The organism is Aminobacter carboxidus (assembly GCF_014863355.1).
Classification (GTDB): domain Bacteria; phylum Pseudomonadota; class Alphaproteobacteria; order Rhizobiales; family Rhizobiaceae; genus Aminobacter; species Aminobacter carboxidus.
In genome coordinates, this window is record NZ_JACZEP010000006.1 from 278,945 (window position 1) to 336,124 (window position 57,180).

Below are 57,180 nucleotides of genomic sequence, written 5' to 3' on the forward strand. Positions count from 1 at the left end.
TCTCAAGGTCGCGCTTGGGCGACGGCACCGCCTTGTTTCGCGGGCGCCTGCCGGGCTGATCGTGTGCTGGATGGTCGGTTTCAGATGCAAGGTCTCTGAGGCGCGAAGCCGACGTTGCCCCTTCGGGACACCAACGGCAATTTTGCGCGACACGCTTGATGCCGCCTCTGTTTCACTCCACATCGGTCAGCATGAAGGATGAGACCAGGAACGGGCGTCGGGAGTTGCGGTGGGCCTTGCCCACCTCGCTGATCCTGCATGGGCTCCTCGTCGCCGTCCTGGTAGCCTACAGCCAGCCGAGGCCTACTCAAGAGCAGCAAGAAGAGGCGGTCAACGTCACGCTCGTGCCGCCGGAACAGCCAAAGCCGAAACCTGCGCCTCCGCCGTTGCCGAAGGTTCCCGCAGCCGAAAAGCCGCCGGAGCCGAAACAACCGCCGGCGTCGGAAAGACAGATGCCCAAGCCGCCGCAAATCGAGGTCCTGAAACCTGTTTTCCGGTTCGGTGACAAGGATGCCGGATCCGGCAAATCCCAGGAAGAAAGCAGCGCTCAGGACACCTTGCCTTCACAGGCGAAGGATGACGATGTGAAGCCGCCTTCCGAGGTGCGGCCGGATCCAGCCAGCGACGCCGAGAAGCAGGCCGCCGCGGCAAAGGCTGCCGAGACCGCCCAGGAGAACGAGGCCGCCTCGAGCCAGGACACGGGCAAGCAGGAGGACGACAAACAACAGGGTCTGGCGGACGGTGCCGACAAGCAGACAGCCGTGGCACCAACGCCACTGGGTGCTGCCGGTAACGACGCTGAGATAGCGCTTCCCGCCTTGGCCAAGGCGCCGGAGCCCAGACCCGTGGATGCGCCGAAGCCCAACCTTGCGAAGGTCATGAAAGCCGGAAACGGCAGCACCAGGGGCAATTCCAGGAAGGCGGAGGTTGTGGCATCGCAGCCTTTTTCGGGATTGCCGGGGGTTCGAAAGCCGCAATCGCAAGGGGGCGATGCGTTGTCCACGACCGCAATGGCCGGCGTGCCGCGCGACCAGCGGGCGGCCAAACTCTGCGCCAGCGCATTGCAGCGGCAATTGGTCGGCGCGTCCTATTCCCCCGACCTGGTGCCACTTGTTCCGCTCAAGCGGGGCAATGTCCTTGACGTGCCGGAGGCTGCTTTCCGCACGCGAACGGCATGGCACGCGCTGAGCTTCCGATGCGAGGTCGACGCCGAGGCGACGACGATCCTGTCGTTGACCTTCCGCGTCGGAGCAACGATCGCGCGCGACCAATGGGCGCGTCTGGGGCTCCCGGCCAACGACTAGAGCTTTGCCGAAAGGTGGAGCCCGATCCTGGCCAAGAGGCCAACTGGGGAATTTAGGGCCGGGATGATCCGGCTCCTCGTTCTTGCCGGGCGAGGCGGCAGCGCACTTCGCCCGGCAATCCTTGGGATCTACTGAGGCATCGACCGGCCTAGCCGGCGATCAGCTTGCCGAAAAATGTCCTGACATCCTGGACGAGCAGGTCGGGCGCCTCGGAAGCGGCGAAGTGGCCGCCGCGGGGCATTTCCGTCCAGTGAACGATGTTGTTGGAGCGCTCGGCGAAGCTGCGCACGGACCTGAAATCCTGGGGGAACACGGACACGCCAGTGGGTGTCGGATTGTTGACCTCGCGATATCCTGCCCCGGTCTGGGTGTCCTCGTAATAGACGTTCGCGGCGGAGCCGCTGGTGGCGGTGAACCAGTAGATGGAGTTGTTGGTCAGGTAGCGTTCGCGATCAACATGGTCCGCACCAGTGCCTTCGAAGCCGAACCACAATTCGGCGTTCCAGGCCAACTGGCCGACGGGCGAGTCGACCAAAGCGAAGGCCAGCGTTCCCGGGCGCTTCGACTGGATGGCCTGGTAGCCGCCGTATTTTTCGAAATTGGCCAAGTTTGCCATGCCTTCCATCTCGAAGGGCGACAGCTTGTCCATTTCGCCCGGCTGCCCCGACGGGAAGGCGAAGATCTGGAGCAGATGCGTTCCGACGAGCCCCTTCGGCGCGAGGATCCCCAACTCGCGGCCGACCAGAGCGCCGGCGTCGCCGCCATGCGCGCCGTAGCGCTCATAGCCAAGCCCCTTCATCAGCGTGTCCCAGGCCTTGGCGGTCCTTGCGCTGTCCCAGCCGGGCTGTGACATCGGGCTCGAGAAACCGAAGCCCGGCAGCGATGGGATGACCAGGTCGAAAGCGAGAGACGCGTCGAGGCCATGTGCCTTTGGATCGGTCAGCGGCCCGATGAGGTCGAGAAATTCGACGAAGCTGCCCGGCCAGCCGTGGCTGAGGATCAAGGGGAATGCATTGGGCATCGGCGATTTGATATGCATGAAATGAATCGGCTGCCCGTCGATCTCGGTCATGAAGTGGGGGTAACGGTTGAGCTCGCGCTCCTGCGCCCGCCAGTCGTATTTGTCCCGCCACTGGTCGGTCAGTTCCTTGATGAGCTTGACGGGTTGGCCGCGCGACCAGTTGTCGGTGATGGCGTGGGGCCAGCGGGCCTTGCCGAGGCGGTCTTTCAGATCGGCAATCGCTGCATCGCTGATCTGAATGTTGAACGGCTTTGTCGAGAGCATTGGGCCTTCCTCCTGAGATTGTGCGATTGCGGGTTTGCTTGCGATGGCGGCGAGTAGCGAAAGCGTGCCGCCGTTAAAGCTGCGACGGGTTAGGGTCATGTCATTGCCTGCCACGAGGTTTGATGATGCAGTTCGCCGACGGCTGTTGTCTTAGAGAGTGAGCGTGCCGCGCATGACGATGATACCGGCGCCTGAAATCTCAGGCTCGGGAGCGAGGCTGACGCGGAGAATGCTCCTGCGCCCCATCTTGGTGCCCTGTTCGATCTCGATGGCGCCGGAGATCATGCCCTCGCTGGCAAGATAAGCCGCAAGCGGGCCGGCGGCCGTGCCGGTTGCGGCATCTTCCCACAACCCCACCGTGGGGTTGAAGAACCGCGCATAGGCGTGACCAGGCGCAGCGCTGTCGATGGCATAGACGTAGCACCCCTCCGCACCAGCTGCGCCCAGGACCTTGAGAAGCGCTTTGGCGGAAGGTTCGGCACGATCGACTGTGGCGGCATCGCGAAGCCGTACGAGCAGGTGCGCCACGCCGGTGTCGGCGACGCGCGGAGCCGGCTCGGCAAGAACATCCTCGGGGGCAAGGCCAAGCGCCGCCGTCAAAGGCGCTGCATCGGTCAGTGCCGGGCGCAGCTTGAGTGCGGACTGCTTCATGCGTCCAAAAATCCGCCCGTCGACCTGACGGAGCTCGATCGGCAAAATCTCGTCGCCAATTTCCTGCCGGAACAGCCTGGGTTCGTCGATAGGTCCGAGCTTGCCGTCCTCAGCCAGCCAAAGCCACGCTCCGAGTGCATTGTGGCCGGCACCACCCACTTCCGCCCCGGCCGCGGTGAAGGAGCGCAGCTTCAGATCGGCACGATCGCTGCGCATGACAAAGGTCGTTTCAGCCTGATTAAATTCGCTGGCGATGCGGCGCATCTGGGCATCGGAAAGTGCATCCGCGCCTTCAACCACCGCCAACGGGTTGCCGCTCAATGATGTGTCAGCAAACACATCGATGAGTCCGGCGACCAAGGCTGCACTGCTCGATTGCGACAACATGGCTTAGCTCCTATCCTTGTGATGGGAACGACTTTGCACCGGAGCTCGTCAGTCGCAAAACGCGCATTGCTTGCTCATATGACAAGGGAAACTAACCATTCGTCCCTCGCTTGAATCCCTCCGCATGCTCGAGATGTGCGTCAGCGTCGGCAGCTTCGCCAACGCGGCGGATCGCCTGGCCCTCACCCCTGCAGCGGTGAGCCTGCGCATTCGAACGCTCGAAGCTGAACTTGGCCGGCCATTGTTCGACCGGGTTGGCCGCAGGGTCGTGCCCACGCCAGCCGCTGTGACACTGGCGAGCCGGGTTCGGCACGCGCTTGATGGCATCAACGATGCGCTTGACGCGTTCCAGGCTGCCGCCGAACCGTTGCGTGTGACAGCACCGCCGACATTCGCATCGCGCTGGCTGGCGCCGCGACTGTCCGGCTATAACGCCGCCGGTGGTGCTGCCATCGAGCTCGACATTTCCTCTGATATACGCAACCCGACGGCCTTCGACGTCGCTATCCGGACGGGGCGCGGCGGATGGGATGGTCTCGACGAGTACCCCCTGACACCGGTCGACGTGACACCCATGCTGGCACCGACGCTGCTTGGCGCGCGAACGCTCGTCGAGCCGGAGGACCTCGCGGGCTTTGATCTCTTGCCGCACCCCGACTGGAGCAAGTGGTTCGCCAGGGCCGAGCGACCCATGCCGGCCAGCCTGCGCTTCGCCGGCGTCGACTACTCGATCTTCGAGCTGATCGCCAACGCCGCGGTGGCAGGCCTTGGCGTCGCATTGCTGTCGCCAACGCTGTTCCGACCGCTGCTCGACGCGGGATTGCTGGTGGCGCCGCTGGACACGGTGCTGAAAGGACCAGACTGGTATTTCGCGCTGATCCGCGAAGGTGACCAGCGCCCGGCGCCGCGCGGCTTCTATGACTGGCTATGCGAACAGGTTCGCCCGGCGCACGACTGACAGGCAGTAGCGGCCGTTCAGGCGTCGAGAGCCGCAGCTGGCCGGCTCTGCTCGCGCCAGGAGGCCGGGCTGAGCGAGGTGACGCGCCGGAACTCCCTGTTGAAATTGGACTTGGTCTGGAAGCCAGAGTCGAGCATGGCCGCGGTGACCGACATGTCGGTGTCCCTGAGCAGGCGGCAGGCCTCCGATATCCTGATGTCGTTGATGTATTGCGAGACGTTCCTGCCGGCGAGACGGTTGACGGCGCCCGAGATCTGCCGCGCCGGCACGCCCGCACGCCGGGCCAGCCGCGACAGGGTCAAATTGTCGTCGCGATAGAGTTTCTGGTCGACCAGCATGCGCTGGACCTTGTCGAGGATTTCGCGATCCTGCTCCGACGGCGACGGCTCGGGTGGGCTTGCCTGGCCGGCGGCCGAGGGTTGGGCGCGCGAGGCGACGAAGGCCGTCAGGCCGATGAAGAACAAACCGAGCAGATTGGCATTGCTGGCGATGATGGCGGCGTCCTCGCCCTTCGACCATTCGAAGGCGAGCAGCACGCCGAGGTCGAACAGCGCCGACAGGCACAGTGCGACTGCGGCAATGACCAGAGCGCGGTGGGCGGCGACCGCGCTGTCGAGGCGCGCCTCGACCAATGCATCCGGGCCGCTGCGTCCGAGGTTCAGCACGGCGATTGCATAGCCGACGAAGAGCACGATCAGCGCGACGTCGATGAGGGCGGGCACGAACAGCACGATGGCTGCCATGACCACCGGCGGCAAGGCGTGAAGCCAGCGCATGAGACCATCTTCCAGATCGTCGCGCTGGAGCAAAGTGCGGAAGCTGAAGAGCACCAGCGGCGGCAGGCAGCTTGCCAGGATCGGCTGGATGTAGCGCGCCGCCTCGACATGATAGCCCCAGCGCAGGCCGACGACGACCGACTGCAAGGCGCAGAGAGCGACGAGAAAGAGGAATGCCGTGTTGCCGCCGGTGGTTTCCCGGGCGCGCAGTGCCGCGACGAGCAGGATAACCAAAAGCAGGGCGGCGACGAAGGACAGAGGCACGAAGATCAAGGCGAATCCCACCGGAGGACATGAAGGCCGATCATGGCCTGCATCGCGATCGAGCACGACCTGAATCGCGATCGAGGACGCTAATGATGTCCGATTTCGCCATTTCTGGCTCGTCGTTTTCGAAAAACACAGCGAGGTCCCATGCTCCAGCTACTCACCACCATTCCCGCCCTCATCGGCTTCGTGTCCGCCTGCTTCGCGTCTGAAGCAGGCGTCAAAGAGGTATCGGTTGCCCAGCCCGGCCGCGACCTAAACGTCACCGTCTGGTATCCGGCCGTCGCCGGCGGCAAACCGACCGCCATCGGCGACAACAGGATTTTCAAGGGCGCCTCAGCTGTCACTGAAGCGCCGCCGGTGCCGGGGCGCTTTCCGCTGATCCTGTTGTCCCACGGCTCGGGCGGCCGCGTACAGGCAATGAGCTGGCTCGCCACCGAGCTTGCCAAGGCAGGCTTCGTCGTCGCCGGCCCCAACCATCCAGGCACGACCAGCGGCGATTCGACGCCTGCCGACACGCCGAAGCTGTGGCAGCGCACGGCCGACCTGTCGGCGGTCATCGACGCCATGACTGGGGATTCGGCCTGGAGCAACATCATCGACGCCGACAAGATCGGGGTGGTCGGCTTTTCGCTGGGTGGCGCTGCGGCCATGGAGATTTCAGGCGCGCGCGCCAATCTCGAAGCCTACGCCAGCTATTGCGACAGCTACCGCAAGTGGGACTGCGCCTGGTATGCCGGCGGCACGGGCTACGTCAACGACGAGCCGGTGAAGGTCGACAAGGTCGACCTGCGCAGCATCGATCGGGCGCGTTTCGAACAGTCGAACCTCGACCGCCGCATCAAGACGGCCGTGCTGGCCGATCCGGGGCTTGCCCAGGCCTATGACGACCAGAGCCTGAAGGAGATCGCAATCCCGATGCACTTCATCAATCTCGGCACCGCCGAGACCATTCCGCTGGCGGTGATCGCCGACCGGCTGGCCAAGCTGACGCCGAAGGGCAGCTACACATCGGTTGCCGGCGCCACCCATTTCAGTTTTCTGCCGGAGTGCAAGGAAGGCGGCGCCGAGTTCCTGAAGTCGGTGGGAGAGATCGATCCGATCTGCACCGACGAAGGCACCCGGCCGCGCGGCGAACTGCATGCCGAAATGATCGGACTGGTGAAGGACGCTTTGGTGCGCGACCTCAAGGCTCCTGGGCAGTGACCTTGCATTGGCATAGGCCACCCGGCCGGCGCCGGGGGGCCTATGCTTGATGCTTCGCGCGCGGCCCGAAAGCAGCAAGGAAGATGCGGACACTTTCCGCAGCCTGCCCCCGGCAGGCCTCGGCAGGCATGATGGCGGCATCGCCCAGCAGCATGGCGTCATTGACCGGGCCGCCCATGACCAGCCAGTTGAAGAACGATGCGGCGGCCTCCAGGTCGTCGGCTTCGAGCTGGCCGAGCTTGCGGTAATGAGCAAATGCCCTGGAGAGACGGTTGATCGAGCGCTGCGGACCAAGCGCATGCAGCGCCTTGCCAAGCTCGGGAAAGCGCTCGACCTCGCCGATGACCAGCCGCCGCAGCTGCATCAGCTTCGGCGTCATGACGATGGTCAGCTGGAGTTCGGCGAATTCCTGGAGGTAGTCGGCAATGGGGCGATCGTCCAGCGGCTCGGTGACCTGCTCCTGGTGGACGTCGCCGGCAACACCGGTCAGGCCCCTGACGACGTCGAGAAACAGCGCCTCCTTGCTGTGGAAATGGGCATAGACCGTCTGCTTGGAGACGTCGGCTACCGCTGCGATCTCGTCCATGCTGGCGCCAAGGAAGCCGTTGCGGAGAAACAGTGCGGCGGCGGCATCGAGGATGGCGTCACGCGTCCGTTCCTGGCGAGTCTTCGCAACGGTCATGGATGCTCTTCCCTGTGTCAGCAGTCGTAACCGGAGCATAGACCGAACCCGTTGACAAATCAAACTGGACGGTCCAGTCTAGTTTTATGACCGAAGACGAGGTGAGGACATGGCTGGTATCGGGAAGGACATGCGGCGGGTCGCCTGTCGGTGCGGACAGGTGGCGTTCGAGGCGAGTGGCGCGCCGATCGTCGGTGCGGCCTGCTACTGCTCGAGCTGCCAGAAGGCAGGCAAGATTTTCGAGGCGCTGCCCGGCGGCGAACCGGTGCTGGAGAGCGATGGCGGCACGGCTTACGCGCTCTACCGCAAGGACCGTATCCGCTGCGTACACGGTGCCGAGCTGTTGCGCGAACATCGGCTGAGCCCGACGGCGCCGACCCGGCGCGTGGTGGCCACATGCTGCAATTCGCCTGTTTTTCTCGAGTTCAAGGGCGGCCACTGGCTGTCGGTCTATCGCGAGCGCATCCACCCTGACGAACGGCCGCCGGTCGAGATGCGCACGATGACCGCCGACCGCAGGCCCGGCGTCGAGTTCTCGGATGGCTTGCCGAGCTACGCCAAGCATTCCGGCCGATTCATGTGGCGACTGCTGACGGCCTGGGTGGCGATGGGTTTCCGCGCGCCCAAGGTGGAATACGTAAATGGAGAGCTCGATGTCCAAGGCAGCTGAGAAGATCGAGATCCGCAACATCGTTTCGCCCAACCATGTCGTGCGCGTCGACAAGGCCAAATACAGCGCAATGCGCGACGCGCTGCTTCAGGTTCTGCCGGCCGCGAGCCCGGGCCTGACGGTGGCGGAAGCCAAGGCGGCACTGCTGCCGATCCTGTCGGAGGAGCTGTTTCCCGGCGGCGAGAAGGCCGGCTGGTGGCTGAAGGCAGCCCAGCTCGACCTCGAGGCACAAGGCGTCATCCAGCGCGAGGCGACCAAGCCGCTCAGGCTCTACAAGGCGCAGTGACCAAAAATGCAGCCCGGACCTGCGTGCAGGCCGGGCCGCGAACAGAGCCGGTGGCCGGCCAATGTTCCGCTCATGAGCCCTTGGCAATCTCTTCGGCTGCGGCCTTCAACATGCCGGCATCGACGCCCATCGCCCGCAGCGCGCGGGCGGCGACGCCATGCTGCATCGAGGCGATCGTGGCAACGACATGCGCGCCGAGCAGCGGACCATGGGCTTTCCGCTCCGCTGCCAGTTGCTGCATGATTTCCTGCCCTGAGGCTGAGGCATTGAACGGCACTGGCCTCGCGGCCAGCGGCGCGTGCCCAGCCGATGCGGCAGCGCCGACATCGAGGCCGATGGCGGCGAGCGCGTTGCCATACTGACGAGCGATGGCGGGCTCCAGCGCCTCGGGATCCACCCTGATCCGCTCGAAGGTAAGGCGCGCGGTGCCGTCGGGCAGGTCGAGTGCCGCAAGCAGGAAGTGTTCGGCGCCGGGCTCGCGCTGCTGGTCCTGCAGCGCATAGGCCTCCGCCGCCTCGCACAGGGTCTTGATCGTACTCATGTCATTGAAGCGCGCCTTGATGCGACTGAACATTAGGAAATCTCCTGGGCCGATTTTTCTGCGATGTCGGACAGGCGCTTGTGCGCCGCCTGCTTGCTGACGCCGAGAGCCTGGGCGATCCGCGCCCACGACCACCCCTGTCCGAGCGCCGACCTGACGGCGCGCCGCTCGAGCGTGTCGGCCAGCCGCCGCAATGCAACCACCGCGGCCAGGGCTTCGTCGGGATCGTCGGGCAAGTGCAGAGCGTTCAGGTCAACCATGCGTCAACATTAGTTGACGGCCATACATCCGTCAACCAATGTTGACAGAAAACGCGCGCGGCGACAGCCGATCGCCTTACGCTACGTCAATATACTGAAGTGTGCTTTCAACCTTGCCGAGAAGGGAATCTTAAAGCTTGCTCATATAGGTATTGCAAATATTCGCGCCGAAACGCGAAGGAGAACAAGCTGGGGGGCGAGTTCATTTCGCCGAACATGTGACGAGGCAACGCAACATCAGATCACGGCTTCAGCTCTTCGGACTGCTGTGGCCCTTCATCGCCGTTGTCCTGATCCAGACCGTCATTGCCGGTGCCAGCCTCTATACGCTTTCGGCCGTACGCGCCTATGCCGCCGGCGAAAGCGCCTGGTCGAAGGGCCACAAGGACGCGATCTATTACCTGACGCTCTACGCCAACACCGGCGAGGCGCAGTATTACGAACGGTTCCGGCAGTCGATTGCGGTGCCGCTGGCCGACCGCGACGCGCGGCTGGCGATGGAAAAGCCTGTGCTCGACTATGACGCCGCCTTCGACGGCTTCAGCCGCGGCGGCAACCATCCGAGCGACAATCCCGGCCTGATCTGGCTGTTCGACAACTTCCGCCACGTGCCTTACCTGTCCAACGCTGTCGACCGCTGGGTCGACGCCGATCCGAAGATACTGGAAATCGCGGCACTCGGCGAAGCCATGCATGCCGATATTTCGACCAACCATGCGACGCAGCACGAGCTTGCGGCATGGAAGCGCAGCATCCACCGCCTGCACGAAGAGACGGCGCCGCTGGCCGAGGCCTTCTCGGTTTCGCTCGGACGCGGATCGCGCGACATCACGGCACTGCTGCTCTGCGTCAATGTGATCACAGCCGGGCTGCTGATCCTGCTGGCGATGCGGCGCACCGGCAATCTGCTGGAACAGCGGCGGGCTTTTGAAAACGCGCTGAATGCCGAGCGGGAGCGTGCCCAGATCACGCTGGCCTCGATCGGCCAGGCCGTCGTTGCGACTGACGCCGACGGGCGGCTCGACTACATGAACGAGGCGGCGGAGATCATGCTGGACTGGCATGGCGCCAGCGCCAAGGGCAAGCCGCTCGACCAGCTGTTCAGGCTGGTCAGCGACGACGAAGACAACGACCACGAAGACAACGGCTTCATCGCGCGCGTACTTTCAGGCGAGGCGATCGGCGGCAGCGGCGTGCCGCAGCAGCTGATGCGGCCCGACCTTTCGAGCGTCGCGGTGTCGCTGGTGGCAGCCCCGCTCTATGTCGACGAAAAGGTGGCGGGCGCGGTGCTGGTGTTCCACGACCGCACCAAGGAGCAGGAGTTCCTGGCGCAGCTGTCGTGGCAGGCGACCCATGACACGCTGACGTCGCTGGCCAACCGGCGCGAATTCGAAGCGCGGCTGAATGCATCGCTTGCCGCTTTGGCCAAGCGCCCGGCGGTGCATGCCCTGATGTATCTCGACCTCGACCAGTTCAAGATCGTCAACGACACTTGCGGCCATGCCGCCGGCGACGAGCTTTTGCGCAAGGTGTCGGCCGCACTGCGCAACCAGTTGCGCTCCAGCGACCTGCTGGCGCGCCTCGGCGGCGACGAGTTCGGCATCCTGATGGAGAACTGCCCCGAAGAGCTCGCCGCAAGCACCGCGGAGCGGCTGCGCATGGCGGTCGACGAGCTGAACTTCGTGTGGGCAGGACGGGCCTTCAAGATCAGCGTCAGCATCGGCGTCGTCGGCATGCCGGATGCCAGCATGACGCTGGAAGAGATCCTGCGCAGCGTCGATGTCGCCTGCTACATGGCCAAGGAGCGTGGCCGCAACCGCATCCAGATCCAGCAGATCGGCGACATGGAAGTGGAGCAGCGCCTCGGCGAGATGGCCTGGGTGCAGCGCCTGCGCGAGGCACTTGAGCAGAACCGCTTCCGCATCTTCGCCCAGGAGATCGTGCCGCTGCATGGCGATGACGCGGCGGGTGCGCATGTCGAACTGCTGATCCGGCTGGCCGATGCCGAGGGCAAGCTGATCGCGCCCGGCGTGTTCATTCCGGCAGCCGAACGCTACGGGCTGATGCCCTTGATCGACCGCTGGATGGTGCGCTCGGCTTTCGACATCCTTGCTCGGCAAACCACTGATGCGACGCCGATAAGCACCTGCGCCATCAACCTGTCCGGCGCAAGCTTCGGCGACGACAGCTTCGCCGACTTCGTGCTGGAGCAGTTCGCCCGCAGTGGCGTTTCGCCCGCCACGATCTGCTTCGAGATCACCGAGACCAGCGCGATTGCCGACCTCGACCGCGCCGCACATTTCATTGGCACTTTGCAGGCGCATGGCTGCCGCTTCTCGCTCGACGACTTCGGCTCGGGCATGTCGTCGTTCAGCTATCTCAAGGCCCTGCCCGTCGACTATCTCAAGATCGACGGTGGCTTCGTTAAGGACATGCTGGTCGACCGCATCGACCGCGCCATGGTCGAGATGATCCAGCATATCGGCGAGGTGACCGGCAAACGCACGATCGCCGAATTCGTCGAGAACAACGACATCGCCCGAGTGCTGCGCGACATCGGCGTCGACTATGCGCAAGGCTACTGCATCGCCAAGCCGCGACCGTTCGGCGAGCGTTATGTCGGGATCAAGAGCCGCAGCTTCGAGGCGAGGACCGAAGCGTCTGACGCGGCGCTCGCAAGCTGAGGTTTCCTGGCGAAAATCGAAAAGCGGCGCGACAGTGCCGGCCTCGTCGTTTCCGACATGGGGAACTGAAATGATCAGGACTTTCGCCGGCACCACCGTTCTTGCGGCTGCCCTTGGACTTGCGACGCAGGCGCATGCGTCCGTTCCATTGCTCAATGCCACCTGCCCCGGCGAGATCGAGGTCCATGCCGACGAAGGCGGACCGGTCTACGTCAACGGCAAGGAAGGCGAGCTCAAGAAGTTCAATGACAACTACTTCGAGATCAAGGGCGCTGGAGTGACGATCTCGCTGAGCATCAACCCTGACGGTTCGCCCAGCGTTACCTATACCGGCAAGGGCGGCGCCAACTGCACCGTCAAGGTCGGCTGACCCAGCAAAGCTCAGATCATTTCCAGCGGACGCTTGCCGGCCGGCGGCGGGAACATGCGGTCAAGCTCGGCGAGATCCTGCGGGGCGAGACGGATATCGCGCGCGGCGGCGTTCTGCCTGACATGATCGAGGCGCGTCGCCTTAGGGATGGCGATGACGCCACGCTGCGCCATGACCCAGGCAAGCGCTATTTGAGCGGCCGTTGCATCGTGACGGGCAGCGATGGCTGCGAGGCCCTTGTTGTCGGCCAGCGCGCCCTGCTCTACCGGCGAATAGGCCATGACAGGCACGCCGGCTTCCCGGCACCACGGCAGAAGGTCGAATTCGATGCCGCGTCGCGTCAGGTTGTAGAGAACCTGGTTGGTCTGGGCGCCCTTGCCCGCGCGCAGCCGACCCATCTCCTCCATGTCGTCGGCATCGAAATTGCTGACGCCCCAATGGCGGATCTTGCCCGACTGGCGCAGCTCCTCGAATACGGCGATGGTTTCCGACAATGGCACGCCGCCACGCCAATGCAGCAGATAGAGGTCGATGCGGTCGGTATGCAGGCGCTTGAGGCTCGCCTCGCAGGCACGGATTACGCCGTTGCGCGAAGCGTTGGACGGCAGCACCTTGGAGACCAAAAAGACCTCGTCGCGGCGCCCGGCGATCGCCTCGGCGACAATTTTCTCCGAACCGCCATTGGCATACATTTCGGCGGTGTCGATCAGCGTGACGCCGAGATCGAGGCCGAGGCGAAGTGCTGCGACCTCGTCGGTGGCGCGGCTGCGGTCCTCGCCCATCATCCAGGTGCCCTGGCCGAGGATTGGCACGGCTTCGCCCGAAGGCAGCATCGTGGTTACGGACGGTGAAGGCATGGCGGTCTCCTAGGCGGTTTGCGCCAGCTTACCGCACCGGGGCAAGTTGGCTACTGCATCGACACTGCGGGTGGACAGAAGGGCCGATACGGCCGTCTTCGGCAGGTGTTCCAGACGGGCTGGAAAGCACCGGATATCACCGTCCGAAAGCCCTTGTGGGTCGCGTAAAAATCGCTTCGCTTAAAACTTGACTCCAAATATCAAGTTAATGTAGCTCAATTCCATGGCCGTCGACCGGCCTGTGGGGTGGTCAAGCAACATACTGATATATCGATCTTCTCTCGGATGCCTGAACGAGAGTCCGACCGCCTGCGCTTCGGTTCTCATTGCCAGTGTTTTGAATGGCGCGTCGAGAACCCGGGCTCATCATCAATCAGGCGCCTGGTCTTCCCCAGTGAAGACGCACATCAGAAGCTAGCAGCTCTTTTTCCATAGCGAGCCACTGATTCCTAAAATTCCGAGGAACACAGTGAACAATCATCACATCATCCGTTGCAGCACATTCGCGCTTGCGGCCGTCTGCAGCACCATCACGCTTGGCGTGGCGAACGCCCAATCGTCCAACAGTGCGGAGCAGCCTGCCAAGCCGGCCAAGTCAGATCGGAAGGCCCCGGCAACGAGCCCATTGGTGCTGCCGCCCATCACCGTCAGCGCCGGCAGCGACACGAAGGCGCCCTATCAGACGCCCGGCGGCGTGAGCGTTGTCGACGGCAAGATCGTCCAGGAAAGGTATGGCGGCGACGCCAATGCCATCGTTCGCGGCATGCCGGGAACGTTCACGCGTATTTCCTCCAGCCAGCCCGGCGTGTCGGTGAACATCCGGGGCTTCGAAGCCGACGGCCGCGTGAACACCATGATCGACGGCGTGCCGCAGACATTCAGGAACACGGCGGGCCACGCCTCCACGGGCGGCGAGTTGCTCTACATCGACACCAACCTTCTTGCCGGCATCGGCGCTGAACGCGGAGCGGTCAACGGCGCCTATGGCATGGGTTCGCTGGCAGGTGCCGTCAATTTCCGCACCATCGACTTCGAGGACGTCGTGCTCGAGGGCCAGGACCGGGGCGTCAAGACGACCGTCAAGGCGAGCAGCAATGGCTACGGCGCTTCGGGAATGGTCGCGGCAGGGGCGCGTACCGATCTGTCCGGAGGCGGACAGGCGTCGATCGTCGGTGCGTTCAGCTACGGCGAGCATAGCAATTACCAGCGCGGCGACGGTACCTACAACAAGCCTGACGCCAGCAACAAGCCCGGGTCGGGCCTGGTGAAACTGCACCTCCAACCAGACGACGTGCACGACCTGAAGCTGGGCGCGCGCTGGTACACGAACGACTTCCTGGTTTCAGGCTATAATTGGGGCGTCGACAACGCGACCTACACGGCCAACTACAAATACCAGCCGGGCGGCGACTGGATCGACCTCAGGATCAACGGCTACTACAATCGAACCGACATGTCCTACGACCCGACGTCGGGTGGATCGTACCGCAAACGCAACACGCGCGACTTCGGCTACGGCTTCGACATCGCCAACACCAGCCGCTTCGACATCACCGACGAACTCAGCGCGCGCTGGGACTATGGCGCGGCCTATTCTTCCAACGACTACAAGGTGAACCTGTTCCGCGGCGCCAATCCGCCCGGGCACATGCAGAAGGCGCGCGCCTTCAGCGACCTCACCCTGTCGCAGGGCATGTTCGAACTGAGCACCGGTCTCAACTACGACTATTGGGACCTGAGCGGGCGGCAGAGCCCGTGCAAGCCGAATGTCGGCTTCTGCCCGCCGACCGGCGGCAATGTCGATGTCTCCAGGCACGAGTCCGCGCTCAACCCCAAGATCACGCTCTCGGCAAAGCCACTGGACTGGCTGCAGCCTTACGTGACCTACGCCCATACGTTCAGGCCGCCTTCGGCGCGCGAGGCGCTCTGGGCGCTGGTTCCGATCGGATCGGGCGTCGGCGGCGGCCAGTATTCCAACTTCTTCCTCAACCCCGAAACATCAAAGGGTTGGGAAATTGGCACCAACATCCTCAGAAACGACGTGCTGCTTGGCGGCGACGAGCTGCGCCTGAAGGTGAACTACTTCAACAACGCCATCGACAACTACATCGTCAACAACCTGATCCGCATTCCGGGCGATCCCTACGAGCGGGCGATCTGGGTCAATGTACCCGGCACCACGCACTCCCGCGGCTTCGAGGTCGAGGGCGGCTATGATGCGGGCGTTGCCTACGTCAATCTCTCCTACACGCAGGCGAGCAACAACCAGCCGGTCGGCTGGGGTGCCGGCATCGGCAATGGCGATTCGTCCTTCCTGCCGGAAAGCAAGGTCACTGTCGATGTGGGTATCCGCGCGTTCGAGGAAGCGCTGACTGTCGGGGCGACCATGAACCACGTCGGCGGCAGCCGCTACGCGGTCGGTTTCGGCGATACCGCAACCAAGGAGGCCTATACGCTGTTCAACGCCTACGCCTCGTACAAGTTCAACAGGAACGCCACGGCGTTCATGAACATCGAGAACCTGACCAACGTGGCCTACAGCCCGGCTGTGTCGGGCGAGATGGGTGAGAAGACCGGGCGCGGGCGCGCCATCACGATGGGGCTGACAACCCAGTTCTGACGGCGGCGCACCTGTCGGCGAGGGGCAAGGTGGGAACCCTGCTCCTCAGAGGCGCCGCGCGGGTCGCCTGGCCACTATGGCCGGCTCAGACCGGTGCCGTTTCGAGCAGCACTGCGACCAGCATGCCGGCGGCCATGAGGGCCAGCACGGTCTTTTTCATCAAGTTCATTCGAACATCCTTGACCCGGTTCTTGCTTGGGCATGATCTAGCCGAAAACCGGTTGCCGCTTTTCGGGACCATGGCCTGACTCAGAGCTTGATCGCCCTGAGCCGGAGCGCGTTGGCAATGACCGACACCGACGACAGGCTCATCGCGGCGGCGGCAATCATCGGCGACAGAAGCGTGCCGAGGACCGGATATAGGATGCCGGCAGCCACCGGAACACCCAGGACGTTGTAGACGAAGGCGAAGAACAGGTTTTCCTTGATGTTGCGGATGGTGCCCTGGGCGAGCTTGCGGGCCCGGACGATGCCGCCCAAATCGCCCTTGACCAGCGTGATGCCGGCACTTTCCATGGCGACATCGGCGCCCGTGCCCATGGCGATGCCGACATCGGCGGCGGCAAGGGCGGGCGCGTCATTGACGCCGTCGCCGGCCATGGCAACGCGCTGCCCCTTGGCGCGAAGCTCGTCGACCAGCGCCTTCTTGCTCTCCGGCAGCATGTCGGCACGGACCTCGTCGATGCCGAGTTTTTCGGCGACGGCCCTGGCGGTGCGGGCGTTGTCGCCGGTTGCCATGATGATCTTGAGGCCGAGGTCGTGGAGTTCGCGGATGGCAGTGGCAGCCGAAGCCTTGATCGGATCGGCGACGGCGACGATGCCGGCCGGCTTGCCGTCGATGGCCACGAACATCGCCGTCTTGCCGTCGCCACGCAGGACGTCAGCGCGGGAAGCGAGATCGGCGAGATCGAGCCCGAGATCGGCCATCATGGCAGCGTTGCCCAGCGCCACCTTGCGGCCGGAGACGGTGCCTGAGACGCCCTTGCCGGTGATCGAATCGAAGTCCTGCGCGTCTGGAACAGTGACACCGCGCCTTCCTGCGCCGTCGACGATGGCCTCGGCGAGCGGGTGCTCCGAGCCTTTTTCGAGGCCGGCGGCGAGCGACAGCAATTCATCTTCGGAGATGCCGCTTGCTGCGACCACGTCGGTCAGTTGCGGCTGGCCCTCGGTCAGCGTGCCGGTCTTGTCGACGATCAGCGTGCCGACCTTGGCGAAGCGCTCCAACGCCTCGGCGTCCTTGATCAACACGCCGGCCTGGGCGCCGCGACCGGTGGCGGTCATCACCGACATCGGCGTGGCGAGGCCGAGCGCGCAGGGACAAGCGATGATCAGCACCGACACCGCCGAAACGGTGGCAAAGACCATGCTCGGCTCGGGGCCGAAGATCGCCCAGACGATGAAGGCGGCGATGGCGATCAGCACCACCGTCGGCACGAAATAGAACGAGACGCGATCGGCAAGGCCCTGGATCGGCGCGCGGCTACGCTGGGCCTTGGCGACCATGTCGACGATCTGCGACAGCACGGTCTCGGCACCGACCTTGTCGGCACGCATGATCAGCGAACCGTTCTTGTTGAGCGTGCCGCCGGTGACCCTTTCGCCCTCGACCTTTTCGACCGGCACCGGCTCACCCGTGATCATCGACTCGTCGACCGAGGAGCGGCCTTCGAGCACGACACCGTCGACCGGAACGGCATCGCCGGGGCGGATGCGCAGGCGGTCGCCACTGGCCACGTCCTCCAGCGGCACCTCGGTTTCCGATCCGTCATCGGCGATGCGGCGCGCTGTCTTGGGCGCAAGGTCGAGCAGCGCGCGGATCGCCGAGCCAGTGCGCTCGCGCGCCCTGAGCTCCAGCACCTGACCGAGGAAGACGAGCGCGACGATGACGGCTGCCGCCTCGAAATAGACCGGCACCGAGCCGCCATGGCCGCGGAACTGATGCGGAAACAGGTCGGGGAACAGCGTGGCGACGACGCTGTAGATGTAGGCGGCGCCGACGCCGAGCGAGATCAGCGTCCACATATTGGGGCTGCGGTTGACGACCGAGTCCCAGCCGCGATGGAAGAACGGCAGCGCCGCCCAGAGCACGACGGGCGTTGCCAGGATGAGCTCGAGCCAGGCGGCCAGCGGCTCGCCGATCCAGTCGCGCACCGGCAGGCCGACCATCGGCCCCATGGCGATGACGAGAAGCGGAATGGACAGTGCCGCGCTGACCCAGAAGCGCCTGGTGAAATCGACGAGCTCGGGATTGGGGCCATCGTCGGCGGAAGGCATCATCGGCTCCAGCGCCATGCCGCAGATCGGGCAGGAGCCGGGCTTGTCGCGGATGATCTCGGGGTGCATCGGGCAGGTGTATTGCGAGCCCTTAGGCGCGACCGGGGCAGCCGGCTTGCCGGAAAGGTACTTTGCCGGCTCGACCTTGAACTTGTCCTCGCAGCTAGATGAACAGAAATAGTAGCCGCTGCCTTCATGCTTGACGAAATGCCTGGCGCTGTCGCGGGCCACGTCCATGCCGCAGACCGGGTCCTTGGCGCTGACATATTTTCCGGGTGCCGCCTGGAACTTGTCGTGGCACGACGCACTGCAGAAATGAAACAGGTGGCCTTGATGTTCGAGCGTCGGCTTGCCGGCTGCGGGATCGACTGTCATGCCGCAGACCGGGTCGCGAACCACCGCTTCGGGCGTGGTTTGGTGTCCGTGATGCTGATGGGCGTGTCCGGCGTGATCTTCGGTGTGCTTCATTTGATAAAATCCAGTATATGCAGCGGCATGAACCAGTAAGGTAGATGTTCCACCTACTGGAAGGTCAAGGCTTCCACGGGATGGAATGTCGTCCGGGCTGCGCGCTGCCGGGACGGGCTTACGCGAGTACGGATGCAGCATGACGGGCAGTGCTAGAACCAGTGAGACTTCCCTATCCGGCCAGGGCTTGGTGAAAGTCCATGCTTGCCATTTCTGGCAGGAGATGGAACTAAAACGAGCGGTCGAGATCTACGTGGCGCCCTGGGCACAAGATTGTGGCGTGGCCATCGAATACTGCGACGAGCTGGGCAAATCCGACCTCGTGCTGATCGGGCCGTTCGCACCCAAGAACCAGAATGTCGGCCGCACGCGCATGCCCGACGTGCCAGCCGGCGACTACGAACGCGTGTTCCTGACGGGCGAGAACGCGACGCCGCTGATGGACCATTGCGAATGGGCGCTGGCTTTCGACCACGAGGCCGACATCGGCAGCGAACGCTACATGCGCTACCCGCTTTACGTCTGGGGTAGCGGCGGCGGCTCGATCCTGCACCGGTTGGCGGAACGACAGCCCGAAACGCCTGAAGAGCGCCTGGCCCGGCCGCATTTCTGCGCCTTCATCTACGGCAACAAACGCGCCAAGCTGCGCCGCTGGCTGTTCCGCGCCCTGTCGCTGTACCGCAAGGTCGACGCGCCCGGGCGGGTGCAGCGCAATTGTGCCCCGATCGGCAACTCGCTCAACGACAAGCTGACATTCCTCAAGGACAGGCGCTTCACCATCGCCTTCGAAAACAGCAGTGCGTCGGGCTACACGACCGAGAAGATCGTCGATGCGATGCTCGCCGGCAGCGTGCCGATCTACTGGGGCAACCCGCGGGTCGCCGAAGACTTCGACGAGCGCTGCTTCATCAACTGGCATGCCCACGAAAAGCGCATCTGCGACACACTTGCGCTCGGCTGGCAGCCGCTGGCGCGGTCGCGCTTGATGCGGAAGCTGGCGACGCCGCTGACGTTGATTTCGGTCGCGCGGCGAACGGTCGAGGCCGACCGCAACCCGGCTCTCTACGAGGCCTTCTTCGCGCAAAGCCCGCTGACGGACTATTCGCGCCAGTTGCTCGACGAAAAAGCGATCGCCGGGCGCTGGGCAACGATGCTGAGGGCAGCACAGGCGCGGGCAAAGGCCAAGCCGGGCCTTGCTGCACGATGAGCGGAGCCCGGATCTCGGCCATACCCATGGCAAACAAATCGCGCTATAGACGCCGCCACAAGGGCGAGGCCAGCCGGGGTAGATGAACAAAGTTCCGCTCAAACTCGAACAGCTAATCGACGCGGACGCGCTGCGCCGCGAACTGACGGCGCAGACCAGCGACGGCGACGGCACCGACCCCGCCGTGCGGGCCAAGGCCTTGCTGCTGTTCAAGGAGCGGATCGCCGCCGGGAAGGCCGTCGCCGAAAAGCTGCTGATGGAAGACAGCGGCGGCACCTGCTGCGCGGTGCGGATTTCGCACCTGATGGACGAGATCATCCGCGTCCTCTACGACTTCGCCGTCACCCACGTTTACCGAGCCAAGAACCCGTCCTCGGCGGAGCGCATGGCGGTCGTGGCCGTCGGCGGTTATGGCCGCGGCACACTGGCCCCCGGCTCCGACATCGACCTGTTGTTCCTGCTGCCCTACAAGCAGACGCCGTGGGGCGAACAGATCGTCGAATACATGCTCTACATGCTGTGGGACATGGGGCTGAAGGTCGGCCACGCCACCCGCAACATCGACGAGTGCCTGAGGCTTTCGCGCAGCGACATCACCATTCGCACCGCGATCCTCGAAGCCCGCTTCGTGTGGGGCGAAAAGCCGCTCTGCGACGAGCTGATCGACCGCTTCGACAAGGAGTTGGTGAAAGGCACCGGGCCCGAATACGTGCAGGCCAAGCTCGCCGAGCGCGACGGCCGCCACGCCAAGGCGGGCGAAAGCCGTTATCTGGTCGAGCCCAACATCAAGGACGGCAAGGGTGGTCTGCGCGACCTGCACACGCTGTTCTGGATCGCCAAATATTACTACCGCGTGCGCACCGGCGCCGAGCTGATCAACAAGGGCGTGTTCACCGAAGGCGAATACGGCCAGTTCGTCGAGGCCGAGGATTTCCTCTGGGCGGTGCGCTGCCACATGCACTTCTTGACAGGCAAGCCGGAAGAACGATTGCATTTCGACATCCAGCGCGAAATCGCCCAGCGTCTTGGCTACACCACCCAGCCCGGGCTTTCGGCGGTCGAGCGTTTCATGAAGGACTACTTCCTGGTGGCCAAGGAAGTGGGCGACCTGACCCGCATCTTCTGCGCCGCGCTGGAAGAAGAGCAGGCCAAGGACGCGCCTGGCTTTCACGGGCTTTTGCAGGGCTTTTCCAGGCGGCGGCGCAAGCTTGCCGGCACCAGCGACTTCATCATCGACAACCAGCGCATCAATATCGCCGACGACAAGGTGTTTGAGCGCGACCCGGTCAACATGCTGCGCTTCTTCTGGTTCGCCGACCGGCACGGGCTGGAGCTGCATCCCCATGCGCTCAAGCTTTTGACCCGCTCGCTCGGGCTCGTCGACAAGGGCCTGCGCCGCAACGAGGAGGCCAATCGCTACTTCCTCGACATCCTGACCTCGGACCGCAGCCCAGAGCTCAACATGCGCCGCATGAACGAGGCCGGACTTCTCGGCCGGCTGATCCCGGACTTCGGCAGGATCGTCGCGATGATGCAGTTTTCGATGTATCACCACTACACCGTCGACGAGCATCTGCTGCGCTGCATTGGCGTCTTGTCGGAGATCGAGCATGGCGACGGCGCCAAGATCCATCCGCTCAGCCACTCGCTGATCGGCGGTCTGAAGAAGCAGCGCGAAGTGCTTTATGTCGCGGTGCTGCTGCATGACATCGCCAAGGGCCGGCCGGAGGACCATTCGGAAGCCGGCGGCAAGATCGCCCGCCGCATCTGCCCGCATATGGGGCTGTCGCCGACCGACACAGAGACCGTGGCCTGGCTGGTCGAGAATCATCTGGTGATGTCGATGACGGCGCAGACGCGCGACCTCAACGACCGCAAGACCATCGACGATTTTGCCGACGTGGTGCAGTCGGTCGAGCGGCTGAAGCTTCTGCTGATCCTGACCGTCTGCGACATCCGCGGTGTCGGCCCGGGCGTCTGGAACGGCTGGAAGGGCCAGTTGCTGCGCACGCTGTATTACGAAACCGAACTTCTGCTGACCGGCGGCTTTTCGGAACTGTCGCGAGCCGAACGCACGGCCGCCGCGCGCGAGACGCTGGCGGCAGCACTTTCCGAGTGGCCGGAGAAGGCGCGGCAGAAATACGTCAAGCTGCACTATGACAACTATCTGCTGACCGTCGACCTGGAAGACCAGAAGCGCCATGCCGAGTTCATCCGCGGCGCCGACGCCGCCGGCAAGCAGCTGTCGACGATGGTGCGGACGCACGAATTCGAAGCGGTCACCGAGATCACCATCCTGGCGCAGGACCATCCGCGCCTGCTGTCGGTGATCGCGGGTGCCTGTGCCGCCGCCGGCGGCAATATCGTCGACGCGCAGATCTTCACCACCGCTGACGGGCGCGCGCTCGACATCATCCTCATTTCGCGCGAGTTCGACCGCGACGAGGACGAGCGCCGCCGCGCTGAACGCGTCGGCCAGCTGATCGAGGACGTGCTGTCGGGCCGGGCATGGCTGCCCGAAATGATCGCCAAGCGCGCCAAGCCCAAGCGCGGCCAGAAGACCTTCCGCATCCAGCCGCGTGCCGAAATCCGTAACGCGCTGTCGAACCGCTTCTCGGTCATCGAGGTCGAGGGCCTCGACCGCCCCGGCTTCCTGTCGGAGATCACGGGCGCTTTGTCCGACCTGTCGCTCGACATCGCCTCGGCGCACATCACCACCTTCGGCGAAAAGGTGATCGACACCTTCTACGTCACCGACCTGACCGGCCAGAAGATCGACAACCCGACACGGCTCGAGAACATCCGCACCCGCCTGATCGCAACGCTGGAGGGCGCAACCGCCGAGCGGACCAAGGCCAAGGCGGCAGCCGCGGAATGATGCCAGCCATGATCCCGCCCAAATCCGCAAGGCATCGTCGCGCCCCATGTCCCTGATCAAGAAATTCGCGACAGTTGCGTCGGGCACGCTGATGAGCCGGGTGCTCGGCTTTGCCCGCGAAATGCTGATGGCGGCAGCGCTCGGCACCGGGCCAGTGGCCGATGCCTTTTATGCCGCGTTTCAGTTTCCCAACACCTTCCGCCGGCTGTTTGCCGAAGGCGCCTTCAATGCAGCCTTCGTACCCTTGTTCGCCAAGGAGATCGAAGCCAACGGCGTCGAGGGCGCCAAGCGCTTTTCGGAAGAAGTGTTCGGCGTGCTGTTTTCGGCACTTCTGGTGCTGACCATCGCCATGGAACTGGCGATGCCGCTGATCGTGCGCTTTGTCGTGGCACCTGGTTTCGCCGATAATCCCGAGAAGTACGATATGACGGTGGCGCTCGCCACCATCATGTTCCCCTATCTGATCTGCATGTCACTGGCGGCGATGATGAGCGGCATGCTCAATTCGCTGCGCCGCTATTTCGCCGCGGCGATCGCGCCTGTTTTCCTCAACATCATCCTTGTCGGCGTGCTGGCCAATGCCTGGTATCGCGGCCATGACGGGCTGACTGTCGGTTATGCGCTCGCCTGGGGCGTGCTGGCGGCTGGACTTGTGCAGCTGATCATTGTCTGGATCGCCGTGCGCCATGCCGGCATAGCCATCGGCTTCCGCCGGCCCAAGCTGACGCCCAACGTCAAGCGCCTGCTGTGGTTGGCGCTGCCGGCGGCGATCACCGGCGGCATCACCCAGATCAACACGCTGATCGGCACGGCCATCGCCTCGGGCCAGGATAGTGCCGTGTCGTCGCTGAACCTTGCCGACCGGGTCTACCAGCTGCCGCTCGGCGTCGTCGGCGTTGCAGTGGCGATCGTTTTGCTACCCGAACTGTCGCGGGCGCTGAAGTCGGGCAACAAGGTCGAGGCCGCCAACCTGCAGAACCGCTCGGTCGAGTTCACGCTGTTCCTGACCTTGCCGGCGGCGGCGGCATTGCTTGTGATCTCCGAGCCGATCGTGCGCGTGCTCTACGAGCGCGGCGCCTTCGCCGCCTCCAACAGCACGCCGGTGGTCTCGGCGATCCTCGCCATCTTCGGCCTCGGCCTGCCGGCCTTCGTGCTGATCAAGGCGTTCACGCCAGGCTTCTTTGCCCGCGAGGACACGCGCACGCCGATGTATTTCGCCGCCATTTCGGTGGCCGTGAACATTTCGGTCGCACTGACGCTGTTTCCCTCCTGGGGCGCGCCCGGCATTGCCGCGGCATCCGCCGTCGCCGGTTGGGTCAACGCGGCAATGCTGCTCGCCACGCTGGTCTGGCGCGGTCATTGGGACCGCGACGCGGCCCTTTTGAAGCGCATTCCGCGCCTGATCGTCGCCTCGGCCGTCATGGCCGGCGGACTTTGGTTCGCCACCCGCGAGGCCGATCAGTGGCTCGGGTCGGCCGCGCCATTCTACACCCAGGCAGCAGCGCTGGCCGTGCTGGTGACGGGTGCGATGATCGTCTATTTCGGCGTCGCCTTCGGCATCGGCGGTGCGGATGCCGGCATGATCCGACGCAACATCAGGCGCAATCGTGGCAACACTCCCCCCACTGCAGTCGAGCCCGACTGACGATTTGCTCGCGGTCTCTCGGCTGATTTCTTAAGCATTCGCGGGCGATAAATCAGGCTCATGGAATATGACGACTTCAGTCGTCCATAGTGCAGTGGAATGGGACCCGGGCCCGATGCAACAAGGCATGAGGCTTCATTACATCGACTGGCTGCGGGTCTCAGCCTTTGCCATCCTGATCCTGTACCACTCTTCGGTCGCCTTCTTCCCCGACCTCTCCTGGCTGATCAGATTGAGGGGGTGCGACTTCAGCGGCTGAGCAGGTGTGCGGACAAGCGCGGGGACCTCACTGTGCTTTTGTCGGCGCTGAAACAGCCCTTGGAGGCGCCGCCGCATATCTACCTGGTGACCGCGGAACCGGGATCGATCAGGGCGCTGCATTCGAGCATTTCTTCCCACCATCCAGCTTTGGCCATCGGCGCGATGTGACCGACCGCATCGGGCCATGGCTGGATCCGTACAAGATCGTTCCGCCCGTCGATGCCGAGTTTCAGCTACGCGCAGCGAACGCTGGTATGGCGTTTGCTTCAACGCAGGAGATCCATCTGAGTATCTGGCATCCTGTGGCTGAAGGACTGGATCGTTTGACACTTGCGGTAAACAGCCAGCCTGCAGCAGCCCGGATATCGACACCACGCAAGGCAGGCGATCTCTGGAACGCGACAGCGACGGTCGATGCCGTGTTGCTGGCGGACGACTACACGGTGTTGGAATTGCACTTGAGCAGGTTACAAAGGCTTGCCAGGAACCGGCCAGGACTCGGTGTTGCCGAAATCAGGGTTGTGCCGTTGGGTTGGCGGCGCGTCATCAACCGCCTCGCACAGGTGTTCGCCTCGATTGGCCCAGCACGCCGACCCTCTTGATAGCAAAGGCGCCATCGTTCATAAGCGCCACTCGAATTTCGCCGCGCGCGAAACGGCCCTCCACAAGCCACGGGATCCATCATGACCGCCTTCAAGCCGCTCATCTTCTCCGGCGTCCAGCCGACCGGCAATCTACATCTCGGCAACTATCTCGGCGCCATCCGCAAGTTTGTCGCTTTGCAGGACACCAACGAATGCATCTACTGTGTCGTTGACCTGCACTCGCTGACGGCCCAGCTCGTCCATGACGACCTGCAGAGCCAGACACGCTCGATCACCGCCGCGTTCCTGGCTTCCGGCATCGATCCGAAGAAGCACATCGTCTTCAACCAGGCGCGCGTTTTGCAGCATGCCGAGCTTGCTTGGATCTTCAATTGCGTGGCGCGCATCGGTTGGATGAACCGGATGACGCAGTTCAAGGACAAGGCCGGCAAGGACCGCGAGAACGCCTCGCTGGGCCTGCTCGCCTATCCGAGCCTGATGGCTGCCGACATCCTGCTTTACCGCGCCACCCATGTGCCGGTCGGCGAAGACCAGAAGCAGCATCTGGAGCTGACCCGCGACATCGCCCAGAAGTTCAACAACGACTTCTCGGCCCGCATCGCCGATCTCGACATCGGCGTCGAGATGCAGGTCGGCGAAGAAACGGTCAACGGCTACTTCCCGATCACCGAGCCGATCATCGGCGGGCCTGCTGCGCGCATCATGTCGCTGCGCGACGGTTCGAAGAAGATGTCGAAGTCGGACCCGTCCGACCTGTCACGCATCAACCTGACCGACGATGCCGACACGATCTCGAAGAAGATCCGCAAGGCCAAGACCGACCCGGCGCCGCTGCCGAGCGAACTCGACGAGCTGAAGGAACGCCCCGAGGCGGAAAACCTCGTCGGTATCTATGCCGGCCTGGCCGACACGACCAAGGAAGAGGTGCTGCGCCAGTTTGCCGGCCAGCAGTTCTCGGTGTTCAAGCCGGCCCTTGCCGACCTCGCGGTCGACAAGCTGGCGCCGATCGCCGGCGAGATGCGCCGCCTGATGGCCGACCCCGGCCATATCGACGCCGTGCTCCGCGACGGTGGTGACCGCGCCCGCGCCATCGCCGAAACGACGATGAAGGACGTGCGCGACATCATCGGCCTGCTCGGCGACTGACAGCAACCTCGGCGCTGGCTGCTTGCGGGCAGCCGGCGCCGGTGGCAGATTGGAGCCTGTTCCATCCGAAAAGTTCGGGATGGGGCTCTCTTGTTGGAGCATGATCTTGTCCGAAAACCGGGTTCCACTTTTCGGGATCATGCTCTGGAACATTGCGCAACACGGGTAGAACATGGTCTCCAAACGCCTCAGCAAGGAAGCCGGCCACCGGCGCAAGTTCCTGGCGATCATCGACGACACGCCGGAATGCGAGCGCGCTGTCGCCTACGCCTCCAAGCGCGCCAGAAGCACCAGCGGCGTGCTGGTGCTGCTCTATGTCATCGAACCCGACGACTTCCAGCATTGGCTGGGCGTCGAAAAAATCATGCGTGAGGAAGCCACCGCTACGGCCAACGCAGCGCTCGACGGCCATGCCGCCAAGGTGCGCGAGAACCTTGGCATCGAGCCGGAGCTTGTGGTGCGCGAAGGCCGCCCGGCGGACGAGATCCACAAGCTGATTGAAGATGACCAGGATATCGCTATCCTGGTGCTGGCCGCAGGTGCCGGCAAGGAAGGCCCTGGGCCGCTTGTCGCCTCGATCGCCGGCAAGGGTGCCGCCTTCCCGATTCCGGTGACGGTGGTGCCGCAGAACCTGTCCGACGAGGACATCGACAGCCTGGCCTAGCCCCTGGCCTAATAGACTGGGCGCAACATATTGGCGCGGAGGCGTGCCAGCGGCTTGAATGTCGGCCGTGCAAAGCCTAATTAGAACTATTCCAAACTGAGACATCCCGCGCGCGCGGGCACGGAGACACGTCCATGTTCATCCAGACCGAAGCGACCCCCAATCCGGCGACGCTGAAGTTCCTGCCGGGCAAGGAAGTTTTGCTCGAAGGCACGGCCGATTTCCGTGACGCCGAAAGTGCGCGCGCGGCTTCGCCGCTCGCCGGCCGGCTGTTCGACATTGCTGGTGTCACCGGCGTGTTCTTTGGCTACGACTTCATCACGGTGAGCAAGGACGGCCCCGACTGGCAGCACCTGAAGCCGGCGATCCTCGGCTCGATCATGGAGCATTTCATGTCGGGCGTGCCCGTCATGGCCGGCCAGGCCGCCGGCGGCGGTGGCCATCATGACGACCAGAACGAATTCTTCGACAAGGCCGACGCCGAGATCGTGGTGACGATCAAGGAACTGCTCGACACGCGCGTGCGCCCGGCGGTTGCCCAGGACGGCGGCGACATCACCTTCCGCGGCTACGAGAACGGCACCGTGTTCCTGCACATGAAGGGCGCCTGCGCCGGCTGCCCGTCGTCGACGGCGACGCTGAAGCACGGTATCCAGAACCTGCTCCGCCACTTCGTGCCCGAGGTCCAGCAGGTCGAACAAATCTCCTGAGACCCAAAAGCCTCGTATCAGACAACAAAAAACCGGGCCAAAGTGCCCGGTTTTTCGTTTGCGTCGTCCGTGTTGCCTGGACGGCTCGCTGTTATTTCACAATCACCTTGGCGCCGACTTCGACGCGGTTGTAGAGGTCGATGATGTCCTGGTTCATCAGGCGGATGCAGCCCGACGACATGGCCTTGCCGATGGAGCTCCACTCCGGCGTGCCATGCAGGCGGTAACCGGAGTCGCCACCCTTGTTGAAGAGGTAAAGGGCTCGGGCGCCGAGCGCGTTCTTGGGGCCGCCGGGCATGCCACCCGACCATTTGGCGAGCTCGGGCTGGCGCTTGATCATCGCGGGCGGCGGCGTCCACACCGGCCATTCGCGCTTGACCGCGATGCGGGCCGTGCCCTGCCACTCGAAGCCCTCGCGGCCGACGCCGATGCCGTAACGCATAGCCTTGCCCTCGGGCTGGACGAGGTAGAGGAACTTCTGGCCGGTATCGACGACGATGGTGCCGGGCTGCTCATCGGTTTCGTAGCGCACGATCTGGCGATGGAACTGGCGCGGAACCTTGCTGATCGGGATCGTCGGCAGCTGGTAGCCGGCATCGACGCGGCCGCCGTAGTCGTTGGAGAACATGCGCGACACGCCGTCGGTCGAACAGCCCGCCAGAGCGGTGGTCAGCGCCAAGGCGGCGACAATGGCAAGAGACTTCAATCGCATGTGGGGTTCCCAAGCAAGAGCGGATCCGGACCGATTCGGCCTCATTTTTGCCACCATTCTTAACGGGCGGGCGTTTTGCTTGCCAAGCCTTGCGTGCCCGTTAAGCCACGCGCGGGTTAACGTAAGGTGCGGGTTATGACATTTCGGCAACACGCATCGCGGGAAAATCCAACGGATTCAACGATAGGCGGTATTGATGCAACCTGAAGCTACCTGCGGTCGCCTGACGGGAGCTTGTCTGGAATAATCAGCGGATGGGTTCAAAACGTGAACAAATGATGCGATGATTGGTCCATGCCGATCATTTCACCTTTAGCTTCCAACCCTCTCATCGATGGTCGCCAGTCCGAGCGGGCGATGCTGGTGCGCCGCGGCGTGCAGCGTTTGCTGATGCAGATGGGTGCCCATGTGCTGCCCGAACTGTCGCTGGCGACGGGCCGCCGCGCCGACCTCGTGGCGCTGACGCGCCAGGGCGACGTCTGGATCATCGAGATCAAGTCGTCGATCGAGGACTTCCGCGTCGACCGCAAATGGCCCGACTACCGGTTGCATTCCGACCGCTTCTTCTTCGCCACCCATCCCGAGGTGCCGGCCGAGATTTTCCCCGAGGAATGCGGCTTCATCCTGTCGGACGGCTATGGCGCAGAGATCATGCGCGACGCGCCCGAGCACAGGATGGTAGCGGCGACGCGCAAGGCGCTGATGCTGCGCATTGCCCGTGCCGGTGCGGCCCGACTGCTGGCGGCGGAACTGGCAGGGGTGTCGGTGCCGGCGCTGGAGGGGGAGAGTGAGTAAGGGAATAGGGCAGTAAGGCAATAAGGCAGTAAGGCAGGCTAATCAGCAGCCCCTATGCCTTACTGCCCTATTCCCCTAATACCTCGCTTACCGCGGGGCCCGCTTGGCGAGGATGCGCTGGAGCGTGCGGCGGTGCATGTTGAGACGGCGCGCGGTTTCCGAGACGTTGCGCTCGCACATCTCGTAGACGCGCTGGATATGCTCCCAGCGGACACGATCGGCCGACATCGGATTTTCCGGCGGGGCGGCGCGCTCTCCAGACGAATTGGTGAGTGCTGCATAGACGTCGTCGGCATCGGCCGGCTTGGACAGGTAGTCGATGGCGCCAAGCTTTACCGCGGTGACGGCGGTGGCGATGTTGCCGTAGCCGGTGAGGATCACGGTGCGGGTATCTTCGCGGCGCTCGCGGATGGCCGAGACAACATCGAGGCCGTTGCCATCGCCCAGCCGCATGTCGACGACGGCGTAAGCCGGCGGATTGGAGCGCACCTTGGCGACAGCTTCCTCGACGCTCTCGGCAGTGTCGACGGCAAAGCCGCGGCTTTCCATGGCGCGGGCCAGGCGGGTCAGGAAGGGCTTATCGTCATCGACGAGCAGCAGTGAGTGGTCTTCGCCCGGCAACCCCGATGCAATGTCCTGGGTGGTCATCGCCTTTGATCCTTTTTGTCGTTGATCCCAGTCGTTCTTATGGTTTTTCCATGCAGATATAGGTGCAAAGCTCCGATGTCCAATGCCGGGGCCACTTTGCCGCAAGGGTGCCGGCGCTCTGGAGCACCCGTCGCGGCTTGGTTCAGGCGGTGTCGAACATCGTCGTACCGGCCGGCAGCCGGCTCAGGAAGGCGGCGCGCGGCCAGGAGATCTCGACCACGGCACCCTCGCCCGGTCCGCTCGAATTGGTGAAGCTGATCTCGGCACCCGAGCGCTCGAGCAAGGTCTTGGCGATGAACAGGCCGAGGCCGAGGCCGCCGCCGGGCTCGGCGCCCTGGCGGGTCGACATGTAGGGCTCGCCGATGCGATCGATGATATCAGGCGGGAAGCCGGGGCCATCATCCAGGATGCTGAAGCTGACATCCTCGTCGTCCCAGCTCCAGCGGATGGTAACGCGGCTGCGGGCGAAATCGACGGCGTTTTCGACAAGGTTGCCAAGGCCGTAGATGACGCCCGGGTTGCGGTGGCCAACCGGCTCGGGGCCGATGCGCTCGCCGGGATCGAGCTTGATCGAGATGCCGAAATCGCGATGGGGGGCGATGACCTCTTCGACGAGCGAGGTCAGCGGCAGCCGGGCGAGATGCTCCTCGCCCTCCGACGACAGAGAAGTGAGCCGCTTCAGGATCTCACGGCAACGCTCGCTCTGGCTGCGCAGCAGCACCACGTCCTCGCCGAACTTGGGATCGTTGCCGAGCGCACGCTCCATCTCCTTGGCGACAAGGGTGATGGTGGCAAGCGGCGTGCCGAGCTCGTGGGCGGCAGCCGCAGCAAGACCATCGAGCGCCGACAGATGCTGCTCGCGCTGCAAGACGAGCTCGGTCGCGGCAAGCGCGTTGGCGAGCAGGCGCGCCTCCTCGGCGACGCGGAAGGCGTACATTGCGGTGAAGGCGATCGAGCAGCAGACCGCGATCCAGATACCCGCCGTGTAGATGAACGGCATGGCCAGAACGATGCCGTCGTACCAGGGCAGCGGCAGGTGGAAAAAGGCGAGCAGGCTGACCATGACGATAACCACAACCGCCAGCATGGCAGTCAGCCGCAGCGGCAGCGACGTCGCCGAAATGACCACGGGCACTGTCATCAGCAGCGCAAACGGATTGGTCAGCCCGCCGGTCATGAACAGCAGACCGGCAAGCTGCAGGCTGTCGAAGGTGAGGATGCCGAAGGCGGCGAACGGGTTGAGCCGGTGCGTGGCCGGATAACGGAAGGCGAGGAACAGGTTGAGCCAGGCGGAACTGGCGATGAGCGCGAAACACAGGCTCACCGGCAACGGGAATTCGAGCCAGTAGGCGACCACCACGACGGTGAAACTCTGACCGACGATGGCAAGCCAGCGCAGGCGGATCAGCGTGTTGAGCCGGAGCCTGTGGCTCTGCTGGAGGTCGGGCGCGCGCATCAGTGAGTTCATGCCAGCTATATGCGCTGCAAGGCGCGCCCGCGCCAAGCCCTGGCTTGTTGTTTGAGCATGATCTTGTCCGAAAACCGGCATCCACTTTTCGGGATCATGCTTCAATTGTCTGAGCATGGTCTTATCCGAAAACCGGCATCCACTTTTCGGGACCATGCTTCAATTGTCTGAGCATGATCTTGTCCGAAAGCCGGCATCCACCGTTCGCTACCCGCACCTTGGGTTCGGGATCATGCTTCAGGTGCCGCGCGGTTTGGCGCGGGCGGTTGCCTGGGCCTCCAGCGGATTGTCGGGCCAGACATGCCTGGGATAGCGGCCGCGCATGTCGGAGCGCACGTCGGCCCATGAGCCGCGCCAGAAGCCGGGCAGGTCGCGCGTCGTCTGGATCGGCCGATGCGCCGGCGACAGCAGTTCGAGCGTCAGTGGCACGGTGCCGCCGGCGATCGAGGGATGCTTGTCCATGCCGAACAGCTCCTGCACACGCACCGCCAAGACCGGCCACTCGCCATCGTAGCGGATCGGCACATGGCTGCCGGACGGGGCGCTGAAATGGGTCGGCGCCAGCGAGCCGATCTTGCGCTGGAGATCGTGCGGGACGAGTGACAACAGGGCGTCGTGGACCAAGCCGGCGCCGATGCGGGCGAACGACGCCTCACCACGCAGGAACGGCAGCAGCCATTCCTCGATACGGTCGAGCAGCGCTTCCTCGGACATGTCGGGCCAAGGCTCGCCGAGGCCGCGATGCAGCCAGGTCAGACGCTGGCGCAGCGTTTCGGCCTCCTTGCCCCAGTCGAGCAGGTCGAGGCCATGGGTTCGCAGCGCTTCGACAATGGCACGGTCGGCCTCCTCGCCCTTCGGCGCCGGCAACATGCGCTCGGACAGGGTGACCGCGCCGATGCGGATAGTTTCGCGGACGCGGACCGTACGCTTGTCCTTGTCGAAACTGGCTTCGGTCTTGCGCTGCAGATGGCTCGCCAGGACATCGCGAATGTCGGCCTCGCTCACCGCCGCGGTGGACGAGATGCGGGCGTTCTGCGCCTTGCCCTGCAGATCGGCGACGACGAGGTACTGCTCGCCGGCGAGCGGATCGGCGGCGTCGACTGACGCGCCGCTGCCATTGGCGAGCACGAAACGCCCGCGTTCGCCGCGTGCCTTGGCGACGCGGTCGGGCCAGGCGAGGAGGAGAAGGGCGCCTATTGAGGTCGAGCCGGCCTGCGCAGCCTTGCCGTCGCCCGCATGACGCGCCAACCGCTCCGCCAGTTGCCGGGCGGCGTTGGCACGCGGCGAGCGCTCGGAGCGGAAGCGCTGCAGGCGGCGTTCGAGATCGGCGCTGTCGCCGCCAAGTCCGCGTTCGGTCATCAGCACGGCAAGCTGTGCTGCCTCAAGTGCCGCACCCTGGCGCGCGGCTTCAGCGACCATGTGGGCGAGACGGACAGGCAGCGCCAGCTTGCGCATCGCCTGGCCGGAGGGCGTCAGGCGACCGTCGGCGTCGATGGCGTCGAGCTCGACGAGAAGTGCCCTCGCCTCGGCCAAGGCAGGTGCTGGCGGCGTGTCGAGGAAGGCGAGCGTCGAGGGGTCGGCGACACCGAAGGCGGCGCAGTCGAGCAGGAAGCCGGACAGGTCGGCCTCTGTTATCTCGGGTGGCGAGAAGGCGGGCAGTGCGGCAGTCTGCTCGGCGCGCCACAGGCGCACGGCGACGCCGGGGCTGGTGCGGCCGGCACGTCCGGCGCGCTGGTCGGCAGCGGCGCGCGAGGCACGAACGGTTTCGAGGCGGGTCAGGCCACTCGCTGGTTCGTATTTCGGCAGGCGCGACAGACCGGAATCGATGACGACACGAACGCCGTCGATGGTGATCGAGGTCTCAGCGATGGCAGTGGCAAGCACCACCTTGCGGCGGCCTGCGGGCGCCGGCTTGATCGCCGCATCCTGCGCCTTGCCGTCGAGCATGCCATACAGCGGCACGATGTCGGTGTCGGCATTGATGCGGCCGTCGAGGCGCTCGGCGGTGCGCTCGATCTCGCGCTGGCCGGGCAGGAAGGCAAGCACGCTGCCCGGCTCGCTGGCCAAGGCATCGCGGATCGCCTTGGCCATGGCGTCCTCGATGGCAACGCCGGCCGGGCGCTCGTCATAACGGATGTCGACAGGGAAGCTGCGGCCCTGGCTTTCGATGACCGCAGCACCGTCGAGCAGCCTTGAAACGCGGGCGCCGTCGAGCGTCGCCGACATGACGATCAGACGGAGGTCAGGCCGCAACGCTCCCTGCACGTCGAGCGCCAAGGCAAGGCCGAAATCGCCATCAAGCGAGCGCTCGTGGAACTCGTCGAACAGCACGGCTGACACACCGGGCAGTTCGGGGTCGTCGAGGATCATGCGGGCCAGCACGCCCTCGGTGACGACGAGGATTTTCGTCCGCGCGCTGACCTTGTTTTCCATGCGCATGGCGTAGCCGACAATCCCACCCGGCTCCTCGCCGAGCAGCGAGGCCATGCGGCGGGCGGCAGCACGCGCGGTAAGCCGGCGCGGTTCGAGCAGGATGATCCTGCCGTCGCCGCGCCACGGCGCATCGAGCAATGCCAGCGGCACAAGCGTCGTCTTGCCGGCTCCGGGCGGTGCGACCAGCACGGCGCTGTTACCGGCAACAAGTGCCTCGGCAAGTTGCGGCAAGACCGCCGTCACCGGCAGGTCGGGGAGCTTGGTCATCGGTTACGTTTCCGGCCTTTTTGCCGCGTGGGCGGTGAGCCGGCAATATCAGCGGAAGCGGGCATGAGGCAACACGGTCGACACCGGAAGCACGGGCACCTGTGCAACAATGGCCGAGGTGCTGCCGTTGCCGCCAAAGCCTGCCCAGCATTCTTACGGTCCGTCGCGAGGATTGATCGCGACCGCTGCCGGCAGCCCTTTCCCCGCCTGAAACGAGGCTCATGTGACGATCACCTGACAGTTTTGCGACAGGAGAGGCCCATGACGCAGCTTATCGGCACAGCAGTGCATGACGCTCCGGCGAACGTCGAGCAGCGTGACCGGTCCTGGTTGCCGGCCTGCGCGATATCAGTGATGAGCGCGGTCACCGTCACGGCTGCCCTCGCCGCTGTTTTCGCGCCCGGCATCCGCTCGATGTTGCTGCATGAGGACGGCATCATCGAGATGGGCACCGTCGTTTTCCTTGCGGCGGCCGTGGTTGGCGCGGGTGCTGCGGCAGTGCTTTCGGGGCTGCGCCTGCTACTGGCATTGGCGGGGTTGATCGGGCTCGCCGAACTGCTCGACGAGACAAGCTTCGGATCGCGCCTGTTCGGGTTCGAGCCGCTGCCGCTTTATGGCGGCGGGCAGCTCGACGGATTCCACGACCTGCTGATCCTGGCATTTCGGCTGCTGCAGGGCGTCAGCCAGAACCTTGCCTGGCTGCTGGTTGGCCTGATGCTGGTACTGTCGGCCGGGCTGGTCCTGTTTGCGCTGCGCCAGACAGCACGCAACATGGCGGGGTCGACGACGCCGCTCTCCGGCCATGTACTTTTGTTGTTGCATGTCGGCCTCATCGGCCTGGCGCAGGTCATCGACATCGCAGCATCGTCGCGCGCGCTCGCCGCCGTCGAAGAGGTGCTCGAACTCAACGCCGCGATATTGCTGGCATTTTATGTGGTGCAGGTGGGGTGGGTGGAATCCGCTCGCAGCATTTGGGCAAGGAAGACGCCCTGAAATGCCCCCTCTCCGTCACGGCTTTGAGTGACACCTCTCCCCCACCGCGTGGGGCGAGGAATCCACGCTGCAAGGCCCCTACCTCACCCTCACCCACTTCTGCTCGGCGAACGACTGCGCCATGGCGTGCACTGTGCGCTCGATCTCCAGCCCTTCGTCGAAGTCGATGACGCGCGCCGGTTGACCAGCGATGCGTGCGAGCAGTTCACGGCACTCGATGGTCTTCAAGTCGTTGAAGCCGAGGCCGTGGCCGGGCGCGGGGATGAACTTGCCGTAGGGCGCGTGGGCGGGGGCCGCGAGAATGGTGCGGTAGCCCTGTTCGGTCGCACGGTCGGAGGTGACGTAGAGCTGGATCTCGTTGAAACGCTCCTGGTCGAAGACGATCGAACCCTTCGAACCGAAGATCTGGACCTGGATACGGCCCTTGCGGCCCCAGGCCGAGCGATTGACCAGAAGCGTGCCCGACACGCCGTTCTCCAGATGGATCAGGCTCGAGGCGATATCATAGGTCTCGACCGTGCGGCGACCGCCGCCTGTTACCTGCCGGTCTGGATAGGGTTTCGCCATGTCGCACATGACCGAACCGACGCGGCCGAACAGCACTGATATCAGTGACAGCGGGTGGACGGCGAAATCGTCGAGCGCGCCATAGCCTGATGTCGCCTCGTGCTTCCAGAAGAACGGCGCGTCGGGATCGGCCATGAAGTCCTCGTCCATCTCGACGCGGAGATGGTTGACGTCGCCAATGAGCTTCTCGTCGAGCAGTTGGCCGATGTGGCGGATGGCCGGGCTCTGGACGTAGTTGTAGCCGAGTACGGCGACCTTGCCCGACTTGCGCGCGGCGGCGGCCATCGCCTCGGCTTCGGCGAGTGTCGGCGCCATCGGCTTTTCGCACCACAAATGCTTGCCGGCTTCGAGGATGGCGATGGCCATCTCGGGATGGAATTGATTGGGCGTGGTCAGCGAGACGATTTCGACCTCGGGGTCGGCGATAACGGCGCGCCAGTCGCCGGAAGATTTCTCGAAACCGAGTTCAGACGCTCGTTGGGCAGCGAGGTCGGCATTGGCTTCGCCGAGATGGACGAGCCGGGGCTTTTCCACGTCGCCGAACACTGTGCGCACCGAATTCCACGCCAGCGCATGGCACTTGCCCATGAAGCCGGTTCCGATAAGACCAACACCTGTCACTTCACGCTCTCCCGGTTTATAGAGCTTCGCATTCCAAGGCGTCGGAACGGGCTCAAACTTTTTGCCGGAGCATGATCTTATCCAAAAACCGGTTCCCACTTTTTGGGATCATGCCCATGACGGATTGAATAGTCGAATTTTGGCGAAAATGGAACATACGGTTCATTTTATTTGGACAGCCCGTGGTCCCGGCGTTATGGTGGAATAGGTGGAGGCGGAATGGACGACATGGCAGAGACGATTTCGGAGGCGCTGCCGCGCGATTTCGAGGCGCTGAGGGCGCTGATCCTCGACCGCCGCCAGACGCTGCCGAAGCGCATCGCGCAGGTGGCGGCCTATGCGCTCGACAATCCCGACGAGATCGCCTTCGGCACAGCCGCCAGCATCGCGACATCGGCGGGCGTGCAGCCCTCGACGCTGATCCGTTTTGCCCAGCATCTCGGCTATGACGGCTTCACCTCCTTGCAGCAGGTTTTCCGCGAAAGGCTGCGCGAGCGCACGACGTCTTATGAAGAGCGGCTGACGGTGGTGCGCGGCGACGCCGACGAAGGCACCTCCAATCGCCGCATCGTCGACGGTTTCCTGGCAGCGGCCAGCAAGTCGCTCGACGTGATGTCACGCAACCTCGACGACGACACACTCGACCGTGCCATCGACATCCTCAACGGCGCCGAGACGATCTATATCCTGGCGCGGCGCCGCTCATACCCGGTCGCCAGCTACATCGCCTATGCGCTGGGCAAGCTCGGCGTGCGCAGCCAGCTGATCGAATCCGCGTCGGGCCTCAGCCCCGAGATCATCTCGTTTGCCTCGTCCAGGGATGCGGTGATCGCCATCAGCTTCTCGCCCTATGCCTCGGCAACCGTCGAGGAGGCGCGCATTCTGTCGGCCAACAACGTGCCGGTCATCGCCATCACCGACAGCGCGTTTTCGCCCTTGGCGCAGTTTGCCAAGGTGTGGTTCGAGGTGGCCGAGGCCGATTTCGGCGGCTTCCGCTCGCTGGCCGCCACCATGGCGCTGGCGATGGGGCTGACCGTCGGCGTGGCCGAGATGCGACGCGGCCGCAAGGGCCGGAAATCGGCCAACTCCAAGGCTTGAAACCGCGCCTGAACTGCACGAAATGCATGGCAGCTGCCCGCAGTCATCATACCAGAGGTCTGCTGGGGCGAAAAATGGTTGACGCAAGGGCGATAGTGGCTCAATCCCACTGTTAGCCATCTATTGTATGAGAGAGCCCCCATGCCTGCTTATCGTTCGCGCACCACCACCCACGGCCGCAACATGGCGGGTGCCCGTGGCCTTTGGCGCGCCACCGGCATGAAAGACACCGATTTCGGCAAGCCGATCATTGCTGTCGTAAACTCCTTCACCCAGTTCGTGCCCGGTCACGTGCACCTGAAGGACCTCGGTCAGCTGGTCGCCCGCGAGATCGAGGCTGCCGGCGGCGTGGCCAAGGAATTCAACACCATCGCCGTCGACGACGGCATCGCCATGGGCCACGACGGCATGCTCTATTCGCTGCCGAGCCGCGAGATCATCGCCGACAGCGTCGAATACATGGTCAATGCGCATTGTGCCGACGCCATGGTCTGCATCTCCAATTGCGACAAGATCACGCCCGGCATGCTGATGGCCGCGATGCGCCTCAACATCCCTGCGGTGTTCGTTTCGGGCGGCCCGATGGAAGCCGGCAAGGTGGTGCTCGGCGGCAAGAACGTCGCGCTCGACCTGGTCGACGCCATGGTTGCCGCCGCCGACGACAAGGTTTCGGACGAGGACGTCAAGATCATCGAGCGTTCGGCCTGCCCGACCTGCGGCTCGTGCTCGGGCATGTTCACCGCCAATTCGATGAACTGCCTGACCGAAGCGCTCGGCCTGTCGCTGCCCGGCAACGGCTCGACGCTGGCAACGCATGCCGACCGCAAGCGGCTGTTCGTCGAAGCCGGTCACCTGATCGTCGACCTCGCCCAGCGTTATTACGAGCAGGACGACGAAAGCGTTCTGCCGCGCAACATCGCTTCCAAGGGCGCGTTCGAAAACGCCATGGCGCTCGACATCGCCATGGGTGGGTCGACCAACACGGTGCTGCACATCCTGGCTACGGCGCATGAAGGCGAGATCGACTTCGACCAGGACGATATCGACGCGCTGTCGCGTAAGGTGCCGGTGCTGTGCAAGGTGGCGCCGGCCAAGGCCGATGTGCACATGGAAGACGTCCATCGCGCCGGCGGCATTTTTGCCATCCTCGGCCAGCTCGACAAGGCCGGCCTGCTCAACCGCGACCTGCCGACCGTGCATACGGCGACGATCGGGGAAGCCATCGATCATTGGGACACCTCGCGGACCAAGAGCCAGGCCGTGCGCGACTTCTACCTCGCCGCCCCCGGCGGCGTGCCGACGCAGACAGCCTTCAGCCAGGACCGGCGATGGGACGATCTCGACCTCGACCGCGAAAAGGGCGTCATCCGCTCGGCCGAACATGCCTTCTCCAAGGACGGCGGCCTCGCCATATTGAAGGGCAACATCGCGCGCGACGGCTGCGTGGTGAAGACCGCCGGCGTCGACGAGTCGATCCTGAAATTCTCTGGCCCGGCGCGCGTGTTCGAAAGCCAGGACGCCTCGGTCAAGGCGATCCTTGCCAATGAGGTTGTGGCCGGCGACGTGGTGGTGATCCGCTACGAGGGCCCGAAGGGCGGCCCCGGCATGCAGGAAATGCTCTATCCGACCAGCTACCTCAAGTCGAAGGGCCTGGGCAAAGCCTGCGCGCTTCTGACAGACGGCCGCTTCTCGGGTGGTACATCGGGCCTGTCGATCGGCCACGTCTCGCCTGAGGCGGCGAATGGCGGCACGATCGGGCTGGTGCGCGAGGGCGACATCATCGACATCGACATCCCCAACCGCACGATCAGCCTGCGCGTCGACGAAGCGACGCTCGCCGCCCGCCGCGCCGAACAGGACGCAAAGGGCTGGAAGCCGGTCGAAGTGCGCAAGCGCAAGGTGACCAAGGCGCTGAAGGCCTATGCCGCTTTCGCAACCTCGGCCGACCGTGGCGCGGTACGCGACCTCGGCGATTTCGAGTAGGCTTGCGACGGACGAAAGCAAAAGGGCCCGCATCGCGGGCCCTTTTTCGTTTGGCGTCTTCCACAAACCAGGATGGGCTGGTCACAGCGCCCCAGCCATCGCGGCGTTGATCCAGCTCCATTCCTCGCTGATCGTGTCGGGCTGGCGGTCGCCTCTGACAATGCGGAGCAGCTCATAGTAGCGCGCGGAACGCGAGTGGTACTTGCGGTATTGGCTGTCGTGCCACTCCAGGAACGCCCTGTCGGGCGTCCGGTTCATCGCCCTGGCCGAGCTTGCCAGCCAATCGCGGGCGATCGCCTTGCCGGTTTCGGACTCCGGCTTCTCGCCCTTGTCTATTGCCTCCCGGACGCGTGCGAAGGTCGCGTTGGACGCCTCGGCATAGGCGGCGGGATCGAACTCACCGTCCCACATCGACGACATGCTCTTGCGTAGCTCGGCGGCGTATTCCTTGTCCGAAACCAAGGCCATGATCTCGGTCCAGGCGTCGACCTGCTCGGGTGTGGGATCGTCAGGCAAATCCGGTGTCGAAGCGTCGATCATCTGCTTCTTCCATTCCGGCGAAACGTTCGCGTCGGAGGCCACATCTTCGAAGAAGCGCTCGATAGCGGCGCGGAATTCGCTCTGCGATAGTTTTGTCACGGTCCATATTCTCCTGAGGTCTTCTGTTGTCGGGTCGGGAACCCGGATGGCCGCCCTGAGGGCGGCCGCGACACGGCGCTTGGATTTGATTTCCGCCTCGAGCGCCTTGAGCCTGAGCTCCAGCACTGCCGATATGGCGAGGCGGTTCGACAGGATCTTGCCGATCTCGGAGAGGCTCACGCCGGCATCGCGCAGGGCGAGGATAAGTCCGAGTCGTTCGAGGTCGGCTGCCGAATACATGCGGTAGCCGCTCTCCGCCCTCACCGTCGGGGGCAAAAGCCCCTTGTCGGAATAGAAACGCAGCTTGCGAACGGTGATGCCGCTCAGCCTCGAAAGCTCGCCGATGGTGTAGATCCTGTCGTCCATGACAGCCCTTCTAGGTGCTCCACCAAGTGGAGAGTCAACAACGCCCACAAAGAGAAATGTATTGCCTGCAAACGGAACTAAAGGTGGCGCGTGAGAATTTCCTTCTCAAGCTTTCGCACTAAACGAAAAGCCCTGCCTTTGTTCACTTGGGGTGGCGCCGGTAAATGCGGCCAGGATGGCCGAACGGCCGCATGAAGCTTCCGGGCGGCTGGTGTCCGCCCGCCCGACATGGGATATTCCAATGAACCTGCCTGCCAAGGGAGATGCCGCCATGCGCCGCTTGAACCCGCCCTTCAGGTCCGTGCTCGATTTGATCGGCGAAACGCCCGTCGTCGAGCTGACGCGCTTCGACACCGGCCTATGCCGGCTGTTCATCAAGCTGGAAAGCCAGAACCCCGGCGGCTCGATCAAGGACCGCATCGCGCTGTCGATGATCGCGGCGGCCGAGCGCGAGGGCAAGCTCAAGCGTGGCGGCACCATCGTCGAGGCGACCGCCGGCAATACCGGTCTTGGGCTGGCCCAGGTCGGCATCCCCAAGGGCTACCGCATCATCCTCGTGGTGCCCGACAAGATGAGCCGGGAGAAGATCCAGCACCTGCGCGCGCTTGGCGCCGAGGTCAGGCTGACACGCTCCGACGTCGGCAAGGGCCACGCCGAATATTACCAGGACATGGCCGAGAAGATCGCCGCCGAGACCCCTGGTTCGTTCTACGTGAACCAGTTCGCCAACCCGGCCAACCCTGAGGCGCATGAGAAGACGACCGGACCGGAGATCTGGGAGCAGCTCGACGGCGACGTCGACGCGGTGGTGGTGGGCGTCGGCTCCGGCGGCACGCTGACCGGGCTCGGGCGCTACTTCGCCAAAGTGTCGCCCAAGACCGAGATGGTGCTGGCCGATCCGCTGGGCTCGGTGCTGGCGCCGCTGGTCAAGACCGGCAAGATGGAAGAGGCAGGCAGCTGGACCGTCGAAGGCATCGGCGAGGACTTCGTGCCGCCGAACTGCGACCTGTCGCTGGTCAGACGCGCCTACACGGTCAACGACAAGGCAAGCATGCTGGCGGTGCGCGACCTGCTTGCCAAGGAAGGCATCCTGGCCGGCTCGTCGTCGGGCACGCTGCTGTCGGCGGCCCTGCGCTACTGCCGCGAGCAGAAGACGCCAAAGCGCGTGGTGACGTTCGTCTGCGACAGCGGCAACAAATATCTATCCAAGGTGTTCGACGACTTCTGGCTCGCCGAACAGGGGCTGGACGAGCGCGAACATCATGGCGATCTCAGCGACCTGGTAGCGCGCTCGCATCGCGAGGGCGGCACGGTGTTTGTCGGGCCCGGCGACAGCCTGCTGACGGCCTATGGCCGGATGCGGCGTGGGGACGTGTCGCAGCTGCCGGTGCTCGAAGACGGCAAGCTCGTCGGTATCGTCGACGAGAGCGACATACTGGCTGTTGTCGAAGGACCCTATGACAGCCGCTGGAACCGCTTCAACGCACCCGTCTCGACCGCCATGGCAAAGGACCTGCACACGCTGCAGGCGAACCAGACACTCGATGCGCTTTTGCCGATCTTCGACCGCAACGAAGTGGCGATCATCTTCGACGGCGAGGAATTTGTCGGGCTGATCACTCGGGTCGACCTCATCAACCATCTCAGGCGGACAAAATGACGACGCAGAAGAACCGGCTGGCATTTTCGACGCGCACCATCCACGGCGGCCAGAGCCACGACCCGACGACGGGTGCGGTGATGGTGCCGATCTACGCCACTTCGACCTATGGCCAGCAGAGCCCGGGCGTGCACAAGGGTTTTGAGTACGCGCGCAGCCAGAACCCGACGCGCTTTGCCTTCGAGCGCGCCATCGCCGACCTCGAAAGCGGCAGTGCCGGCTTCGCCTTTGCCTCGGGGCTCGCGGCCATCGCCACGGTGTTCGAGTTGCTCGATACGGGCGCGCACATCGTTGCCACCGACGACATCTATGGCGGCACGTTTCGGTTGCTGGAACGCGTGCGCAAGCGCTCGGCCGGGCTTCAGGTGACGTTCGTCGACTTCACCGATCTCGCCGCGGTGGAAGCCGCGATACGGCCGGAGACCAAGATGCTGTGGGTCGAAACGCCGACCAACCCGCTGCTGCGTGTCGTCGATCTCGAAGGCGTCGCCGCTTTGGCCAAACGCAAGGGCGTGCTGTCGGTCGCCGACAACACCTTTTGCAGTCCCTATCTGCAGCGGCCGCTGGAGCTAGGGATCGACATCGTCGTGCATTCGACGACGAAGTATCTCAACGGCCATTCCGACATGGTCGGCGGCTGCGTGGTGGTCGGCGACAACAAGGATCTGCGCGACCAGCTGAAATTCCTGCAGAATGCCATCGGCGCGATCTCCGGGCCGTTCGACAGCTTTTTGGCCCTGCGCGGCATCAAGACACTGGCGCTCAGGATGGAGCGTCATTCGCAGAACGGGGCGAAGATCGCGCGCTGGCTGGAAGCGCGCAAGGATGTGCGTCGGGTGATCTATCCCGGTCTCGAAAGCCACCCGCAGCACGCCATCGCCAAGGCGCAGATGTATCATTTCGGCGGCATGATATCGGTCGACCTCGACCGCGATCTCGCCGGCACCAAGCGCTTCCTCGAACGCACGCAGCTGTTCACGCTGGCCGAGAGCCTGGGCGGCGTCGAAAGCCTGATCGAACACCCGGCGCTGATGACGCATGGCTCGATCCCGGCGGAAAAGCGCGCCGAGATCGGCATCTCGGATTCGCTCGTCAGGCTATCGGCGGGCATCGAGGACGGGGATGATCTGATCGCCGATCTGGAGCAGGCGCTGGCGCGATAGTTCGGCCTTTTCGCGGCTGAAGATTGGCGCTGCTTGCGCGGGGTGGTAGCGCGGGAAGTCGCGGCTAGCCCCCTTCCCCCCATGCTTACGGGAGAAGGTCCCGGCAGGCGCATGAGGGGCAGCGCTGCGGCTGGTGCCCCTGCCTCACACGCTCTCGAACCCGACCAAAAACTTGCTGAGCAGCGCGTCGAGCGCCGCCCGCTCCTGCTTGGTCAGCATCGAGACGATCCGCGTCTGCGTCGCGACATGGTCGGTGACGGCGGCGTCGATGGTGGCGAAGCCCTTGTCGGTCAGCGAGACGATGAAGCTGCGGCGGTCGTCGGGGTTGAGCCGGCGTTCGACAAGGCCGGCCTTTTCGAGCTGGTCGACACGGTTGGTCATGGTGCCCGAGGTGATCATCATCGTTGCCGAGAGATCGCCGGGGGACAGCGCGTAAGGCGGCCCCGATCGGCGCAGCGTCGCCAGCACGTCAAAGCTGGCGAAATTCAGCCCGTGCGCGGCGAAGGTCTTATCCATCTCGCGGCCGAGATGCTGCGACACCCTGTTGGCGCGGCCGATAAGCCCCATCGGCGCGACGTCGAGGTCGGGCCGTTCGCGGTTCCACTGGGCAAGAATGTCGTCAACCTGATCCATGGCTCACCATTCCGATTATTTCTCTTGACGTCAAGAGAATATGGATTATCTTGAAGTCAAGATACTCGATGTAAAGAGAGATGCAGCCATGACGACGCGCAACACCGACCTGCTGCTGACGGCAATCGCCCCCGCGATCTGGGGCAGCACCTATATCGTGACGACTGAGTTCCTGCCCGCCGGCTACCCGCTGACGGTCGCCATGCTCAGGGCGCTGCCCGCCGGCCTGCTGCTCCTGCTGCTCGTCCGCCAGCTGCCGCAAGGCATCTGGTGGGCTCGCGTCCTGGTGCTCGGCGCGCTGAACTTCTCGATCTTCTGGTGGCTGCTATTCGTCGCCGCCTATCGCCTGCCGGGCGGCGTGGCAGCGACGGTCGGCGCGATCCAGCCGCTGATCGTCATCCTGCTCGCCCGTGGCCTGCTCGGCGCCCCGATCCGCCCGCTGTCGATCGTCGCGGCCATTGCCGGCATGGCCGGCGTCGCCTTGCTGATCCTGACGCCGAATGCCGCACTCGACCCGATCGGCATCGCCGCAGGTCTCGCCGGTGCCGTGTCGATGGCCGCAGGCACCGTACTGAGCCGGCGCTGGCAGCCGCCCGTTTCGCCGCTGACATTCACCGCATGGCAGCTGACATCAGGTGGTTTGCTGCTGCTTCCGGTTGCGCTGCTGCAGGAACCGTCCCTGCCGGCGCTTTCGACCGCCAACCTGCTCGGTCTTGCCTGGCTCGGCCTGATCGGCGCGGCACTGACCTACATATTGTGGTTCCGTGGTATCGCCCGACTGGAACCGTCGGTGGTGTCGCCGCTCGGCTTCCTCAGCCCGATGACCGCCGTGATCCTTGGCTGGTCGGTGCTCGGCCAGTCGCTCAGCGCGGCCCAGATCTTCGGCATGGTGGTCGTGCTCGGCAGCGTGTGGCTCAGCCAGCGCGCCCAGCAGGCCAAACCGGCACCGGCCAAGCTCGCCACCGCCTGAACAATCGCGCCGCCTGTGGGCGGCGCTCCCATCCCACAACTGAACCGTGCATCACTTCCGGCCGCCGCCGGCAGAAGGAGATTCCCATGCCCAAGATCCTGGTCCTCTATTATTCCGCTTACGGCCATATCGGCGCTATGGCCGAGGCTATCGCCGACGGCGCACGTGAGGCCGGCGCCACCGTCACGCTGAGGCGCGTACCCGAACTGATGGACGAAACAACGATGCGCAAGGCCGGTATCGCCCGGGACGACACACCTGTCGCCACGCCCCGGGAACTTGCCGACTACGACGCCATCGTCTTCGGCACGCCGACGCGCTTCGGCAACATGGCTTCGCAGATGAAGAACTTCATCGATCAGCTCGGCGGGCTTTGGACGCAGAATGCGCTGGTCGGCAAGGTGGCGAGCGTGTTCACCTCGAGCGAGAGCCAGCATGGCGGCCAGGAGCACACGATCCTGTCGATGCATGCCACCTTGATGCATCTCGGCATGGTCACCGTGGGCCTGCCCTATACCTTCCGGGGCCAGACGCGCATGGACGAGATTACAGGTGGCTCGCCCTATGGCGCAACGACGCTTGCCATCAACGCCGACGGCAGTTCGCGGGCGCCCAGCGCCAACGAACTCGCCGGCGCCCGCCATCAGGGCCGCTACATCGCCGAGATTGCCGGACCGCTGGCCGAGAGGCGCATGGAGGCGTCTCGCCAACCCCAAGAATTGGCGGCATAGGTTTGGCCAACTCCTCGACCAGGGCAACGATCGCCGAGCTTCTTGCAACGCTGCCGGCAAAGCCGGCGATCTCCGACTAAGCCGACAGTGGCTGCGGCGCCCTCAGCGGACGCGGCTTGAGATGGCCCAAAAGCGCATCGAGGAAGACCCGCGTCTTCCGCGGCATCAGTTGCCTGCTCGGAAAGACGGCACGCACCATGGCCGGGGCAAGACTCCATGCCGGCAGGATGCGGACGAGTTCGCCGCTCGCCAGATAAGGTCGCGCGAAAAGATCGGGCATCGCCGTTATGCCGGCGCCCGAACGCGCCATGCGGAACAGCAGTTCGTAAGAATTCGCGCAGACCCGTCGTCCCGACATGTCCACAGGAACCGACTGGGCGTCCTTGTTCAGAACCCAATTGACCGGAACACCGTCGGCGAGCAGTACCAGAACATCATGTTGCGCGAGGGCCTCGGGCCCCTCGGGCTGGCCGGCGCGATCCCGGTATTGCGGCGAGGCATAGAGGCCTATGCCGAGGTCGACCAGATGGCGGGTGGTCAACCTGAGGTCCTGCGCTTCGCCACCGATCCGTATGGCGAGATCGAAACCGTCGGCGATGACGTCGACATAACGAGGCGACAGATCCAGTTCGAGCTGGATTTCGCTATATGCCTTGGTGAATTCTGCCAGCATCGGGGCGAGCGAGATGGCGGCAAGGTCGCCGGGCACGGAGACACGCAGCCGTCCCGAAGGGGTCACCTGCCGGTGTTCGGCAACCGCCATCACGGCATCCACCTCATGGATGATCTGTTCGGCGGGGATGAGAATACGCTGGCCCATCTCGGTCAGGAAATTGCGCCGCGTGCTGCGCTGGAGCAGGCGTTCCCCCAGCTGGGCTTCGAGGACTGTGATCCGCCGGGACACCGTTGACTTCGGCAGACCAAGCCGTTCGGCCGCGGCACTGAAGCTTCCCGTTTCCGCAACGCGCGCAAAGATCATCAGGTCGAATGGATCGGGCGTTGTCGGCATGGCGGGGCCTTGATTGGTTCAAGTATGAAACAATCAAACCCATTCCCGCCAATAGCGCAACGACGCGATTGCCGATTAGCTCACCGCTTGGACTTCATAGCTCAACGGGTGCAGACGACGTGACTGTTTCAGCCAACAACCTCATCGCCAAGGCTGTCGTCTGGGAAAGTGCCGTGGGCTGGACCCCCGAATGCCTCGATGAAGGACCTGACATGCTGGTCCGCTATCGCGACGCGGGGTTCTCCTTCCTGTCGCTCACAATCGGCGCCGACTGGGACCGACCGGAGCCGACGTTCCGGCATCTCTCCCAACAAAGGCGCTGGTTCGAACAGCGCGCCCATGATTACCAGCTCATCGAAACCGTGGCCGACATCCGTGCGGCCAAGCAGTCGGGCAAGATGGCGATCGGCCTGCATCTGCAAGGTGCCGGCCCAGCCGCTCACGAGCCCGCGATGATCGACAGCTGGTACCGGCTTGGAATCCGCTGGATGATCGTGGCCTACAACACCCGCAACCCGCTTGGCGACGGCTGCCACGAGCCCTCGGATGCCGGGCTTTCGATGCTGGGCCGTGCCTTCGTGACAGAGGCCAACCGCGTCGGCATGATGCTCGACGCAAGCCATGCCGGCATCAACACGTCGCTCGACATCATCGAGCTGTCGGAAAAGCCGGTGGTGTTCTCGCATTCGAGCGTGCGCGCGCTGAAGAACCACGAGCGCAACATCGACGACGTCCAGATCAAGGCGCTCGCCCGGCGCGGCGGCGTGGTCGGCATCAACTCCATCGGCGCCTTCCTGACCGATGACAACCGTTCGGATGTTCCCGCGCTGATGCGCCATATCGATTACGTCGCCCAGCTCGTCGGGCCCGAACATGTCGGCCTCGGCCTCGACACCGTTTTCTACCAGCCCTTCATGACCAAGCTCTACGACTCCGGTCCGATGATGGCGTTGCGCGGCTATCCGCGTCCGCCCTGGGCCGATGTCAAACCCGAAGTCCTGCCCGAGCTGGTCGAAGCGCTGGAACGCCATGGCTATTCGGAGACGGCCATACTTGGCGTGCTGGGCGAGAATTTCCTGCGGGTCGCCGAACAGAACTGGCGTCCCTCCATCGTGTAATCCAAACCTTAGGAGCGTGTCGTGAAATTGATGAAGTGGCTGCTCGCTGCAGCCTTGCTCACCGCCGCGAATGGCGCAGCCCGGGCTGACCCGAAACTGGTCGAAATCGCCAGCTTCGGCGAGCACCCGGCGCTCAACCAGGTCGCCGAAGGCTTCAAGGCCCGGATGGGCGAACTGGGCTACGTCGAAGGCAAGGACGTCACCTACGGCTTCCAGCACGCCAATTTCGACCGCAGCCTCGTTCCGCAAATTCTGCAGCAGGTGGAAGCCAAGCATCCGGCGCTGATCCTCGCCATCACCACCGGCCTCAACCAGGCAGCGGTGCGCGGCATTACCGACAAGTCGATCCCGGTCGTGTTCGGCGCGGTCGTCGACCCGGTCGTGGCGGGCATCGTGCCGGATTGGCAGCACGGCTCGGCCTGGAGCACCGGCGCGTCCATGCTACCTGATTTCGATGCTTCCTTGGACTACCTCAAGAAGGTCTTGCCCGGGGTCAAGAAGGTCGGGACCCTGTTCAATCCGGGCGAAGACAACGACACCTCCAACATGGAGTTGATCCACCAGGCGGCCGCAAAGGCCGGGATCGAAATCGTCGGCGTGCCGGTCGACAATCCCAACGACCTGCCCCAGCGTGTCCAGACCTTCGCCGGACAGGTCGACGCTATCTTCCTCATCCAGTCCAACGTGGTGCAGACCTCGGTGCCGGTCGTCGCCCAGGTGGCGCAGCGCATCAAGCTGCCGCTGTTCAACTCGGTCTACGCCCCCGACCTCAAAGACCAGCTCGCCGGTTTCCACGCCATCTCCTACCGCAAGAACGGCGAGCATGCAGCCGATATCGCCGACCGGATCCTCAAGGGCGAGAAGCCGGCCGACATCGCGCCCTATGTTCCCAAGGGCGAAGACTTCGACGCCTATATCAGCCCCAAGGGCCTCGCAGCCGTCGGCCTGACGGTTCCGGAAGCGCTCAAGGACAGCCCATGGCTGCTCAAGTGACAGTGGGCATGCCCCTGCTCGTCTGCGCGGACTTGCGCAAAACCTTCAATGCCGGCCTTGCCGGCGCGCGACCGGCATTGAACGGGGTGGATCTGGCGCTCAATCGCGGCGACTTCGTCGTGATCATCGGCTCGAACGGCGCCGGCAAATCGACGCTGCTCAACACCATCGCGGGTGCAATCGAGCCGGATGGCGGCTCGATCTCGCTGGACTACCAGGATATTACACGCCTCGCACAGCATCGTCGGGCGGGCATGATCGCGCGGGTGTTCCAGGACCCGATGATCGGTACCGCGGCGGCGATGACAATCGAGGAAAACCTGGCCTTGGCCGAACAGCGCGGGCAACGCAGGGGCTTTGGGCGCCATCTCGACGGTGCCAAGCGCGACCGCTACAGAGAGCGGCTCGCCGGCCTGTCACTCGGCATGGAAGACCGGCTGTCGACGCCGGTAGCCCAGCTCTCCGGCGGGCAGCGCCAGGCCTTGTCCCTGATCATGGCGTCGTTGTCGCGACCCTCCCTGCTGTTGCTCGACGAGCATACGGCAGCATTGGATCCGCGCACCGCCGACCTGATCATGGCGACGACCTTGCGGATCGTCGCCGAGCAGTCGCTGACCACGCTGATGGTCACCCACAACATGCGCCAGGCGATCGAGACCGGCAACCGGCTGGTCATGATGGATGCCGGTCGCATCCGCGACGATATCGGCGGCAGCGAGAAGGCAAGACTCACGCCTGCCGATCTCGTCGAGAAGTTCAGAATCGAAAACGACCGCATGTTGCTCGGAACCTGACCAATGGACGTGATCCACGCCTATCTCAATCTCGTGCCGGTGACGCTGTCACAAAGCCTCATCTATTCGTTCCTGGTGCTCGGCATCATGATCCCGTTCCGCTTGCTGAGCTTTCCTGATCTGACCAGCGAAGGTGCATTTCCGCTTGGCGGCTGCGTCTGCGCGACACTTTTGCTGGCGGGATATCCGCCGCTGTTGGCAACCGTGGTCGCGATGCTCGCCGGCGTCGGAGCCGGCGCGGCAACCGCGCTGGTGCATCTACGTTTTCGCATCAATTCGCTGTTGGCCGGCATCCTGGTCTTCACCGCGCTCTACAGCGTGAACATGCGCATTCTCGGCCGTTCGAACATCGCCTTGTTCAACACCGACAACATCTTCACCCAGATCAACCCGGCCATCCTCACCGACGTTCGGCTGCAGGTCGCGACATTCGCCGTGCTGATCGTCGTGGCCCTGGTCGCATTGCGCTGGTACCTGGCCACGCAAGCGGGAGCGGCGCTGCGCGTCATCGGGATCAATCCGGAGCTGGCGCCATCGCTCGGCATCAGCATCTGGACATACACGATCGTCGGATTGGGTGTTGCCTCTGGCCTGACCGCGCTTGGCGGCGCGCTCATCGTGCAATTGCAGGGCTATGCCGATGTCGGCATGGGCACAGGCATCCTGATCAACGGCCTCGCCTCGCTGGTCATCGGCGAAACGATTACCGGACGGCAGACCGTGACCCGGCAATTGCTGGCACCTGTTGTCGGTGCAGTGGTCTATTATCAGCTCGTGTCATTGGCGCTGTCGCTCGGGCTACAGCCAAGCGACCTCAAGGTCGTGACAGCCGGCTTCGTGCTGGTGACGTTGGGCCTTCCCATGCTGCGCGGACGCAGCGCCATGCGCGAAACCATGCGGGCATAAGCGCTGAGCCGCAGCCTGGGCCGACCGCTAGTCGCGGCCGGCCCAGGGCACCAGCCGGAACTCCAGCCGGCGCAGGCCGAATTCGAGCACGAAGGCGACGGCGGCGATGACCAATATGGCCATGACGACGACGTCGGTGACGAGGAATTGCGCCGCCGACTGGATCATGAAGCCGAGGCCGCGCGTCGCAGCCACCAGTTCGGCGGCGACAAGCGTGGTCCAGCCGGCGCCGAGCGCGATGCGCAGGCCGGTGAGGATCGACGGCAAGGCACTGGGCAGGACGACGAAGCGGATGGCTTGCCGGCGCGACGCCCGGGCAGCACTGAGGCGATCCTGCTGGACGCCACGCACGCCGGAGGCCGTCGACAGCGCAATCGGCGCCACCATGGCAATCGCGATGACCAGCACCTTGGCCTCTTCACCAATGCCGAACCAGATGATGATGATGAGCGGCAAATAAGCGAGCGGCGGGATCAGCCGCAGGAACTCGAGCACCGAATCGATGATGCCGCGGCCGATGCGGCTGGCCCCGATGGCAAGGCCGACCGGGATGCCGACCAGCGTTGCTGCCAGCAGTGCTGCAAAGACACGGCCGAGCGAGGCCAGCAGGTGCTGGAGAAGCGTCGCATCGACGAAGCCCTGGCTGGCGACCTTCCAGAACTTGGCGAGCACGTCCTGCGGCGGCGGCAGGAACAGGGGCGCGACCAGCCCGAGCCTGGTGACGAGGGTCCAGGCGAGCAGCGCAACCAGGATCGTGATGACGCTGATCGTGCGCGACGACAGTTCGTGGCGGGGCATTTCGCGGCGCGGCCATGGTGCCGTCGATCGCTCGATTTCGGCAAGCTGGCGCCGGCCACGTTCGACCTGGAGAAGGGTCATGCCGGCTCTCCCTCAAAGATCGCGTCGGCAAGTTCGGCTCGCGCCTCGACGAAGGCCGGATCGGCCTTGATCGAGCGAACGGGCTCGCCGGCGGCATAACGCCGGCTGAAGCCGGCCTCGATGCTTTGGGCAATGCGGCCGGGGTCGGGCGCCATGACGACGACACGGGTGCCGAGCAGCAGCGCTTCCTCGATGCCGTGGGTGACCATCAAGACGCCAAGATTGCCCGGCGCCCAGATGTCGAGCAGCAGCGTCTGCATGCGCTCGCGGGTCAGCGCATCGAGCGCGCCGAGCGGTTCGTCCATCAAAAGGAAGTCGGGTTCGGCGGCGAGCGCGCGGGCCAAGGCCGACGCGCTGGCGCATGCCGCCCGACATCTCCCACACAGGCTTGTCGCCGAGGCCTTCGAGCCGGACACGCTTGCGCAATGCGTTGGCGATGGCGCTACGCTGCCCTGCCGAACGGCAGCCATCGGTCAGACAGCCTCGGAGATCAGACCCTGATGCCGATCTCGTCAGCGGCGGCGATGAAGGCGCGCTTGGCCGCCTCGCGCGTGCGGGTGCCGGCCAAGGCTGCGGAGACCGTTTCGACCGCCTCGCGGTAAAGCGGGCCGCTGCGCTTGGCATGCGGCCAGTCGACCAGCGCTTCATAAGCACCCTTGACGGTCGCCACCTCGCGCTGGGTGCTTTCCGCCCCGATGCGGATCTGGACGGGGCTATCGAAGAGCATGCGATCCATGGCGATCCTCCGAGGTTGATTGCGTCCAACAACGCTCCGAAGCAACTCGGGTTCCCTGGCTGCGGCGTAGCACACGCCGCTTCTTCGCCCCGTTACGTTCCGGCGCCAGTGGGGGTCGCAAGGCGTTGCCGGATCGCCTGGGGCATCGTAGCTTGTTGGCGAAGCGATTTGGGGGTGCACATGCGATCCACGAACCCAATCACCGCAGGCATGCCGGGCAAGATGCCGGCATACGCCCCTCCCAAACGACACCTCACCGCCCTCGCTTTTTGCCTGCTGCTGCCCGTCACCGCCTGCCAGAAGCAGGAAGCGGCGGAACGGCAGCCGATCGTCGTGCGCTCGGTCGAGGTGAAGCTGTCCGACTATGCGCCGTCGACGTCGCTGACCGGTGTCATTGCCGCGCGGACGCTGAACAATCTGTCGTTTCAGGTCGGTGGCCGGGTCGCCGAACGTAGCGTCGACATCGGCCAGCGCGTGACCAAGGGCCAGGTTCTGGCCCGGCTCGACCCGCGGGAGCAGCAGTCGGATGTGCGGGCGGCTCAAGCCAGCCTCTACGCCGCGCAGGCGCAGCTCAAGCAGGCCACTGCCGCATTCGACCGGCAAAAGACGCTGCTTGCCCAAGGCTTCACCACCCGGCGCGACTACGACCAGGCCGATCAAGCGCAACGCGTCGCCCAAAGCGGTGTGGAAGCAGCACAAAGCCAGATGGGCAACGCCGAGGACCGGCTGACCTATACCGAGCTGAAGGCCAGCGCCGACGGCGTGGTGACGGCGCGGACGATCGAGGTCGGCCAGGTGGTGCAGGCGGCGCAGACGGTTTTCACCGTCGCCGAGGACGGCGACCGCGACGCCGTTTTCAATGTCGACGAGGCGCTGGTGGCGCGCAACCCGGTGGCGCCCGACGTGATGATCGCGCTGATTTCGGACCCGCGCATCAAGGCCCCGGGGCAGGTGCGCGAGGTGTCGCCGGCGGTCGATCCGGCATCAGGCTCGATCCGGGTCAAGGTGATGGTGCCTAACACGCCGATCGAGATGCCGCTGGGGGCGGCGATAACAGGCACGATCGTGTCGAAGCCTCAGCCGGCAATCGTGCTGCCCTGGCAGGCGCTGATGTCGGATGCGGGCAAGCCGGCGGTCTGGACCATCGACCCCGCGACAAAGGCGGTGGCGCTGGCGGCGATCGAGGTGCAATCATTCGCCTCGGGCGTCGTCGTCGTGGCCAAGGGACTGGAGGTCGGACAATCGGTCGTCGCCCAGGGCGGCCAGTTGCTCAGTCCCGGCCAGGTGGTGGAGGTGGCGCCATGAGACCGAAGACAAGCATGTTCGCCCTCGTGTCGCTGCTCGCGCTTGCCGCCTGCAGCGAAGCCGACGCCCCGCCTCCCGAAGTCATCCGGCCGGTGCTGTCGACGGTCGTCGAACCGCATGGCCAGACCGCGCAAGGCTTTGCCGGCACGATCCAGCCCGAATTCTCTGCCGATCTCGCCTTCCGCCTGCTCGGGCGGCTAGTGGCGCGCGACGTCGGCGTCGGCGACATGGTGGCGAAAGGCGAGACGCTGGCGGCGATCGACCCGCTGGCGCTCGAGCTGGCAGCGCAGGCGGCGCGCGCGGATCTCTCGACCGCCGAAGCGCAATTCGCCAATGCGGCTGCCAGCGAAGAACGGCAGCGTAGCTTGCTGGCCGAAGCAAACACCTCTCAGGCGGTCTACGATTCGGCCAAGCAGTCACTGGATTCAGCGGCGGCCAATGTGGAACGGGCGCGCGCCGCACTGGCCAAATCGGAAGAGCAGCTCGGCTATGCCAGGCTGTTCTCCGACTTCGACGGCATCGTCACCGCGGTCGGCGCTGAGGTCGGCCAGACGGTCTCACCGGGACAGATGGTGGTGACGGTGGCGCGCTCGGACGCCCGCGAGGCAGTCGTCGACGTTCCCGACCAGATGGCGATCAGTCTCCGCGACGGCGACGAATTCGAGGTGGCGTTGCAGATGCTGCCCTCGCTGCGGGCCAAGGCCCATGTCCGCGAGATCGCGCCACAGGCGGACGCGGCGACGCGCACGCGCCGGGTGCGGCTGGTGCTGAGCGAGCCGCCGACAGCCTTCCGCCTGGGCTCGACGGTGACGGCGACCAGGGTGTCGTCGGCAAGCGAGACCATCGACCTGCCGATTTCGGCATTGCTGGAAAAGGGCGGCAAGAGCTTCGTCTGGGTGGTCGACCCCAGCGCGTCGACAGTCTCCATGCAGGGCGTGGAGGTGATGGCAAAGGCTAGCGAAAGCGTCACCGTGGACGGCTTGAAGGCCGGAACACGGGTGGTGACAGCTGGGGTCAACAGCCTCGCAGAAGGCCAGAAGGTCCGCATTCCGGAGGGGGCATAGCGTGAAGGGTTTCAATCTTTCCGACTGGGCGCTGAACCATCGTTCCCTGGTCTGGTATTTCATGCTGATCTTCACCGTCGCCGGCGTTTTCGCCTATCTCAATCTCGGCCGCGAGGAAGACCCCAGCTTTACCATCAAGACGATGCTGATCCAGGCCAACTGGCCGGGCGCCTCGGTCGACGAAACGACAAGGCAGGTGACCGACAGGATCGAAAAGAAGCTCGAGGAGCTGGAAAACCTCGACTTCAGCCGCAGCGTGACGACAGCCGGCCAGACCATCATCTTCGTCAATCTCAAGCCCACCACCAAGGCGCGCGACGTGGTCCCGACCTGGGTGCAGGTCCGCAACATGGTCAACGACCTCAGGCCGAACTTCCCGCAAGGGGTGCAAGGGCCGTTTTTCAACGACCGCTTCGGCGACGTGTTCGGCAACATCTATGCCTTTACGTCGGACGGGCTGTCGATGCGCCAGCTGCGCGACTATATCGAGATGGTGCGCACGCGCATCCTGACCATCCCCAACGCCGGCAAGGTCGAACTGATCGGCGCGCAGGACGAGGTCATCTATCTCGAATTCTCGACGCGCCAGATCGCGGCACTCGGGCTCAACCAGCAGGCGGTCGTCGCCAGCCTGCAGGCACAGAACGCGGTGTCGCCGTCGGGTGTCATCCAGGCTGGACCGGAGCGCATCGCGGTGCGCGTCGGCGGCCAGTTCGCCTCCGAGGAGAGCCTGAAGGCGATCAACCTCAGGGTCAACGACCGCTTCTTCCGGCTGAGCGACGTCGCCACCATCAGCCGTGGTTATGTCGACCCGCCGACATCTTTGTTTCGCGTCAATGGCGAGCCGGCGATCGGGCTCGCCATCGGCATGAAGCCGAACGCCAACCTGCTCGAGTTCGGCGAAGCGCTGAAGGCCCTCATGACGCAGGTGACCGGCGAGTTGCCAGTCGGCATCGGCGTGCACCAGGTCGCCGACCAGCCTGTCATCGTCGAGCACGCGGTGTCGGGCTTCACCCGCGCGCTGTTCGAGGCGGTCGCCATCGTGCTCGCTGTCTCCTTCATCAGCCTCGGCATGCGTGCCGGCTTCGTGGTGGCGCTGTCGATCCCGCTGGTTCTGGCGATCACCTTCCTGGTCATGGCCTATATGGGCATTTCGCTGCAGCGCATCTCGCTGGGCGCGCTGATCATCGCACTCGGCCTGCTTGTCGATGACGCGATGATCGCCGTCGAGATGATGGTGGCCCGGCTGGAAGTGGGTGACTCGCTTAGAAAGGCCGCCACCTACGTCTACACCTCGACCGCGTTTCCGATGCTGACCGGCACGCTGGTGACGGTCGCCGGCTTCATCCCGATTGGCCTCAACACCAGCCAGGCCGGTGAGTACACCTACACGCTGTTCGTGGTCATCGCCGTGTCACTGCTGCTGTCCTGGATCGTGGCGGTGCTGTTTGCGCCGCTGCTGGGCGTGACGCTGCTGCCGGCGACGATGAAGAAACATAACGAGCGCCCAAGCCGCTTTGCATCGGGCTTCTCGCGCCTGCTGCGTCTCGCCGTGCGCCGGCACTGGCTCACCATTGTCGCCACCGTCGTCGCCTTCGTGCTGTCGGTGGTGGGGCTGACCTTGGTGCAGCAGCAATTCTTCCCGCCGTCCGACCGGCCCGAGCTGATCGTCGACTGGAACCTGCCGCAAAACAGCTCGATCGCCGAGACCCGGGCTCAGATCGAGCGCTTCGAGGAAGTGGCGCTGAACGGCAACGCCGACATCGACCACTGGAGTTCCTATATCGGCCAGGGCGCGGTGCGTTTCGTGCTGGCCTATGACGTGCAGCCGGCCAACCCCTATTTCGGCCAGACCGTGATCGTGACCAAGGACCTCGAAGCACGCCACAGGGTGCAGCCGGCGATCGAAAAGATCCTGCGCGAGCAGTTTGTCGGCACCGATACCTACGTCAAGACGCTGGAACTCGGCCCGCCGGTGGGCCGGCCGGTGCAGTACCGCATCAGCGGCCCCGAGGTGCAGACGGTGCGGACGCTGTCGCAGCAGCTCGCCGGCGTCATTTCGGCCAACGCCAAGCTGCAGGCGCCAGGCTTCGACTGGAACGAGCCGGAGCGCGTGCTGAAGGTCGAGGTGCTGCAGGACAAGGCGCGACAGCTCGGCATCACCTCCGAAGACATCGCCAGCGCCATGAACAGCGTTGTCGGCGGCGTGGCGATCACCCAGGTGCGCGACGCCACCTACCTGATCAATGTCGTGGTGCGGGCCCAGGATGCCGAACGCGGCTCGATCGAAACGCTGCGCAACCTGCAAATCCCGACCGGAGGCGGCGAATCCATCCCACTCGCGACGGTTGCCGACTTCCGCTACGAGATCGAGCAGCCGACGGTCTGGCGCCGCAGTCGCCTGCCCACCATCACCGTCAAGGCGGGCATGGTCGGCAACGCCCTACCCGACACGGTGGTCGCCGAACTCAAGCCATCGATCGACGACTTCGCTGCCAAGCTGCCCGACGGCTACACGGTGGTGACAGGCGGCTCTGTCGAGGAAAGCGCCAACAGCCAGGGACCTATCATCGCCGTAGTGCCACTGATGCTGTTCATCATGGCAACCGTGCTGATGCTGCAGTTGCAGAGCTTCCAGCGGCTGTTTCTGGTGGTGGCTGTCGCACCGCTCGGCCTGATCGGCGTGGTGGCGGCATTGCTGCCGACGGGCCAACCGCTTGGCTTCGTTGCGATCCTGGGCGTTCTGGCACTGGTCGGCATCCTGATCCGCAACTCGGTAATCCTGATCGTGCAGATCGAGGAGCTGATATCAACGGGCACCGACCGGTGGCACGCGGTGATCGAGGCGTCGGAACACCGCATGCGGCCAATCGCGCTGACCGCCGCCGCCGCCAGCCTGGCGCTGATCCCGATCGCGCGCGAGGTGTTCTGGGCGCCGATGGCCTATGCGATGATGGGCGGCATCCT

The 57,180-nt window shown here is 64.5% G+C and carries 51 protein-coding genes and 1 pseudogene (2 of these 52 only partly in view); 32 read left to right on the top strand and 20 right to left on the bottom strand.

Annotated features, from left to right (window positions below):
- Both IHE39_RS19915 and IHE39_RS19920 read left to right on the top strand, forming a co-directional pair.
- Nucleotides 1–59, top strand: the end of a protein-coding gene (locus IHE39_RS19915) for a methyltransferase (RefSeq protein WP_192567702.1). The gene continues 928 nt to the left of window position 1, outside the view; 59 of the gene's 987 nt are visible here — the last part of the coding sequence; its start codon lies off the left edge, out of view; its stop codon occupies nt 57–59.
- Between the two features lie 177 nt (nt 60–236).
- Nucleotides 237–1,304, top strand: a complete 1,068-nt coding sequence (locus IHE39_RS19920) for a DUF930 domain-containing protein (protein ID WP_343070112.1) — start codon at nt 237–239, stop codon at nt 1,302–1,304.
- Between the two features lie 148 nt (nt 1,305–1,452).
- Here IHE39_RS19920 and IHE39_RS19925 read toward each other — a convergent pair whose 3' ends face one another.
- Both IHE39_RS19925 and IHE39_RS19930 read right to left on the bottom strand, forming a co-directional pair.
- Nucleotides 1,453–2,589: an epoxide hydrolase family protein gene (locus IHE39_RS19925; protein WP_192567703.1), complete on the bottom strand. Its 1,137-nt coding sequence runs from the start codon at nt 2,587–2,589 to the stop codon at nt 1,453–1,455.
- A gap of 150 nt (nt 2,590–2,739) precedes the next feature.
- Nucleotides 2,740–3,627, bottom strand: coding sequence for a PhzF family phenazine biosynthesis protein (locus IHE39_RS19930; RefSeq protein WP_192567704.1), 888 nt, complete (start codon nt 3,625–3,627; stop codon nt 2,740–2,742).
- Between the two features lie 97 nt (nt 3,628–3,724).
- On the opposite strand from IHE39_RS19930, the gene IHE39_RS19935 reads away from it, so the two are divergent.
- Nucleotides 3,725–4,585 (top strand): LysR substrate-binding domain-containing protein, encoded by an 861-nt coding sequence (locus tag IHE39_RS19935; RefSeq protein WP_192567767.1) that lies wholly within the window; start codon nt 3,725–3,727, stop codon nt 4,583–4,585.
- 17 nt (nt 4,586–4,602) lie between these two features.
- Here IHE39_RS19935 and IHE39_RS19940 read toward each other — a convergent pair whose 3' ends face one another.
- Nucleotides 4,603–5,625 (bottom strand): helix-turn-helix domain-containing protein, encoded by a 1,023-nt coding sequence (locus IHE39_RS19940; protein WP_343070115.1) that lies wholly within the window; start codon nt 5,623–5,625, stop codon nt 4,603–4,605.
- 150 nt (nt 5,626–5,775) lie between these two features.
- On the opposite strand from IHE39_RS19940, the gene IHE39_RS19945 reads away from it, so the two are divergent.
- Complete coding sequence (locus tag IHE39_RS19945) at nt 5,776–6,834, top strand: alpha/beta hydrolase family protein (protein ID WP_192567706.1); 1,059 nt, start codon at nt 5,776–5,778, stop codon at nt 6,832–6,834.
- A gap of 40 nt (nt 6,835–6,874) precedes the next feature.
- Here the strand turns inward: IHE39_RS19945 and IHE39_RS19950 are convergent, their stop codons facing one another.
- Nucleotides 6,875–7,516 (bottom strand): TetR/AcrR family transcriptional regulator, encoded by a 642-nt coding sequence (locus IHE39_RS19950; RefSeq protein ID WP_192567707.1) that lies wholly within the window; start codon nt 7,514–7,516, stop codon nt 6,875–6,877.
- Between the two features lie 109 nt (nt 7,517–7,625).
- Here IHE39_RS19950 and IHE39_RS19955 point away from each other — a divergent pair, with 109 nt between their 5' ends.
- Both IHE39_RS19955 and IHE39_RS19960 read left to right on the top strand, forming a co-directional pair.
- Entirely contained in the window at nt 7,626–8,186 is a 561-nt protein-coding gene (locus tag IHE39_RS19955) for a GFA family protein (protein WP_246485570.1), read from the top strand.
- The gene (locus IHE39_RS19960) at nt 8,170–8,472 is read left to right on the top strand and encodes a DUF6958 family protein (protein ID WP_184770206.1); all 303 of its coding nucleotides are present in this window, start codon (nt 8,170–8,172) and stop codon (nt 8,470–8,472) included. Before IHE39_RS19955 ends, IHE39_RS19960 begins: the two co-directional genes overlap by 17 nt.
- A 70-nt stretch (nt 8,473–8,542) precedes the next feature.
- Here IHE39_RS19960 and IHE39_RS19965 read toward each other — a convergent pair whose 3' ends face one another.
- Together IHE39_RS19965 and IHE39_RS19970 are read right to left on the bottom strand one after the other, a co-directional pair.
- The gene (locus IHE39_RS19965; protein ID WP_192567708.1) at nt 8,543–9,046 is read right to left on the bottom strand and encodes a Clp protease N-terminal domain-containing protein; all 504 of its coding nucleotides are present in this window, start codon (nt 9,044–9,046) and stop codon (nt 8,543–8,545) included.
- The gene (locus IHE39_RS19970) at nt 9,046–9,273 is read right to left on the bottom strand and encodes a helix-turn-helix domain-containing protein (protein WP_192567709.1); all 228 of its coding nucleotides are present in this window, start codon (nt 9,271–9,273) and stop codon (nt 9,046–9,048) included. The genes IHE39_RS19965 and IHE39_RS19970 overlap by 1 nt, the downstream gene beginning before the upstream one ends.
- 218 nt (nt 9,274–9,491) lie before the next feature.
- Between IHE39_RS19970 and IHE39_RS19975 the strand changes: the two genes are divergently transcribed.
- Entirely contained in the window at nt 9,492–11,957 is a 2,466-nt protein-coding gene (locus tag IHE39_RS19975) for an EAL domain-containing protein (RefSeq protein ID WP_192567710.1), read from the top strand.
- Nucleotides 11,958–12,027: 70 nt separating this feature from the next.
- Nucleotides 12,028–12,327: a hypothetical protein gene (locus IHE39_RS19980; RefSeq protein WP_192567711.1), complete on the top strand. Its 300-nt coding sequence runs from the start codon at nt 12,028–12,030 to the stop codon at nt 12,325–12,327.
- An 11-nt stretch (nt 12,328–12,338) separates the two neighbouring features.
- On the opposite strand, the gene IHE39_RS19985 is transcribed toward IHE39_RS19980, so the two are convergent.
- Nucleotides 12,339–13,184 (bottom strand): aldo/keto reductase, encoded by an 846-nt coding sequence (locus IHE39_RS19985; protein ID WP_192567712.1) that lies wholly within the window; start codon nt 13,182–13,184, stop codon nt 12,339–12,341.
- 469 nt (nt 13,185–13,653) lie between these two features.
- Between IHE39_RS19985 and IHE39_RS19990 the strand changes: the two genes are divergently transcribed.
- The gene (locus IHE39_RS19990) at nt 13,654–15,804 is read left to right on the top strand and encodes a TonB-dependent receptor domain-containing protein (RefSeq protein ID WP_192567713.1); all 2,151 of its coding nucleotides are present in this window, start codon (nt 13,654–13,656) and stop codon (nt 15,802–15,804) included.
- A gap of 85 nt (nt 15,805–15,889) precedes the next feature.
- On the opposite strand, the gene IHE39_RS19995 is transcribed toward IHE39_RS19990, so the two are convergent.
- Nucleotides 15,890–16,045, bottom strand: coding sequence for a hypothetical protein (locus IHE39_RS19995; protein WP_184770199.1), 156 nt, complete (start codon nt 16,043–16,045; stop codon nt 15,890–15,892).
- A gap of 8 nt (nt 16,046–16,053) precedes the next feature.
- Nucleotides 16,054–18,546: a heavy metal translocating P-type ATPase gene (locus IHE39_RS20000; protein WP_192567714.1), complete on the bottom strand. Its 2,493-nt coding sequence runs from the start codon at nt 18,544–18,546 to the stop codon at nt 16,054–16,056.
- A gap of 280 nt (nt 18,547–18,826) precedes the next feature.
- On the opposite strand from IHE39_RS20000, the gene IHE39_RS20005 reads away from it, so the two are divergent.
- The 8 genes from IHE39_RS20005 to IHE39_RS20035 all read left to right on the top strand — a co-directional run bounded on the left by IHE39_RS20005 (nt 18,827) and on the right by IHE39_RS20035 (nt 27,662).
- Complete coding sequence (locus IHE39_RS20005) at nt 18,827–19,753, top strand: glycosyltransferase family 10 domain-containing protein (protein WP_192567715.1); 927 nt, start codon at nt 18,827–18,829, stop codon at nt 19,751–19,753.
- A gap of 82 nt (nt 19,754–19,835) precedes the next feature.
- The gene (locus IHE39_RS20010; protein ID WP_192567716.1) at nt 19,836–22,631 is read left to right on the top strand and encodes a [protein-PII] uridylyltransferase; all 2,796 of its coding nucleotides are present in this window, start codon (nt 19,836–19,838) and stop codon (nt 22,629–22,631) included.
- A 46-nt stretch (nt 22,632–22,677) separates the two neighbouring features.
- Nucleotides 22,678–24,276 (top strand): murein biosynthesis integral membrane protein MurJ, encoded by a 1,599-nt coding sequence (murJ, locus tag IHE39_RS20015; protein ID WP_192567717.1) that lies wholly within the window; start codon nt 22,678–22,680, stop codon nt 24,274–24,276.
- A gap of 127 nt (nt 24,277–24,403) precedes the next feature.
- Entirely contained in the window at nt 24,404–24,535 is a 132-nt protein-coding gene (locus IHE39_RS30995; RefSeq protein WP_281399387.1) for a hypothetical protein, read from the top strand.
- Nucleotides 24,536–24,701: 166 nt separating this feature from the next.
- On the top strand, nt 24,702–25,139 hold the full coding sequence (locus tag IHE39_RS20020) for a hypothetical protein (RefSeq protein WP_192567718.1): 438 nt from the start codon (nt 24,702–24,704) through the stop codon (nt 25,137–25,139).
- Nucleotides 25,140–25,220: 81 nt separating this feature from the next.
- Nucleotides 25,221–26,288, top strand: a complete 1,068-nt coding sequence (gene trpS / locus IHE39_RS20025; protein ID WP_192567719.1) for a tryptophan--tRNA ligase — start codon at nt 25,221–25,223, stop codon at nt 26,286–26,288.
- A gap of 172 nt (nt 26,289–26,460) precedes the next feature.
- Nucleotides 26,461–26,952, top strand: a complete 492-nt coding sequence (locus tag IHE39_RS20030) for a universal stress protein (protein WP_184770192.1) — start codon at nt 26,461–26,463, stop codon at nt 26,950–26,952.
- A gap of 134 nt (nt 26,953–27,086) precedes the next feature.
- A complete protein-coding gene (locus IHE39_RS20035; protein ID WP_184770191.1) occupies nt 27,087–27,662 on the top strand; it encodes a NifU family protein in 576 nt (191 codons plus the stop codon).
- Between the two features lie 91 nt (nt 27,663–27,753).
- Here the strand turns inward: IHE39_RS20035 and IHE39_RS20040 are convergent, their stop codons facing one another.
- Nucleotides 27,754–28,374, bottom strand: coding sequence for a L,D-transpeptidase (locus tag IHE39_RS20040; protein ID WP_192567720.1), 621 nt, complete (start codon nt 28,372–28,374; stop codon nt 27,754–27,756).
- A gap of 294 nt (nt 28,375–28,668) precedes the next feature.
- On the opposite strand from IHE39_RS20040, the gene IHE39_RS20045 reads away from it, so the two are divergent.
- Complete coding sequence (locus tag IHE39_RS20045) at nt 28,669–29,169, top strand: MmcB family DNA repair protein (protein ID WP_192567721.1); 501 nt, start codon at nt 28,669–28,671, stop codon at nt 29,167–29,169.
- A gap of 87 nt (nt 29,170–29,256) precedes the next feature.
- On the opposite strand, the gene IHE39_RS20050 is transcribed toward IHE39_RS20045, so the two are convergent.
- The 3 genes from IHE39_RS20050 to hrpB all read right to left on the bottom strand — a co-directional run bounded on the left by IHE39_RS20050 (nt 29,257) and on the right by hrpB (nt 33,985).
- Entirely contained in the window at nt 29,257–29,817 is a 561-nt protein-coding gene (locus IHE39_RS20050) for an ActR/PrrA/RegA family redox response regulator transcription factor (RefSeq protein WP_115729821.1), read from the bottom strand.
- Nucleotides 29,818–29,959: 142 nt separating this feature from the next.
- Entirely contained in the window at nt 29,960–31,285 is a 1,326-nt protein-coding gene (locus tag IHE39_RS20055; RefSeq protein WP_184770188.1) for an ActS/PrrB/RegB family redox-sensitive histidine kinase, read from the bottom strand.
- Nucleotides 31,286–31,522: 237 nt separating this feature from the next.
- Nucleotides 31,523–33,985: an ATP-dependent helicase HrpB gene (gene hrpB, locus IHE39_RS20060; RefSeq protein WP_192567722.1), complete on the bottom strand. Its 2,463-nt coding sequence runs from the start codon at nt 33,983–33,985 to the stop codon at nt 31,523–31,525.
- 261 nt (nt 33,986–34,246) lie between these two features.
- On the opposite strand from hrpB, the gene IHE39_RS20065 reads away from it, so the two are divergent.
- A complete protein-coding gene (locus tag IHE39_RS20065; protein WP_192567723.1) occupies nt 34,247–34,978 on the top strand; it encodes a hypothetical protein in 732 nt (243 codons plus the stop codon).
- A 78-nt stretch (nt 34,979–35,056) separates the two neighbouring features.
- Here the strand turns inward: IHE39_RS20065 and IHE39_RS20070 are convergent, their stop codons facing one another.
- Entirely contained in the window at nt 35,057–36,166 is a 1,110-nt protein-coding gene (locus IHE39_RS20070; RefSeq protein ID WP_192567724.1) for a Gfo/Idh/MocA family oxidoreductase, read from the bottom strand.
- Nucleotides 36,167–36,385: 219 nt separating this feature from the next.
- Here IHE39_RS20070 and IHE39_RS20075 point away from each other — a divergent pair, with 219 nt between their 5' ends.
- Both IHE39_RS20075 and ilvD read left to right on the top strand, forming a co-directional pair.
- Complete coding sequence (locus IHE39_RS20075) at nt 36,386–37,264, top strand: MurR/RpiR family transcriptional regulator (RefSeq protein WP_184770184.1); 879 nt, start codon at nt 36,386–36,388, stop codon at nt 37,262–37,264.
- A gap of 141 nt (nt 37,265–37,405) precedes the next feature.
- On the top strand, nt 37,406–39,247 hold the full coding sequence (ilvD, locus tag IHE39_RS20080) for a dihydroxy-acid dehydratase (protein WP_192567725.1): 1,842 nt from the start codon (nt 37,406–37,408) through the stop codon (nt 39,245–39,247).
- 81 nt (nt 39,248–39,328) lie between these two features.
- Here the strand turns inward: ilvD and IHE39_RS20085 are convergent, their stop codons facing one another.
- The gene (locus IHE39_RS20085) at nt 39,329–40,252 is read right to left on the bottom strand and encodes a MerR family transcriptional regulator (RefSeq protein ID WP_192567726.1); all 924 of its coding nucleotides are present in this window, start codon (nt 40,250–40,252) and stop codon (nt 39,329–39,331) included.
- A gap of 271 nt (nt 40,253–40,523) precedes the next feature.
- Between IHE39_RS20085 and IHE39_RS20090 the strand changes: the two genes are divergently transcribed.
- On the top strand, nt 40,524–41,912 hold the full coding sequence (locus IHE39_RS20090; RefSeq protein ID WP_192567769.1) for a pyridoxal-phosphate dependent enzyme: 1,389 nt from the start codon (nt 40,524–40,526) through the stop codon (nt 41,910–41,912).
- Complete coding sequence (locus tag IHE39_RS20095) at nt 41,909–43,075, top strand: cystathionine gamma-synthase (protein ID WP_192567727.1); 1,167 nt, start codon at nt 41,909–41,911, stop codon at nt 43,073–43,075. Before IHE39_RS20090 ends, IHE39_RS20095 begins: the two co-directional genes overlap by 4 nt.
- A 144-nt stretch (nt 43,076–43,219) precedes the next feature.
- Here the strand turns inward: IHE39_RS20095 and IHE39_RS20100 are convergent, their stop codons facing one another.
- Nucleotides 43,220–43,708: a MarR family winged helix-turn-helix transcriptional regulator gene (locus IHE39_RS20100; protein ID WP_192567728.1), complete on the bottom strand. Its 489-nt coding sequence runs from the start codon at nt 43,706–43,708 to the stop codon at nt 43,220–43,222.
- 88 nt (nt 43,709–43,796) lie between these two features.
- Here IHE39_RS20100 and IHE39_RS20105 point away from each other — a divergent pair, with 88 nt between their 5' ends.
- Both IHE39_RS20105 and wrbA read left to right on the top strand, forming a co-directional pair.
- A complete protein-coding gene (locus tag IHE39_RS20105; RefSeq protein WP_210327629.1) occupies nt 43,797–44,678 on the top strand; it encodes an EamA family transporter in 882 nt (293 codons plus the stop codon).
- 86 nt (nt 44,679–44,764) lie between these two features.
- Nucleotides 44,765–45,409, top strand: coding sequence for an NAD(P)H:quinone oxidoreductase (gene wrbA / locus IHE39_RS20110; RefSeq protein ID WP_192567730.1), 645 nt, complete (start codon nt 44,765–44,767; stop codon nt 45,407–45,409).
- Nucleotides 45,410–45,485: 76 nt separating this feature from the next.
- Here the strand turns inward: wrbA and IHE39_RS20115 are convergent, their stop codons facing one another.
- Entirely contained in the window at nt 45,486–46,418 is a 933-nt protein-coding gene (locus tag IHE39_RS20115; RefSeq protein WP_192567731.1) for a LysR family transcriptional regulator, read from the bottom strand.
- A gap of 119 nt (nt 46,419–46,537) precedes the next feature.
- Here IHE39_RS20115 and IHE39_RS20120 point away from each other — a divergent pair, with 119 nt between their 5' ends.
- The 4 genes from IHE39_RS20120 to IHE39_RS20135 are packed head-to-tail and all read left to right on the top strand — an operon-like array spanning nt 46,538 to nt 50,229.
- Nucleotides 46,538–47,536, top strand: a complete 999-nt coding sequence (locus IHE39_RS20120) for a dipeptidase (protein ID WP_184770175.1) — start codon at nt 46,538–46,540, stop codon at nt 47,534–47,536.
- 30 nt (nt 47,537–47,566) lie between these two features.
- Nucleotides 47,567–48,529 carry an ABC transporter substrate-binding protein gene (locus IHE39_RS20125; protein WP_246485583.1) on the top strand — a complete coding sequence of 321 codons (963 nt, stop codon included), beginning with the start codon at nt 47,567–47,569 and terminating at the stop codon, nt 48,527–48,529.
- A complete protein-coding gene (locus IHE39_RS20130; protein ID WP_434781325.1) occupies nt 48,514–49,323 on the top strand; it encodes an ABC transporter ATP-binding protein in 810 nt (269 codons plus the stop codon). The genes IHE39_RS20125 and IHE39_RS20130 overlap by 16 nt, the downstream gene beginning before the upstream one ends.
- 3 nt (nt 49,324–49,326) lie before the next feature.
- Nucleotides 49,327–50,229, top strand: coding sequence for an ABC transporter permease (locus IHE39_RS20135; protein WP_192567733.1), 903 nt, complete (start codon nt 49,327–49,329; stop codon nt 50,227–50,229).
- 27 nt (nt 50,230–50,256) lie between these two features.
- Here the strand turns inward: IHE39_RS20135 and IHE39_RS20140 are convergent, their stop codons facing one another.
- From IHE39_RS20140 to IHE39_RS20150, 3 genes and pseudogenes are all read right to left on the bottom strand, one after another.
- Nucleotides 50,257–51,108: an ABC transporter permease subunit gene (locus IHE39_RS20140; RefSeq protein WP_192567734.1), complete on the bottom strand. Its 852-nt coding sequence runs from the start codon at nt 51,106–51,108 to the stop codon at nt 50,257–50,259.
- A pseudogene (locus IHE39_RS20145) lies at nt 51,105–51,522 on the bottom strand (ATP-binding cassette domain-containing protein); the annotation flags it as partial. The pseudogene IHE39_RS20145 and the gene IHE39_RS20140, both read right to left, overlap by 4 nt.
- A 76-nt stretch (nt 51,523–51,598) precedes the next feature.
- The gene (locus tag IHE39_RS20150) at nt 51,599–51,844 is read right to left on the bottom strand and encodes a DUF982 domain-containing protein (protein ID WP_192567735.1); all 246 of its coding nucleotides are present in this window, start codon (nt 51,842–51,844) and stop codon (nt 51,599–51,601) included.
- Nucleotides 51,845–52,024: 180 nt separating this feature from the next.
- Here IHE39_RS20150 and IHE39_RS20155 point away from each other — a divergent pair, with 180 nt between their 5' ends.
- The 3 genes in view from IHE39_RS20155 to IHE39_RS20165 are tightly spaced (at most 1 nt apart) and all read left to right on the top strand, a layout consistent with a single transcriptional unit that may run on beyond the window.
- Nucleotides 52,025–53,149 (top strand): efflux RND transporter periplasmic adaptor subunit, encoded by a 1,125-nt coding sequence (locus IHE39_RS20155; protein WP_192567736.1) that lies wholly within the window; start codon nt 52,025–52,027, stop codon nt 53,147–53,149.
- Nucleotides 53,146–54,213, top strand: coding sequence for an efflux RND transporter periplasmic adaptor subunit (locus IHE39_RS20160; protein WP_192567737.1), 1,068 nt, complete (start codon nt 53,146–53,148; stop codon nt 54,211–54,213). The genes IHE39_RS20155 and IHE39_RS20160 overlap by 4 nt, the downstream gene beginning before the upstream one ends.
- Before the next feature lies 1 nt (nt 54,214).
- Nucleotides 54,215–57,180: the 5' portion of an efflux RND transporter permease subunit gene (locus tag IHE39_RS20165; RefSeq protein WP_192567738.1), read on the top strand. 121 nt of this gene lie beyond the right edge of the window; the window shows 2,966 of its 3,087 coding nt (coding positions 1–2,966); it begins with the start codon at nt 54,215–54,217; the stop codon falls past the right edge of the window.

Coding starts and splice junctions, on each gene's coding strand:
- IHE39_RS20035 (WP_184770191.1), top strand. CDS start 27,087: ATGTTCATCCAGACCGAAGCGACCCCCAATCCGGCGACGCTGAAGTTC.
- IHE39_RS20135 (WP_192567733.1), top strand. CDS start 49,327: ATGGACGTGATCCACGCCTATCTCAATCTCGTGCCGGTGACGCTGTCA.
- IHE39_RS19995 (WP_184770199.1), bottom strand. CDS start 16,045: ATGGTCCCGAAAAGCGGCAACCGGTTTTCGGCTAGATCATGCCCAAGC.
- IHE39_RS19985 (WP_192567712.1), bottom strand. CDS start 13,184: ATGCCTTCACCGTCCGTAACCACGATGCTGCCTTCGGGCGAAGCCGTG.
- IHE39_RS20155 (WP_192567736.1), top strand. CDS start 52,025: ATGCGATCCACGAACCCAATCACCGCAGGCATGCCGGGCAAGATGCCG.
- IHE39_RS19980 (WP_192567711.1), top strand. CDS start 12,028: ATGATCAGGACTTTCGCCGGCACCACCGTTCTTGCGGCTGCCCTTGGA.
- IHE39_RS20040 (WP_192567720.1), bottom strand. CDS start 28,374: ATGCGATTGAAGTCTCTTGCCATTGTCGCCGCCTTGGCGCTGACCACC.
- IHE39_RS20055 (WP_184770188.1), bottom strand. CDS start 31,285: ATGAACTCACTGATGCGCGCGCCCGACCTCCAGCAGAGCCACAGGCTC.
- IHE39_RS19960 (WP_184770206.1), top strand. CDS start 8,170: ATGTCCAAGGCAGCTGAGAAGATCGAGATCCGCAACATCGTTTCGCCC.
- IHE39_RS20045 (WP_192567721.1), top strand. CDS start 28,669: ATGCCGATCATTTCACCTTTAGCTTCCAACCCTCTCATCGATGGTCGC.
- IHE39_RS19955 (WP_246485570.1), top strand. CDS start 7,626: ATGGCTGGTATCGGGAAGGACATGCGGCGGGTCGCCTGTCGGTGCGGA.
- hrpB (WP_192567722.1), bottom strand. CDS start 33,985: ATGACCAAGCTCCCCGACCTGCCGGTGACGGCGGTCTTGCCGCAACTT.
- ilvD (WP_192567725.1), top strand. CDS start 37,406: ATGCCTGCTTATCGTTCGCGCACCACCACCCACGGCCGCAACATGGCG.
- wrbA (WP_192567730.1), top strand. CDS start 44,765: ATGCCCAAGATCCTGGTCCTCTATTATTCCGCTTACGGCCATATCGGC.
- IHE39_RS30995 (WP_281399387.1), top strand. CDS start 24,404: ATGAGGCTTCATTACATCGACTGGCTGCGGGTCTCAGCCTTTGCCATC.
- IHE39_RS19930 (WP_192567704.1), bottom strand. CDS start 3,627: ATGTTGTCGCAATCGAGCAGTGCAGCCTTGGTCGCCGGACTCATCGAT.
- IHE39_RS20050 (WP_115729821.1), bottom strand. CDS start 29,817: ATGACCACCCAGGACATTGCATCGGGGTTGCCGGGCGAAGACCACTCA.
- IHE39_RS19925 (WP_192567703.1), bottom strand. CDS start 2,589: ATGCTCTCGACAAAGCCGTTCAACATTCAGATCAGCGATGCAGCGATT.
- murJ (WP_192567717.1), top strand. CDS start 22,678: ATGTCCCTGATCAAGAAATTCGCGACAGTTGCGTCGGGCACGCTGATG.
- IHE39_RS20075 (WP_184770184.1), top strand. CDS start 36,386: ATGGACGACATGGCAGAGACGATTTCGGAGGCGCTGCCGCGCGATTTC.
- IHE39_RS19965 (WP_192567708.1), bottom strand. CDS start 9,046: ATGTTCAGTCGCATCAAGGCGCGCTTCAATGACATGAGTACGATCAAG.
- IHE39_RS20000 (WP_192567714.1), bottom strand. CDS start 18,546: ATGAAGCACACCGAAGATCACGCCGGACACGCCCATCAGCATCACGGA.
- trpS (WP_192567719.1), top strand. CDS start 25,221: ATGACCGCCTTCAAGCCGCTCATCTTCTCCGGCGTCCAGCCGACCGGC.
- IHE39_RS20085 (WP_192567726.1), bottom strand. CDS start 40,252: ATGGACGACAGGATCTACACCATCGGCGAGCTTTCGAGGCTGAGCGGC.
- IHE39_RS20090 (WP_192567769.1), top strand. CDS start 40,524: ATGCGCCGCTTGAACCCGCCCTTCAGGTCCGTGCTCGATTTGATCGGC.
- IHE39_RS20125 (WP_246485583.1), top strand. CDS start 47,567: ATGAAGTGGCTGCTCGCTGCAGCCTTGCTCACCGCCGCGAATGGCGCA.
- IHE39_RS20140 (WP_192567734.1), bottom strand. CDS start 51,108: ATGACCCTTCTCCAGGTCGAACGTGGCCGGCGCCAGCTTGCCGAAATC.
- IHE39_RS20095 (WP_192567727.1), top strand. CDS start 41,909: ATGACGACGCAGAAGAACCGGCTGGCATTTTCGACGCGCACCATCCAC.
- IHE39_RS20010 (WP_192567716.1), top strand. CDS start 19,836: ATGAACAAAGTTCCGCTCAAACTCGAACAGCTAATCGACGCGGACGCG.
- IHE39_RS20030 (WP_184770192.1), top strand. CDS start 26,461: ATGGTCTCCAAACGCCTCAGCAAGGAAGCCGGCCACCGGCGCAAGTTC.
- IHE39_RS20160 (WP_192567737.1), top strand. CDS start 53,146: ATGAGACCGAAGACAAGCATGTTCGCCCTCGTGTCGCTGCTCGCGCTT.
- IHE39_RS20150 (WP_192567735.1), bottom strand. CDS start 51,844: ATGGATCGCATGCTCTTCGATAGCCCCGTCCAGATCCGCATCGGGGCG.
- IHE39_RS19945 (WP_192567706.1), top strand. CDS start 5,776: ATGCTCCAGCTACTCACCACCATTCCCGCCCTCATCGGCTTCGTGTCC.
- IHE39_RS20105 (WP_210327629.1), top strand. CDS start 43,797: ATGACGACGCGCAACACCGACCTGCTGCTGACGGCAATCGCCCCCGCG.
- IHE39_RS20130 (WP_434781325.1), top strand. CDS start 48,514: ATGGCTGCTCAAGTGACAGTGGGCATGCCCCTGCTCGTCTGCGCGGAC.
- IHE39_RS20100 (WP_192567728.1), bottom strand. CDS start 43,708: ATGGATCAGGTTGACGACATTCTTGCCCAGTGGAACCGCGAACGGCCC.
- IHE39_RS19970 (WP_192567709.1), bottom strand. CDS start 9,273: ATGGTTGACCTGAACGCTCTGCACTTGCCCGACGATCCCGACGAAGCC.
- IHE39_RS20065 (WP_192567723.1), top strand. CDS start 34,247: ATGACGCAGCTTATCGGCACAGCAGTGCATGACGCTCCGGCGAACGTC.
- IHE39_RS20115 (WP_192567731.1), bottom strand. CDS start 46,418: ATGCCGACAACGCCCGATCCATTCGACCTGATGATCTTTGCGCGCGTT.
- IHE39_RS19950 (WP_192567707.1), bottom strand. CDS start 7,516: ATGACCGTTGCGAAGACTCGCCAGGAACGGACGCGTGACGCCATCCTC.